At 61.9% G+C, this 57671-nt stretch carries 48 protein-coding genes, 1 tRNA gene and 1 pseudogene (1 of these 50 cut by a window edge); 28 read left to right on the forward strand and 22 right to left on the reverse strand.

Going from position 1 to position 57671, the window contains the following annotated elements:
- The first annotated feature begins 70 nt into the window (after positions 1 to 70).
- On the forward strand, positions 71 to 1399 hold the full coding sequence (locus RPG13_RS02365) for a L,D-transpeptidase family protein (protein ID WP_095485921.1): 1329 nt from the start codon (positions 71 to 73) through the stop codon (positions 1397 to 1399).
- An 11-nt stretch (positions 1400 to 1410) separates the two neighbouring features.
- A complete protein-coding gene (locus tag RPG13_RS02370; RefSeq protein WP_095485920.1) occupies positions 1411 to 1701 on the forward strand; it encodes a sulfurtransferase TusA family protein in 291 nt (96 codons plus the stop codon).
- A gap of 14 nt (positions 1702 to 1715) precedes the next feature.
- Here the strand turns inward: RPG13_RS02370 and RPG13_RS02375 are convergent, their stop codons facing one another.
- Both RPG13_RS02375 and RPG13_RS02380 read right to left on the reverse strand, forming a co-directional pair.
- A complete protein-coding gene (locus tag RPG13_RS02375) occupies positions 1716 to 2831 on the reverse strand; it encodes a CobW family GTP-binding protein (protein ID WP_095485919.1) in 1116 nt (371 codons plus the stop codon).
- Positions 2832 to 2835: 4 nt separating this feature from the next.
- The gene (locus tag RPG13_RS02380; protein ID WP_337124327.1) at positions 2836 to 4008 is read right to left on the reverse strand and encodes a D-alanyl-D-alanine carboxypeptidase family protein; all 1173 of its coding nucleotides are present in this window, start codon (positions 4006 to 4008) and stop codon (positions 2836 to 2838) included.
- Between the two features lie 230 nt (positions 4009 to 4238).
- Here RPG13_RS02380 and RPG13_RS02385 point away from each other — a divergent pair, with 230 nt between their 5' ends.
- The gene (locus RPG13_RS02385; RefSeq protein WP_095485917.1) at positions 4239 to 5402 is read left to right on the forward strand and encodes a M20 aminoacylase family protein; all 1164 of its coding nucleotides are present in this window, start codon (positions 4239 to 4241) and stop codon (positions 5400 to 5402) included.
- Positions 5403 to 5503: 101 nt separating this feature from the next.
- Here RPG13_RS02385 and RPG13_RS02390 read toward each other — a convergent pair whose 3' ends face one another.
- Positions 5504 to 5650, reverse strand: coding sequence for a hypothetical protein (locus tag RPG13_RS02390; protein WP_337124328.1), 147 nt, complete (start codon positions 5648 to 5650; stop codon positions 5504 to 5506).
- A 78-nt stretch (positions 5651 to 5728) separates the two neighbouring features.
- On the reverse strand, positions 5729 to 6028 hold the full coding sequence (locus tag RPG13_RS02395; protein ID WP_095485916.1) for a DUF768 domain-containing protein: 300 nt from the start codon (positions 6026 to 6028) through the stop codon (positions 5729 to 5731).
- Positions 6029 to 6263: 235 nt separating this feature from the next.
- Here RPG13_RS02395 and RPG13_RS02400 point away from each other — a divergent pair.
- Positions 6264 to 6340 (forward strand) — tRNA-Arg (locus RPG13_RS02400).
- A 269-nt stretch (positions 6341 to 6609) separates the two neighbouring features.
- Here RPG13_RS02400 and RPG13_RS02405 read toward each other — a convergent pair.
- Positions 6610 to 6840, reverse strand: a complete 231-nt coding sequence (locus RPG13_RS02405; protein ID WP_127205110.1) for a hypothetical protein — start codon at positions 6838 to 6840, stop codon at positions 6610 to 6612.
- 803 nt (positions 6841 to 7643) lie between these two features.
- Between RPG13_RS02405 and RPG13_RS02410 the strand changes: the two genes are divergently transcribed.
- Positions 7644 to 7862, forward strand: a complete 219-nt coding sequence (locus RPG13_RS02410; RefSeq protein ID WP_292670693.1) for a Flp family type IVb pilin — start codon at positions 7644 to 7646, stop codon at positions 7860 to 7862.
- Positions 7863 to 8235: 373 nt separating this feature from the next.
- On the opposite strand, the gene RPG13_RS02415 is transcribed toward RPG13_RS02410, so the two are convergent.
- The 5 genes from RPG13_RS02415 to RPG13_RS02435 are packed head-to-tail and all read right to left on the reverse strand — an operon-like array spanning position 8236 to position 12697.
- A complete protein-coding gene (locus RPG13_RS02415) occupies positions 8236 to 8760 on the reverse strand; it encodes a prepilin peptidase (protein WP_292670691.1) in 525 nt (174 codons plus the stop codon).
- Positions 8761 to 8769: 9 nt separating this feature from the next.
- The gene (locus tag RPG13_RS02420; protein ID WP_442921323.1) at positions 8770 to 9315 is read right to left on the reverse strand and encodes a tetratricopeptide repeat protein; all 546 of its coding nucleotides are present in this window, start codon (positions 9313 to 9315) and stop codon (positions 8770 to 8772) included.
- Between the two features lie 56 nt (positions 9316 to 9371).
- Positions 9372 to 10322, reverse strand: a complete 951-nt coding sequence (locus RPG13_RS02425; RefSeq protein WP_292670687.1) for a type II secretion system F family protein — start codon at positions 10320 to 10322, stop codon at positions 9372 to 9374.
- Between the two features lie 18 nt (positions 10323 to 10340).
- Positions 10341 to 11312 (reverse strand): type II secretion system F family protein, encoded by a 972-nt coding sequence (locus RPG13_RS02430; RefSeq protein WP_292670685.1) that lies wholly within the window; start codon positions 11310 to 11312, stop codon positions 10341 to 10343.
- Complete coding sequence (locus tag RPG13_RS02435; RefSeq protein ID WP_292670683.1) at positions 11312 to 12697, reverse strand: CpaF family protein; 1386 nt, start codon at positions 12695 to 12697, stop codon at positions 11312 to 11314. The genes RPG13_RS02430 and RPG13_RS02435 overlap by 1 nt, the downstream gene beginning before the upstream one ends.
- 525 nt (positions 12698 to 13222) lie before the next feature.
- On the opposite strand from RPG13_RS02435, the gene RPG13_RS02440 reads away from it, so the two are divergent.
- The 10 genes from RPG13_RS02440 to RPG13_RS02485 all read left to right on the forward strand — a co-directional run bounded on the left by RPG13_RS02440 (position 13223) and on the right by RPG13_RS02485 (position 21415).
- Positions 13223 to 13441: a Flp family type IVb pilin gene (locus tag RPG13_RS02440; protein WP_292670680.1), complete on the forward strand. Its 219-nt coding sequence runs from the start codon at positions 13223 to 13225 to the stop codon at positions 13439 to 13441.
- 97 nt (positions 13442 to 13538) lie between these two features.
- Complete coding sequence (gene cpaB, locus RPG13_RS02445) at positions 13539 to 14579, forward strand: Flp pilus assembly protein CpaB (RefSeq protein WP_337124329.1); 1041 nt, start codon at positions 13539 to 13541, stop codon at positions 14577 to 14579.
- A 43-nt stretch (positions 14580 to 14622) separates the two neighbouring features.
- Entirely contained in the window at positions 14623 to 16068 is a 1446-nt protein-coding gene (locus RPG13_RS02450) for a type II and III secretion system protein family protein (protein WP_292670677.1), read from the forward strand.
- A complete protein-coding gene (locus RPG13_RS02455; RefSeq protein ID WP_337124330.1) occupies positions 16055 to 16342 on the forward strand; it encodes a hypothetical protein in 288 nt (95 codons plus the stop codon). Before RPG13_RS02450 ends, RPG13_RS02455 begins: the two co-directional genes overlap by 14 nt.
- Before the next feature lie 60 nt (positions 16343 to 16402).
- A complete protein-coding gene (locus tag RPG13_RS02460; protein WP_292670672.1) occupies positions 16403 to 17935 on the forward strand; it encodes a TadE/TadG family type IV pilus assembly protein in 1533 nt (510 codons plus the stop codon).
- Positions 17936 to 17940: 5 nt separating this feature from the next.
- Positions 17941 to 18465 (forward strand): TadE/TadG family type IV pilus assembly protein, encoded by a 525-nt coding sequence (locus tag RPG13_RS02465; protein WP_337124331.1) that lies wholly within the window; start codon positions 17941 to 17943, stop codon positions 18463 to 18465.
- A gap of 2 nt (positions 18466 to 18467) precedes the next feature.
- Complete coding sequence (locus RPG13_RS02470) at positions 18468 to 19103, forward strand: TadE/TadG family type IV pilus assembly protein (RefSeq protein WP_292670668.1); 636 nt, start codon at positions 18468 to 18470, stop codon at positions 19101 to 19103.
- A complete protein-coding gene (locus RPG13_RS02475) occupies positions 19100 to 20266 on the forward strand; it encodes an AAA family ATPase (RefSeq protein WP_337124332.1) in 1167 nt (388 codons plus the stop codon). The genes RPG13_RS02470 and RPG13_RS02475 overlap by 4 nt, the downstream gene beginning before the upstream one ends.
- A complete protein-coding gene (locus RPG13_RS02480; protein ID WP_337124333.1) occupies positions 20247 to 20831 on the forward strand; it encodes a L,D-transpeptidase in 585 nt (194 codons plus the stop codon). Before RPG13_RS02475 ends, RPG13_RS02480 begins: the two co-directional genes overlap by 20 nt.
- A complete protein-coding gene (locus RPG13_RS02485; protein ID WP_126104686.1) occupies positions 20828 to 21415 on the forward strand; it encodes a hypothetical protein in 588 nt (195 codons plus the stop codon). The genes RPG13_RS02480 and RPG13_RS02485 overlap by 4 nt, the downstream gene beginning before the upstream one ends.
- Before the next feature lie 454 nt (positions 21416 to 21869).
- Here the strand turns inward: RPG13_RS02485 and RPG13_RS02490 are convergent, their stop codons facing one another.
- Positions 21870 to 22508 (reverse strand): hypothetical protein, encoded by a 639-nt coding sequence (locus RPG13_RS02490; RefSeq protein WP_337124334.1) that lies wholly within the window; start codon positions 22506 to 22508, stop codon positions 21870 to 21872.
- A 198-nt stretch (positions 22509 to 22706) separates the two neighbouring features.
- Here RPG13_RS02490 and RPG13_RS02495 point away from each other — a divergent pair, with 198 nt between their 5' ends.
- From RPG13_RS02495 to RPG13_RS02510, 4 genes and pseudogenes are all read left to right on the forward strand, one after another.
- On the forward strand, positions 22707 to 24155 hold the full coding sequence (locus RPG13_RS02495) for a TolC family protein (RefSeq protein WP_126104684.1): 1449 nt from the start codon (positions 22707 to 22709) through the stop codon (positions 24153 to 24155).
- A gap of 40 nt (positions 24156 to 24195) precedes the next feature.
- Positions 24196 to 26324, forward strand: a pseudogene (locus tag RPG13_RS02500) (type I secretion system permease/ATPase).
- A 48-nt stretch (positions 26325 to 26372) separates the two neighbouring features.
- A complete protein-coding gene (locus tag RPG13_RS02505; RefSeq protein ID WP_292504362.1) occupies positions 26373 to 27662 on the forward strand; it encodes an HlyD family type I secretion periplasmic adaptor subunit in 1290 nt (429 codons plus the stop codon).
- Entirely contained in the window at positions 27652 to 28290 is a 639-nt protein-coding gene (locus tag RPG13_RS02510; protein ID WP_127206209.1) for a ribbon-helix-helix domain-containing protein, read from the forward strand. Before RPG13_RS02505 ends, RPG13_RS02510 begins: the two co-directional genes overlap by 11 nt.
- Positions 28291 to 28477: 187 nt before the next feature.
- Here RPG13_RS02510 and RPG13_RS02515 read toward each other — a convergent pair whose 3' ends face one another.
- The gene (locus tag RPG13_RS02515; protein WP_127288473.1) at positions 28478 to 29431 is read right to left on the reverse strand and encodes a transglutaminase-like cysteine peptidase; all 954 of its coding nucleotides are present in this window, start codon (positions 29429 to 29431) and stop codon (positions 28478 to 28480) included.
- A gap of 322 nt (positions 29432 to 29753) precedes the next feature.
- On the opposite strand from RPG13_RS02515, the gene RPG13_RS02520 reads away from it, so the two are divergent.
- From RPG13_RS02520 to RPG13_RS02550, 7 genes are all read left to right on the forward strand, one after another.
- Positions 29754 to 40460, forward strand: coding sequence for an Ig-like domain-containing protein (locus RPG13_RS02520; protein ID WP_337124335.1), 10707 nt, complete (start codon positions 29754 to 29756; stop codon positions 40458 to 40460).
- Between the two features lie 60 nt (positions 40461 to 40520).
- Complete coding sequence (locus RPG13_RS02525) at positions 40521 to 40892, forward strand: hypothetical protein (protein WP_126104680.1); 372 nt, start codon at positions 40521 to 40523, stop codon at positions 40890 to 40892.
- Between the two features lie 35 nt (positions 40893 to 40927).
- Positions 40928 to 41683, forward strand: coding sequence for a lytic transglycosylase domain-containing protein (locus tag RPG13_RS02530; protein WP_442921324.1), 756 nt, complete (start codon positions 40928 to 40930; stop codon positions 41681 to 41683).
- A gap of 86 nt (positions 41684 to 41769) precedes the next feature.
- Positions 41770 to 42969 (forward strand): ABC transporter substrate-binding protein, encoded by a 1200-nt coding sequence (locus RPG13_RS02535; protein WP_095487041.1) that lies wholly within the window; start codon positions 41770 to 41772, stop codon positions 42967 to 42969.
- A gap of 57 nt (positions 42970 to 43026) precedes the next feature.
- Positions 43027 to 43707 (forward strand): thermonuclease family protein, encoded by a 681-nt coding sequence (locus RPG13_RS02540; protein WP_245465471.1) that lies wholly within the window; start codon positions 43027 to 43029, stop codon positions 43705 to 43707.
- A 364-nt stretch (positions 43708 to 44071) separates the two neighbouring features.
- On the forward strand, positions 44072 to 44818 hold the full coding sequence (locus RPG13_RS02545; protein ID WP_245329974.1) for a GGDEF domain-containing protein: 747 nt from the start codon (positions 44072 to 44074) through the stop codon (positions 44816 to 44818).
- Between the two features lie 335 nt (positions 44819 to 45153).
- The gene (locus RPG13_RS02550) at positions 45154 to 45384 is read left to right on the forward strand and encodes a hypothetical protein (RefSeq protein ID WP_095487047.1); all 231 of its coding nucleotides are present in this window, start codon (positions 45154 to 45156) and stop codon (positions 45382 to 45384) included.
- Between the two features lie 295 nt (positions 45385 to 45679).
- Here RPG13_RS02550 and RPG13_RS02555 read toward each other — a convergent pair whose 3' ends face one another.
- From RPG13_RS02555 to RPG13_RS02590, 8 genes are all read right to left on the reverse strand, one after another.
- Positions 45680 to 46738: an ABC transporter ATP-binding protein gene (locus tag RPG13_RS02555; protein WP_095487049.1), complete on the reverse strand. Its 1059-nt coding sequence runs from the start codon at positions 46736 to 46738 to the stop codon at positions 45680 to 45682.
- Positions 46739 to 46779: 41 nt separating this feature from the next.
- A complete protein-coding gene (locus RPG13_RS02560; protein ID WP_023797160.1) occupies positions 46780 to 47601 on the reverse strand; it encodes a carbohydrate ABC transporter permease in 822 nt (273 codons plus the stop codon).
- On the reverse strand, positions 47602 to 48540 hold the full coding sequence (locus RPG13_RS02565; RefSeq protein WP_095487051.1) for a carbohydrate ABC transporter permease: 939 nt from the start codon (positions 48538 to 48540) through the stop codon (positions 47602 to 47604).
- Positions 48540 to 49877 (reverse strand): extracellular solute-binding protein, encoded by a 1338-nt coding sequence (locus tag RPG13_RS02570; protein ID WP_127206097.1) that lies wholly within the window; start codon positions 49875 to 49877, stop codon positions 48540 to 48542. The genes RPG13_RS02565 and RPG13_RS02570 overlap by 1 nt, the downstream gene beginning before the upstream one ends.
- A 63-nt stretch (positions 49878 to 49940) precedes the next feature.
- The gene (locus tag RPG13_RS02575) at positions 49941 to 50600 is read right to left on the reverse strand and encodes a GntR family transcriptional regulator (RefSeq protein WP_095487053.1); all 660 of its coding nucleotides are present in this window, start codon (positions 50598 to 50600) and stop codon (positions 49941 to 49943) included.
- A gap of 23 nt (positions 50601 to 50623) precedes the next feature.
- Positions 50624 to 51508, reverse strand: coding sequence for a dihydrodipicolinate synthase family protein (locus RPG13_RS02580; protein ID WP_127206098.1), 885 nt, complete (start codon positions 51506 to 51508; stop codon positions 50624 to 50626).
- 180 nt (positions 51509 to 51688) lie between these two features.
- Positions 51689 to 52975, reverse strand: a complete 1287-nt coding sequence (locus tag RPG13_RS02585; protein ID WP_127206099.1) for a D-tagatose-bisphosphate aldolase, class II, non-catalytic subunit — start codon at positions 52973 to 52975, stop codon at positions 51689 to 51691.
- A complete protein-coding gene (locus RPG13_RS02590; RefSeq protein WP_337124336.1) occupies positions 52972 to 53919 on the reverse strand; it encodes a sugar kinase in 948 nt (315 codons plus the stop codon). Before RPG13_RS02590 ends, RPG13_RS02585 begins: the two co-directional genes overlap by 4 nt.
- 245 nt (positions 53920 to 54164) lie before the next feature.
- Between RPG13_RS02590 and RPG13_RS02595 the strand changes: the two genes are divergently transcribed.
- Positions 54165 to 55187: a LacI family DNA-binding transcriptional regulator gene (locus tag RPG13_RS02595; RefSeq protein WP_164759284.1), complete on the forward strand. Its 1023-nt coding sequence runs from the start codon at positions 54165 to 54167 to the stop codon at positions 55185 to 55187.
- Here RPG13_RS02595 and RPG13_RS02600 read toward each other — a convergent pair.
- A complete protein-coding gene (locus tag RPG13_RS02600) occupies positions 55168 to 56151 on the reverse strand; it encodes an alpha/beta hydrolase (protein WP_128242980.1) in 984 nt (327 codons plus the stop codon). The genes RPG13_RS02595 and RPG13_RS02600 overlap by 20 nt on opposite strands.
- An 18-nt stretch (positions 56152 to 56169) precedes the next feature.
- Positions 56170 to 57318 carry a Gfo/Idh/MocA family protein gene (locus tag RPG13_RS02605; protein WP_337124337.1) on the reverse strand — a complete coding sequence of 383 codons (1149 nt, stop codon included), beginning with the start codon at positions 57316 to 57318 and terminating at the stop codon, positions 56170 to 56172.
- A 155-nt stretch (positions 57319 to 57473) separates the two neighbouring features.
- On the opposite strand from RPG13_RS02605, the gene RPG13_RS02610 reads away from it, so the two are divergent.
- Positions 57474 to 57671: the 5' portion of an ABC transporter substrate-binding protein gene (locus RPG13_RS02610; protein WP_128242978.1), read on the forward strand. It continues 1149 nt past the right edge of the window; only the first 198 of its 1347 coding nucleotides appear in the window; it begins with the start codon at positions 57474 to 57476; its stop codon lies beyond the right edge, outside the window.

Raw genomic sequence — 57671 nt, forward strand, 5'->3', positions numbered from 1 at the left:
TTAACGGGCTTAGGGTTGGGCCTGGCGGCGCTGATGCCTGCGGTCCGAAAGAAAAGACATAGCCATACCCATGTTTGCCAAGCTCGCCCGCACCGGACTTCTGATTGCCGCGATAGGGGTCGCCGGCTGCAATGATTCTTCGATGAAGGATTTTGCCCCCCAGGCCAACAAGCCGCTGCCCGACAAGATCCTGGCCGGCATGAAGGCCAAGGGCATGACCCGCACCTCGCCGGTGATGGCCCGCATCTTCAAGGAAGAGGGCAAGCTCGAAATCTGGAAGGCCAAGACCAACGGCCGCTACGACTTGGTCGCCAGCTACGACATATGCAAATGGTCGGGCAAGCTGGGTCCCAAATTCACCGAAGGCGACCGCCAGGCGCCGGAAGGCTTCTATACGGTCCGTCCGGCGCAGATGAATCCGCGGTCGAGCTACCACCTTGCCTTCAACATCGGCTATCCCAACGCCTACGACCGCGCCAATGGCCGCACCGGTTCTCATCTGATGGTCCATGGCGCCTGCTCGTCGTCGGGCTGCTATTCGATGACCGACGCGCAGATCGAGCAAATCTACGCCTTCGGCCGCGATGCGTTCCAGGGCGGGCAGACCGAATTCCAGATCCAGGCCTTTCCGTTCCGCATGACCGCCGCCAACATGGCGCGTTATCGCAAGGATCCGAACTACGAATTCTGGAAGATGCTGAAGGTCGGCTACGACAATTTCGAGATCACCAAGGTGCCGCCGAAGGTCGACGTCTGCGAGAAGCGCTACGTCTTCAACCAGGTCGCGGCCGACGGCGCGACATTCGATCCGGCCGGCGCCTGCCCCACGACGACGCAGCCGGATTCGTTGAAGAGCGCCTTCAATGCCTACCAGAGCACCTACGAAGCGGCTTTCAACGGCGCGGTCAAAGCCAGCGTGCCGGCCCCCAAGCCAACCATCGCCGGCATCAAGGAAGCCAGCATCGTTTCCGAGTGGTCGAAAAAGCGCGCCCGTGGCGAACGCGTGCCGATCGAGCCGCCGTCGTTCAACGCCGACGGCTCGGTGACAGAGACGGCGCGCATGGGCCGCATCGATTCGCCGGCCGGCCGGAAGATGGCCGCGCTGGATGCGGAGAAAGCCGCCAAGCAGAAGGCCGAAGAGCAAAGGCTTGCCGCCATAGAGGCGGCCAAAGCCGAGAAAGAGGCGGCCAAGGCTCAGGCTCTGGCCGAAACGGAAGCGGCCAAGATTAATTCGCTGGCCGAAGAGGGGGATGCCGTGGCCGCGGCCGAAGCGCCTGTCGCCACCGCGACAATCGCGTCGCCCCAAGCTGCCGCCCCGGCCGAAACGCAGGCGGCCAATGCCGATCAAAGCAGGGTGACAAAGCTGAAGAACAAACTGCTCGGCATGTTCGGCGGCTGAGGTTCTCGCGCTTGGCCAAGCCTACTTCCGTCTATGACCTCAAGGGCCTGAACTGCCCCCTGCCTGTGCTGAAAGCAAAAAAGCGGCTGGCTGCGATGCGGCCGGGCAGCAGGCTCTGGCTGGAAACCACTGACCCGCTGGCCGTCATCGATATTCCTGCTTTCTGCACCGATGCCGGCCATCGCTTGGTCGAAACGGCAGCGGTTTCGGGCGCCCATCGCTTTCTAGTCGAGCGCGGCGAGCAGTCGCTAGACCATGATCCCGAAAAGTGGAATCCGGTTTTCGGAAAAGATCGTGGTTAACCAATAGGTTAAAATCAACGCCCGGCGATGGCCAGCGGGTTGTTTTCCAGCGCTGCGCGGTCGGGTGTGTCTATCGACGGCCGGTTGGTGAAGGCGGCAAACAGCCGGCGGACATAGTCCTCCGGCATGTCGAGCGTGATCAGCACCAGCCTTGTGCCGCGTTGGCCGTCCGGCCAGGACGGCAGCCGCGCCGGCGGATGCAGGATCTTCTGCACGCCGTGGACGACCAGCGGCCGCGCCGGGTCTTCCAGCAACTCGATGACGCCCTTCATGCGCAGCAGGCGCTCGCCATGCGCCGATCGCAACAGGTCGAGGAACATCTCGATCGCCGAAAACGGCACCGGCCCGTCATGAACGAGCGAGTAGGAGCGCACGCGGGAATCGTGCCGATGGTCGCTATCGTGGTCATGGCCATGGTCGTCGTGGTCATGGTCGCCATGGTGGTGATCATGGGCGGCTTCCTCGCCGAGCCAGCGTTGCACCTCGGCGGACTTGGTGGCTGGGTTGTAGAGGCCGCAATCGAACAGCGCCGCTACATCGGTCCTTTTGTCACCGGCCTCGAGCAGTTCGGCACCCGGATTGATCTGCCGCAGCCGGGCCCGCAAGGTCTCGACGTCGCGCGGATCGGTGACCAGATCGGCTTTCGTCAGCACGATGCGGTCGGCGACGGCCACCTGCTTCACCGCCTCGACATGGGCGTCCAGCGTCGCATTGGCGTTGACCGCGTCGACCAGCGTGATGACGCCGTCGAGCCGAAAGGCCTGGACCAGCGCCGGATGCGCCATGATCGACTGCAGCACCGGCGCCGGATCGGCGAGGCCGGTGGTTTCGATGACGACGCGGGCAAGCCGGGCGATACGGCCGGTCTGCAGCCGGTCGACGAGATCAGCCAGCGTGTCGACCAGCTCACCGCGCACCGTGCAGCAGAGACAGCCGTCGGAGAGCTGGATGATGCCGTCGGAGGCCTGTTCGACCAGGAGATGGTCGATTGCCACCTCGCCGAACTCGTTGATGATGACGGCGGTATCGGCGAGTGCTGGATCCCTGAGCAGCCGGTTGAGCAGCGTCGTCTTGCCGGCGCCGAGAAAGCCGGTCAGCACCGAGACAGGGATTGGGAAGCCGCTGCTCATCAGGCTAGTTCAAGGCCTTGGCGGGCTGGCCGCCTTTGGCCGCCGTGGCGGAACCGATAACTGTGGGCTCGGCACCGGGCGGCGTCGGCAGGTCGGGGCGCCAGCTCGGCAACGGCACGTCGGCATATTCCCGGCCCGATGTATCGAGCATCGCCTTCGGCTTCGGCCCGGTGGCGCCGCCAAGGCCGACGGCGACCAATGTCGGCACATGGTCGAGCTTTTCCCGATAGGGCGATTTTGGCGCATCCTTATCGCCGACGGGGACGGCAGCTTCCGACTGCTCCTTAGCCGGCTTCTTCTTGCAAAGCTCGTCACGCAGGTCATTGACCGATGTCGTGTCGCCATAGGCAGGCAGCGCCGCGACCGTGACCCAGTTCGGCTCTTGCGCCGTGAAGCCCTGGTCGAGCAGTCTCGCCGTGGTCTCGGCGCGGGTGATGGTCGACTGTTCGCCAAGCACGACGGCGACCAGCGTGCGGCCGTTTCGCGTTGCCGAGCCAATCATGTTGAAGCCCGAGGGGCAGACGAAGCCCGTCTTCATGCCGTCGGCGCCCGGATAGCGGCCGATCAGAAGATTGTAGTTCGAGATCTGCTTCTTGCCGACGGCGAGGCCCTCGATCGAGAACCATGGGGCATATTGCGGGAATTCCGTGCGGATCGCCATCACCAGCAAACCGAGGTCGCGCGCCGTCGTATACTGGTCCGGCGAAAAGAGCCCGTTCGGATTGACGAAATGCGATCCGGTCATGCCGAGCCGGCGTGCCTCGGTGTTCATGCGTTCGGCAAAAGCGGCTTGCGAACCGCCGATGTTCTCGCCGACGGCCATGGCGACGTCATTGGCCGATTTGACCAGCATCATCTTCAGCGCATTGTCGAGCCGCATGACCGAGCCCGGCTTGAAGCCCATCTTGCTTGGCGGCTCGCCAGCGGAACGCTTCGTGACCTTGATCGGCGAATCGAGCCGGACCTCGCCGGCCGCGATGGCGCGGAACGTCACATAGGCGGTCATCAGCTTGGTCAGCGAGGCAGGATACCAGCGCTTGAAAGCCTCCTGATGCTGGAGGATCTTGCCATTCTCCAGGTCGAACACGATCGTCGGATTGGCGAGAGCCGGCCCGGCCAGCAGCGGAAGCGCCACCGCGCCCGCCAGCAATAGTCTAGGGAAATGCCTGTACCGCATGTGAAATCCGAAATCGCCTCTTGCCGCAGTCGCCTCTGGCTCCGTAAGATTTGTTACGCGATCGCCAGCATAGTGATCCGGCCCTCTATCCGGATCCCGATCTTGCGGTGCTATTTACCCTATGTGACGTCAAGATGGCAAAGTGCCTGAATGACAATTGTAAAACAGTAGGCACAATTGCAAAAGCAGCAGGCAGAACCCGTCTGCTCCAACAGCGAGATGGAACCATCATGCCGATCCTGAACCGCGCCGCCGAAATGCAAGACGAGGTCGCCGGCTGGCGCCGCCATCTGCACCAGACGCCAGAGCTGAATTTCGACGTCTTCAAGACCGCCGCTTTCGTCACCGAGAAGCTGAAGGCCTTCGGTTGCGACGACGTGGTGACCGGGCTCGGCAAGACAGGCGTCGTCGGCATTATCCGCGGCCGCCTGGGCGAAGGCACGACCATCGGCCTGCGCGCCGACATGGACGCGCTGCCGCTCAATGAGATCACCGGAAAACCCTATGCCTCGACCGTTCCGGGCAAGATGCACGCCTGCGGCCATGACGGCCACACCGCGATGCTCTTGGGTGCTGCCAAATATCTTGCCGAGACGCGCAATTTCGCTGGCTCCGTCGCGGTGATCTTCCAGCCGGCCGAAGAAGGCGGTGGCGGCGGCAACGAGATGGTCAAGGATGGGATGATGGAGCGCTTCGACATCTCCAAAGTATTCGGCATGCACAACATGCCGGGCCTACCGGTCGGCCAGTTCGCCATCAAGCCGGGCCCGATCATGGCGGCCACCGCCGAATTCACCATCACCGTCAAGGGCCGGGGCGGGCATGCGGCGATGCCGCACGGCACGATCGACCCGATCGTCATCACCAGCCAGCTCGTCGGTGCTCTGCAGACGATCGCCTCGCGCAGCACCGATCCGGTCGAAGCTGTCGTGGTATCGGTAACGAAATTCCACGCCGGCGACGCCTACAACATCATTCCCGAGAGCGCCGAGATCGCCGGCACCGTGCGCACGCTGAAGAAGGAGGTCGCCAGGAAGGCGGAGGAGCGCGTGCGCGCCATCTGCGAGGGAGTAGGCGCGGCCTTCGGCGCAACGATCGAGGTCGATTACAAAGCCAATTATCCCGTCACCTTCAACCATGCTGAAGAGACGGTCTTTGCCAGTGACGTCGCGGCTGATATCGCCGGCGACGCCCATGTGCACCGTGCCATCCAGCCGGTGATGGGCGGCGAGGATTTCTCTTATATGCTGGAGGCGCGGCCGGGCGCCTTCATCTTCATCGGCAATGGCGACACCGCGGGTCTGCACAACCCGGCCTACGACTTCAACGACGAGGTCATCCCGCACGGCATGAGCTATTGGGTGAAGCTGGCGGAGACGGCGCTGGCCGCCTGATGAATGTGCCTGAGCCCGTCCTCGGCTTGACCTGAGGGTGCGCTGCGATTTTGAGATGGCGACAAGGCCATCGAGCTCAGGACGTGACGATGCTCCGATCGTCACTTCCGACCGGACGGCTTCCGCGCAAGACCGAAGGCAATGCCTAGCGCAATGCCGATCCCGATACCCGCAATGATGTTGTCCAACGCGACGCCGATTGCCACGCCGATCACAATGCCGAGTGTGATGTGTTTGGCATCTATCATGCCGAGTCATGTAGAGTGGGAGGGGAGAGCCGCAACCGCTGGCCATCCGTCGGCTACCAACCGATGTTGCCTGGATCGCTACGGGCCGCTCTTCGAGTCGTCGACCTTCAACGCTTCCATGACGGGCGCCAGATCACTCTCTTCGACCGGGTCTGTAGCCTGCGGCTGTTCGCCTGTCCGGGCCTTGTGCAGGGCTTTCTCAATGGCCTCTTCGATGTCGCCGATCTCGTCTTCGCGTACCTCGTGACCATAGCCGGCCGCGTCGGCATCTTGCTCGAATTGCTGCACCAGGACGGCCACGCTCACTTCGCTCTCGGCGGGCAGATCGCCGACGTTCTCCCGGAGCCAGGTTTCAAAGAACTCTTTTGTGGCGCTCATGCGGTATCTCCTTCGGCACACTAAATCGCAGCGGTGGTCCGAAGTTCCGCTATTCCCAAATCATCTTTGCGGTCTAACCCTCCTGGATCAGTCCGTAGTGGTGAGGATCAATTTCGAATTGTGGGCAGAAGCCTCTCGACGGCTATGCTTCAACGGCCATCGTCGAAACCAGATTGATTGGATGCAGAGCGCCTCTTGGCGAAACGGTTCGAAGCGGTTATGTGTCGGGCCGCGTGGTCCCGTAGCTCAGTAGGATAGAGCGGCAGATTCCTAATCTGTAGGTCACAGGTTCGATTCCTGTCGGGATCACCATAGTTTTCAACTACTTTGCGAGCAATCGCCGTACTTTTTTTGCTAATTAAGTGCGACGAATTTCATAGGCTTTCAGACTTTGGGCGCGCATACCCCAAGTACGAGTGGAGAAAATGCCGGCCGCAGAAGCGCAGGACGCCCTTGCGCGACATGGCGGACTAGCATGGAAGCCCAGGAGAACATCTATAACACCTGGGCCTCCTCAAGCTGGTTCGCATGGCTATTGAACAGACCTGCCGGCCGGCGTGCTGCCGAGCGCGGAAGCCGTGCTACTGCCCTACGGCCGCGAGTCTGTCCATGAAGGCGAAGCCCTTGCCAAAGCCATCATTGAGACGGTTGAAAGGCTGGCCCGATGATTCGCCTTGAATCAGTGCTGCGATGAGGAGCGAGCAATCGAGCTCCTCCGGAAACGAAACATTTAAGTCACTCTGAGTCGCCATACGAAGCGACCTCAATCTTGCTGTCTTCGCGGCGCGTTCGGCGCGCTCAGCCTCAGCCATCACCTTCGCGGAGCGCCTAACTGTGCTATTTCCCAGCCAACACATCTATTCGATCCAGTAGAATTCCGATGCCCCGGTCATGCCCTGACTCATTGAGATTGTCGCCGCTCATTGTGATGAAGCCGGTTCGATCGGTGAGGTTAAGATCCGCGTGCCGTCAGGCGCAGGCCGATCGCCTTGGCAATAGCCGTTGGCTTGGCGCGCGCCGCCAAAGCCGACCCTTGGCTGCTCACTGGACTCCAATCGGCAACGGACGCATTGTTGCCTCGGGGAGTGGGAGGAGTGGGCAAATCTCGCTACGACAATCGCTCGGGCCAGTGGCGAAAGCGCGCTAGACACCGCCGACGCTGGCAACCTTCACGCAATGCAACTCGGTGGGCGTCGATTGCTGCGGCAAGCGCAACCCTGATCGGCCTGATCGCCCTCAAAGGCGGATATCCTTAGGCACACTGCAAACGTTCATTGCCACCACCATTCGCGATCGCGGGCTAAAAAATGCGGAAAGTAGTCGTCTCTCTGGGTGTGCTGCTAGTTATAGCGGCGGGGGCGATTGGCGCGATGTTCGCTACCTCGACAGGGGTTCTCTATCATCAGGCGAAGAGCCCAGCGGGTGGATCCACCTGCCACTATTTCACAGGAAGAGGCACGTTCACGACGCCTAGCTATGCGGTGACTGGTTGCCCGCGGTTTATCAGCATTGGGTTCTAGGCGGCTCTAGTCCCTCGTTCGAATGATGCTATTGCATTAGCTCTCGCGCATTTTACTCGACCGACGTCGACACGTCGGGTTAACAGGGGAAGTCCATGGACACACTCATGACGACGGCCCGGCAGTTTTGCCAAGACGATTCAGGCGCTGCCATGGTCGAATATTCGATCCTTGTCGGCATTATCGCCGCCGCTGCAATTCTCGCGATCCTCGCGATCGGAGGCTGGGTCACCGGGCGTTTCACCGGCTTGTGCGCTGCGTTGGAAGCCTCGCCACTCGGCGCCTGCGACGTGACGACGGGCGTCGGAACTTGACGCGTTTGGGTAGCAAGTTCTGCTTCTTTCCCTTTGGAGAGGCTAGCTACTTGTTACCGCATAAGAAGGGCTGGCACGTCGCGCCGGCCCTTTTCTATTCTACACGAACGATTACAGCAACCAGCGCATCAAAACCGGCAGACGAGGTTTCCTGCACGTTATAGATGGCAGTGGCACTCAGGCCAGTTGCATGGCCGCGGCCGTCCGCATGGCAGCCAACGTGCCTATCGGCTGGCCTTCAGCGCCCACCGAGACTCCAGAGAATGACATAGCTCCTGTCGATGGTTCGACCCCGCATGCGGCGCGCCGCTCGTGACCGCAATTCAAGCACTTCGCCGGTTCAGTCATCGAAAGGATTTTCGTGCGATACATTTCAGGCTGGTACTCCGCCTTGCACCATCATGTTTGAATAAATCTGAAACACTATCGTGCAGATCGCTGCGAGCGAGATCGGCACGCCAAACGGCACAACGCCTTTGCGATCCAGGTGCTGAACATACAGGCGAAAGACGCCTTGCGGCAGCATGAGCGGATATTTGACGACCATCGCCGTGGCGAAAGCGAAAACCAGCAGCAGCACTGAAAATACGACGAGGCCGCTGCCGCCGATCAGCAACGGCACCACCGCCATCAGCTTGACATCGCCGGCCCCGATCTTGCGCATGGCCCAGAACGGAAACAGCGCGACAAACAGCAAAACACCGGCAAGCGCGCTCAGGCCCATGTCCCACCACGACCCGGATTGCACCGACAGGAGCTGCAGCGAGCCCAAACCCAGGCAAAGCAGCAGCAGCACATTCTGGTTGGATATTTTCTGGGTGGTGAAGTCGAGCCAGGCAATCCTTGCCAGCAAAGGGATCGCTAGCCCCTTCAGCAGCAGCGATGCGGCGAGCAACATGCTGTCGCCTTACCGCTCGAGATTCTTCACGCTGGACGACAGGAGCTTCAGATTGTTGGCCACGGTCGGATCGTTGGGCGCCAGCTCATAGGCCTTGAGGAAACTGCTGCGCGCGTCCTGCAGCTTGCCGCGCAGCAGATAGGAATAGCCGACATTGTTGTAATATTCGGGCGTCCCGCCGACCAGTCGGAAGGCCTGGCGATAGGCCAGGTCGGAGAGGTCGAAGCGGCGGATGCGATCGCTGGAGGCGGCCAGGCCCATCCAGGCACCACCATCATTGGGTGCCAGCTGCGTCGCCTTGTAGAACAGGGCGCCGGCATTGCCGTAGTTTTCCGCGCGGAACTGGTTCTTGGCTTCGGCAACAGCCTGGTCCGAGGCATAGTACTCGACGTCGCTGACCGTCTTCAGCCCGTCGAAGGCATCGCCAAAGGCTGTCACGTCACCTTTCGAGGGCTCGTTGGTGCGGACGACGCCGTTGGTATCAGCCGTCTGACAGCCGGAAAGCACGATAAGCAGCAAACCGGCTACGGCTGCGAGGCGCATTGGCCCTGTCATTTCGTCCCCCAAAGAGTTCTCTCCGACTCTGTATTTCGACCAAAGCACAGACGTGCCTAGAAGAAAATGCCCCTCATTCGAATGATCACCGGTAACATGATGACCATCAACACGACCGGGAAGATGCAGAGCCCCAATGGGATCATCATCTTGACCGGCAATGCATTGGCGCGCTCTTCGGCACTCAGGATTCTCTGGCTGCGCATTTCGTCGCTGTAGACGCGCAAGGCTTCCGTAAGACTAGTGCCAAGTTCTTCCGACTGCCTGAAAAGCACAGCCAGCGCCCGCGCCTCGTCAAGACCAATGCGGTCGGCGAGTTCGCGCAAGGCCTCGCGCAATGGCTTGCCGGCGCGCAACTGCAAAGTCATGATCGAAAGCTGGATGCCCAGCCATCTGTGGGTGCCGGCCAGTTCACCGGTGACACGCTCGACGGCCGCCTCGAGGCTCATGCCTGCGTCGGCGCAGGTTATCATCATGTCCATGAAATCGGGAAAGCCACGACGATAGATCCGCTTTTGTGCCTTCTCGAAGCGATCGAGCATGACGCTTGGAACCACGATGCAGGCGAGCCCAAACAAAGCAGAACCGGCAAAGGCTATGAAAGCGGGCAATTCAGGCGGGAGGACTCGTGACAGTAGCGCATAGGCCGCCAGAAAGCCGACACAGACCGCGCCAAGCCGCGACAAGGTGTAAATGAGTGGAGCGCTTGACTGGTAAAAGCCGGCGCGAAAGAGCTTCGCGTCCAAGGCGCTAGGCTCGTCCCGCTCCTTTTCGATAGATCGAAAATATGCGTCCACTGGCCGCTGCGCTGCGATCTTGGCAAGCTGCTCCTGTCCAACGAGCGAACGGCGATCGGCAATACCTTCGGCCATCAGGCTTTTTGCGACCAGCTTCCGCGTCTGCAGCGCCGGCAAGAAGACGAGCGCGCCGAACAGAAAAAGTGCCACCGCCGCCACGAAGACGGCAATGGAAACCAAGACACTCAGATTCTGAACGTTCGAAAACAAGTTATCCTTCGCTCCTGTTCAGAAATCGAAATTGACCATTCGATACATAATGAAATCGCCTAACAGCGCCCACGACCCGAAAATCAGGAACACAGGCATGATGACCGGATTGTTCCAGACGGTTCCGTAGTAGGCTGGGGCAAGTATCTGAAGCACCAGGAACATCGCGACCGGGAACAGTGAGATGATCCATGCCGACACGCGGCCCTCGGACGAAAGCGCCCTGATTTTCATTCGCAGTTTCTGCCTCTCGCGCAACACTGACGACAAATTGTGTAGAATTTCGGTGAGATTGCCGCCGGTCTTGGATTGAATGGACAGCGACACCGAAAGCAGATGAAGACCTTCAAAGCCTACGCGTTGTGAAAGCTTGCGGACGGCTTGTTCAATACTGAGTCCAAAGGTGATTTCATCGGAAACGATGCCGAATTCGGTGCCGAGCGGATCAGGCATTTCGCGGGCGACGAGACCAATCGCCACCGAAGCCGGATGTCCAGCGCGCAGCGAACGAACGATCATGTCCAGCGCATCCGGGAGCTGTTTGGCGAATTTCTGAATTCGCTTGCTGCGTGCGCGGCGAAGAACCAGAAGCGGCAGCACAAATCCGACCACCGCAAACACAATAGACGACACCAATGTCGAGAAGCCCAGAAACATCGAGAGCAGCAACGCCAGTGCCAGACCTGCTAGAAGGAACTTCGCGGCGAAAGACAGCGGATTCCCGGTAATGCCGGACTGTGTATAGAGCCTGTTCAGCCAGATCAGGCCAAACAGAAAGTCGCCCGAGTCCGTCAGCCCGCGTTCGCGCAGCAATCCTTGCAAGGTCAGTTCGGCCGGAACGTCATCAACCAGACGCTTCATCCGGCGGTTAATCGTGCTGACTCGCGAGCGGCGCTTGACAAGGGAAAAATACAGGGCCTCACCAGCGAGAATCGTCGAGGCGGCCGCGAGCACATAAATGAAGTAGAGCAAAGTCTGACCGGTGGGCATCAGAGCGCAACCTGCGGATTGAAGGCGTCCTTGGCAAAATGATGGCCGAGCGTCGCCGCCTCCGGGGCAAAGCGTGGACGGATGCCGGTAGCGCGGAAATCGCCGATGATCTTGCCCTCCGGCGTCACCTCCCGGCGGACGAAATTGTAAATCTCCTGAAGCTGGACGACATTGCCCTCCATGCCGGTCAGTTCGGAGATTGAAACGACGCGCCTGCCACCGTCCGAAAGACGCTGCGTCTGCACGATGATGTCGATGGCCGACGCGATCTGCGCTCGAATGGACTCATGGGTCATCGGCATGCCGGCCATGCCGACCATCTGTTCCAGCCGCGATATTGCATCGCGCGGCGTGTTGGCATGGATGGTGGTCATCGAACCTTCATGGCCGGTGTTCATCGCCTGCAGCATGTCGAAGGCCTCCTCGCCGCGCACTTCGCCGACGATGATGCGGTCGGGCCGCATGCGCAGCGCATTCTTCAGCAACTCGCGCTGACGAACCTCGCCTTTTCCCTCGACATTGGGCGGACGCGTCTCCAGCCGGCCGACATGCGGCTGCTGCAATTGGAGTTCGGCGGCGTCCTCGATGGTGATCAGGCGCTCCCTGGCCGGGATGTAGCTCGACAGCGCGTTGAGCAATGTCGTCTTGCCGCTGCCGGTACCGCCCGAAACCAGGATCGACTTGCGTGCCTGCACCGCGATCCGCAGCAGGTCGATCATGGGCTGGCGGATTGAATTGAACACCATCAGGCGTTCGAGCGAATAGGGATTCTTGGAGAATTTGCGGATCGACACCAGCGGCCCATCGACCGAGATCGGCCGCACCGCGATGTTGACGCGCGAGCCGTCTTCCAGGCGCGCATCCACCATCGGCGCCGATTCGTCGACGCGTCGGCCGATTGCCGAAACGATCTTGTTGATGACGCGCAGCAGGTGCGCCTCGTCGCGGAAGCGGATCGCCGTCTCCTCGATCACGCCGCGCCGCTCGATGAAGACGCGCTTGTGGGTATTGATCAATATGTCGGTGATCGAGTCGTCCTTGAGCAGCGGTTCTATCGGCCCAAGGCCCAGCATCTCGTCGGCTGTCTCACTGGTCAGCCTGTCGAGCTCACGCGCGTTCAGCGGTACAGCGCGAGCACGAACGAACTCGCGAACGATTGGCCGGATTTCGTTCAGGATCTCATCCTTCGATGCCGTTTCAAGCGCGGCAAGATTGAACCGGTCGATCAGATGGCGGTGAAGCTCGACCTTGAGCGTCAGGAAACCGTCACCTTCCGATTCGATGTCGGCTGCAAGGGAAAGCGCCGCGACTGGCAACGTCACGATCGGCTCAACCTTTGGCTCGACCCGCGGTTCGCTTGGCCCCTTGGTGAATCGGCCCAACATGATGCTTTTTCCCCGTTTAATCCCCACGCTGAAACTAAGCGTTAACCACAGATGGCACAAGCGCCAGCCGCACACCATGCAATTTAATACTTCAGACATAGTTAAGATCAAGCATCAGAAAACGCGACGTTTATTTGGTCAGCGACGCTGTCCTAATGGAACACGAGGATCGCTTCTCAATGCCAAGTGCCTTTTTTGCCACAAAGGCGTCACGGAACCCACCTAAGCCCTTAGATATAAAGGAATATGCACTGCCGCTAATGCTGCCCCACTTCTGCCATACCCGCGGCCAAATTGTGAACGAATGGTTAAGACGGGTTGAAAAACGAGCCGAATCAATGTTTTGGTCCGCTTCAGATCGGAAATATTCTTGCCAAACCATGTATAGGAAAGTTAAGAAACCCTTAATCCCGTTTGACTCTGATTTTCGTCGGGACTTAGATCGAGATGACGGGGGATGCTTGGGTATGGATTTCATCCTTGGCTCGTCTCGTCGGGTTCAAACCTCCAAAGGGAGAAATTGGCATGAAGAAGCTCATGACGATGACCCGGCAGTTCCGCGACGACGAAAACGGCGCTGCCATGGTCGAATATTCCATCCTTGTCGGCATTATCGCCGCAGCAGCGATACTTGCCATCCTGGCGATCGGCGGCTGGGTCACGGGGCGTTTCACCGGCCTGTGCGCCGCGTTGGAAGCCTCGCCGCTTGGCACCTGCAACGTGACCAACGGCACAGGCACCTGATCGCCTGATCACGCTCAGGCCCGGGTCCCATCCGATCCGGGCCTGAATCCAATCGCGACGGGCGAATTCCCGCACTTTAGACTTGGGGCTTGGGGCTATGCGCGCGAATACACTTATCATGATCGTTCTTGCGGGCGTGTTCGGCGTCCTGGCGGTGGTACTCGCCAATGTCTGGTTGGCCAGCCAGCGTAGTGCCATGGCAGAATCAAACGGAATCCAGCGCGATACGGTTGTGGTGGCAGCGGTGGCGCTGAAATTCGGCGACACTCTGTCGGCCGACAAGCTGCGTGAGATCGCCTGGCCTGCGGGTGCCATTCCGGCCGGAGCTTTCAAGACAACGAAGGAGGCGCTGGCAGGCGAAGGCACCAGGCAGGCGCTGCAGGCGATCAGCGCCAACGAGCCTGTTCTCGCCACCAAGATCACCGGCCCCGGCCAGCGGGCCACGCTCTCGGCGGTGCTCGGCGAAGGCATGAAGGCCGTCTCTATCAGGGTCAACGACGTGCTCGGCGTCGCCGGATTTGTCTTTCCCGGCGATCGTGTCGACGTGCTGCTGACGCGCACAATGCGCGGCGATGGCGGCGCGGATAGGAGCTTTGTCGACGTACTGCTGCAGAGCATGAAGGTGCTCGCCGTCGACCAGGTTGCCGACGAAAGCACCGACAGTCCGACGGTGGTGAAGTCGGTCACGCTCGAGGCCAGCACCAGGGACGCACAGAAGCTGACCTTGGCCGCCGACGCCGGCCAGTTGTCGCTGGCGCTTCGCCAGGCAGCCGCCAGCGAGGGCGAGACGACCGAACGCGTCACGCTTTCCGACCTGACCGGCGACACGCCGGCCGACGTCGCCGCCAGGCAGGCCGAACTCGCCAAGCAGGCAATAGCCGAGGCTGAGGCCGCGGCCGAGCGCAAGCGCGCGGACGACAAGATCAATGGGCTGACCCAGGCCGTGGAACGGGTGGGAAGCAGGCTCGACCTGTTGAGCAAGGCAAAACCTGCTCCGGCAGTGGCCACAGCACCCCAGATGCAAGAAGTGGTTAAGGAAGTGATCAAATATGTGCAGCCGGAGCCGCCGGCGCGTGCGACAATCGGCGTCTTCAGGGGTGTTAAGCTCGAATCTTACGACGTGCCGCGACAAAAATAACGCTAGGGTATTGCCGAACGAGTCGGCAAGGGGGGTAGTCTAGATGCGTATGTTCCGGGGACCACTGGCGGCTGCTGCGCTGGCCTGTTCGGTCATGCTGCTGCCGATCGACCTTGCTGCTCATGCAGCCGACCGCAGAATCGATGTATCGAACCCCAGCGTCCATCGTGTTTTCCTGCCCATGTCGCAGTCGGTGACGATCCAGGTGAACGCCACGCTGGGCGACATCGTCGTCGGCGACGAGAAGATCGCCGACGCCCAGCCAATGACCGACCGAACGCTCTATGTCATCGGCAAGAGCGCCGGCACCACCACCGTCAATCTCTTTTCAGAAGACAAGCGCTCGCTTGGCGTGATCCAGATCGAGGTCGGCGTCGACGTGAGCGACATGGCGCAAGCGATCCGGCAGGTCGCGCCCAGGTCGCGCATCGATATCGGTTCGATCAACGGCAAGATCAGGCTTGGCGGCCATGTCAAGGACGGCGCCACGCTGGCGGCGATCATGCAGGTCGCCCAGCAATATGGTCCCGACGCGATCATAAACGCGGTGACGGTCGACGACAGCCAGCAGGTAAACCTCGAAGTGCGCGTGCTGGAGGCCAAGCGCAATGCCGGCCGCGATCTTGGCGTCTCAATCAGGAGCACCAACGGCAGCGGCACGACCCGCACAGGAACGGGCATAGCCGCCGTCGACGAGGACAATGTGGTGCTGGGGCCGGGCAATCTGCTTACCGGCCTTCTTTCGAACACCACCCCGTTCGCGGCGCTGATCACTCGCGTCATCGACAGCAACATCAAGGTCGACCTGATCATCGAGGCTCTCGAGGCCAAGGGCGTGGTGCGCACGCTTGCCGAACCCAATCTCACCACTCTTTCCGGTGAGGTCGCCAGCTTCAATGCCGGCGGCGAAGTGCCTATCCGCACCGACGAGGGTGATGGCGAGATCTCGGTCGAATACAAGCAGTTCGGTGTCAATCTGCTGTTCACGCCGGTCGTGCTCGAAGACGACAAGATCAACATCAGGCTGGCGCCGGAGGTCAGCGACCTCACCGGTTTTACCACCGCCGGCGACCCGATCTTCACCAACCGCAAGCTGTCTACCGTCGTCGAGTTGCGCGACGGCCAGAGCTTCGCGGTCGGCGGGCTTTTGTCCAGCAAGAACACCAAGATCCAGAGGCAGGTGCCGTGGCTCGGCCAGGTGCCGATCGTCGGGACGCTGTTCCGGAATTCGAGCAACCAGAAGGAAGAGACCGAACTGGTCGTGATCGTGACGCCGCGTATCGTGCGGCCGGTAAAGCCTGGCGAGCAGCTGGCGACGCCGTTCGACAAGACACGGCCCGCCAACGACCCGGAGCTCTTCATTCTCGGTCAGCTCGAAGTGACCAAGGACATGGTGCGCAAATATGAGCTCGGCGAAGGTGTGGTCGGCCCCTATGGCCACATGCTCGACCTGAAATCCAAGGACAAAATGATCTATGTCAAGAAATAGCGCCTTGATCCTGTTTTTGTGCGCCGGCGGGCTGACGGGCTGCGCCGCCGACTACCTGAACAATTACGAGACGGTGACACTGGCTGCCGGCGACACGCAGAAATACAATTCGCTGCTGCAGACGGTCGATCCGCTCAATCCAGCATCGAAGAACACGGCGATCGAAGGCGATGGCGCGCGCGCTGCCGCTGTTGCCCAGAGTTACAAATTTCCACCGCCGCCACCGCCGCCGCCGGCCATCACGGTCAATGTCGGCAACACCGGGGTTGAATAGAAGGATGCGGGTTCAACGTCAGGCAAAGCGACTGGCGTCAGGGGAGCTAAGAGTAAGGTCATGCTGCGGATTGTTCGCGCGTTCTGGCACGATCAGAGGGGAATAGCGCTGATTCTCGTCAGCGTCATGCTGCCGGCGATCATCGGCTTTTCCCTGCTGGCAATCGATATGAGCCGGGTCAACAACCTCCACAACGATCTTCAGAAGGGCGCTGACGCGTTTGCGCTCGCGGCGGCAGCGGAACTGGACGGAAGCAGCGGTTCCTGGGCGCGGGCCGAACGCGCCATGGCGACGCTCGTCGACAATGAAAGCAACTTCTCCACGGCAGGCAGGGTCCCTCTGACCTCCGGTCAGCCGGGAGGCACACAGCGCTGCAACAGTGCTGGCAACATTTCCTGGTGCTTCCTCAAAGCGATCCCTGCCAACGACGGAACCAAGATTACAACCGCCAATCAGGCCAACTATCTTGCAGATGCCAACCTGGCTGTCGGACAGGCGGAAACACGGTTCATCCAGGTGACAGTCGCTCCCCAAGGGTTTGCCGCGATCTTTCCCGCCTCATTTGTGACATCCGGCGCCAGCGACAGCTTCAATGTCGGGGCGGTCGCGGTAGCGGGCTTCACCTCCGGCGTCTGCGATTTTACGCCTGTTTTTATGTGCAATCCCTATGAAATGGTGAACGGGACAAACAATGCCGGGGGTTATACACTTGAGCAGGCCGTTGCCAATCCGGCCGTTCGTCGCCGGCTGATCGAACTGAGGAAGGTCGGAAATGGGGCTGCGGCCGGCCCGGGCAATTTCGGCTTCCTCGAGCCTCCGCCAGATGTGGGAAATGGTGCCCAAGCGCTGGCTCAGACAATCGCAACGTCGACGCCGATCGGCTGTTACAATTCCGCGAACGTAACGACGAAGACCGGTCAGAATGCCGGCCCAGTGCAAGATGCCTTCAACGTTCGTTTCGGGATTGGAGCTAACGGCAACCACTTCAACAGCCCAGCTTACGGTCCCGCCGCCAATGTCCGAAAAGGGGCAATACAGACCACAGGCAGCGCCAATCAATGCGCTTCCATGAACCAGCTTTCGTTCACCGAAGCAGGAACGATGGGCCTTCCGCGGGACGCGACCACCCCGTATCTGGGCGGCAGGATGGGCGACGGAAATTGGGATTTCGCCGGCTATTGGAGCACCAATTTCGGGTCCGCTGCCTATCCAGCGTCATGGGACACGACCAAACCGACGCGCTATGAGGTTTATCGTTACGAGATATCGGCCGGGTTGGTGGGGACCGCATCGACCGGTGGAGAGATCGGAACGCCGTCCGCAGCTTGCCAACCGCCTGTCACGACGGTCGATCGTCGATTGCTTTATGGCGCGATCCTCAACTGCACTGCACTCGAAGCTGCGGGCAACGGCCTGTCCGGCCACAGCACCAATCTGCCGGTCGAAGCCTTCGGCAGTTTCTTCCTCACTGAACCCGTGCCGTCAGCATCAGAGGATGCTTCGGTCATGGTCGAACTGGTCGACGTAACCGGCGGTGCCGGCCAAGGTACGCTCGACAATTTCCTTCGCGACGAAGCCCAGCTCTACCGGTGATGGCGATGATCGAAGCGCTGTACCATCATCTCCACCGATTTCGACGCGAGCAGCGCGGCACGGCGCTCGTCGAAATGGCGCTGATCGCGCCGCTGATGCTGATCCTGTCGGCGGGCGTGTTCGAGTTCGGCAATATGATCCACAAAAAGCTGCTGATGGAGGCCGGCCTGTCGGACGCGGCACGCTTTGCCGCGCGCTGCAACAGCCAGTTGTACACCAAGGCCGGGCTGACGATCAATTGCGCCGATACTGCCACGAACATCGCGGTGTTCGGCAATGCTGCGGGGACAGGGAATGCGCGCATCGTCGGCTGGCAGAAGGCGAATGTGACGGTGACCATTGCCGCCTCAGGCTCATGCCGTGAGGCGGTGGTCGCAGGTGTCACCCTATATCGCGCTACCACTGCCCAGGTCTGCATCGTCAGGGCGGCGGGGACGTTGGCCTATGGTGGCATCGGAATGCTGTCTCTGGTCCGCAATGGCCCCATGACGCTAAATGCCTCTCACGAGGAGCGGTTGATCCGGTTCTGATCATGATCAGGGGTTTCGCAAAATCGGAAGGCGGCGCGACGACGGTGGAGATGGCCATCGTATCGACACTGCTGTTTACCCTTGTTCTCGGCTTCGTCGATTTCGGTTACGCCCTTTATCAGTGGAACGCCGCCAACAAGGCCGTGCAGCTCGGCGCACGTCTGGCCTCGATTTCCGATCCGGTTGCCACCGCGCTAGCTACAGCCGCCCCGACGACGACACCGGGCGCCCCGGTGGTTGCTGCCGCTTATGGACCCTTCGTCTGCACATATACCGCCGGCACGGGCGCTTGCAGCAATGGCGGCACATTCAATGCCGCCAATTTCAGCCGCATCTTCCGCGGCGATACGGCAGTCACTAATGACGACGCCTGTGTCCCGTTGGCGACAGACCAACGGCCGGGTATGTGCCATTTCTTTCCTGGCCTCCGGCGCGACAACGTCGTCATCACCTATTCCGCCACCGGCCTGGGCTACCAGACTCGGCTGGGCGGACCAGTGCCGACGATCACTGTCAGCCTTCAGAACCGGGCCTTCCAATTTTTCTTCCTCGGCGGCCTGCTTGTATGGGGAAACCTCCCCATGCCCTCGATGCTCAGCACGGTCACGGGCGAAGACCTGAGGAGCACATCCCCATGAATGCAATCAACACCAAGGTTCTGCCGACCAAACGAAAGCAGGTTGCGCTGTTCTCGTCGGATCCGCAGTTCAAGCGCGAGGTGGCGACGCGGCTCGATGCGCTGGCGATCTACGATGTCAGGATTTCGGACACGGCTGACTTCCTCAAGGGCCCGCCCGCTGAGACGCGGCCGGGCATCGTCATCCTCGACCTGGCCAATGGCGAGTTGCTCGGCGAGCCCGGCATCGTCGCGGCGCGCGCCTTGTGGGCATCCGTGCCGCTGATTGCGGTCTCCGACGAGTTGACCTCCGAGAAGACGCGCATCCTGGTTCGCATGAACGCCTCGGACTGGCTGCACAAGCCGCTCGACGCCAAGGAACTGCTCAACGCGGTCACCTTCCACGACACCGGCAACCAGGGCACCAAGAGCCGCATCATCACTTTCATCAGCGCCAGCGGCGGCGCCGGCGCCACGACGCTCGCTCTGTCGGCGGCGGAGTTCCTGGCGTCGAAATCCACCGAACGGGCGGCTTCGACCTGCCTCGTCGACCTCGATTTCCAGAGCGCCAATTGCGGCGCTTATCTCAACCTGTTCAACCAGTTCGATCTGGCCGGCATCATCGGCCAGCCTGAAAGGCTCGATGTCGAACTGATGGATGTCATCAGGCTTTCGCGTCCGTCCGGCCTGACCCTCTATTCATTCGAGAGGCCGCAGCTGCCATTTGAGCCGCAGGGCGCCGATTTCGTGTTCCGGCTGTTGGACCTCGTCGCCTACCGGTTCGACGACATCGTCATAGACCTGCCGAATATCGAAACCCCCTGGCAGAATTCCGTGCTTTCGACGAGCGACGAGATCTTCATCGTCTTCGAGCTCAACGTCGCCTCGCTGCGGCAAGGCAAGCGGCTCTACACCAAGATCCGAGAGCTGCGCGGCAATTCGGTGAGCATCACGCTGGTCGCCAACAAGCATAAGCGCAAATGGTTCGGCAACCATTTTTCGCGCAGCGAACTCGAGAAGATCTTCAAGGCGCCGCACATCAAGTCGGTCGGGCTGGACAATGCGCTGCTGACCGACGCGCTGAACCGGGCCATCCTGCCTTCCGAAGTGGACGGGCGGGCGCGCTTCAACAAGGACCTGAAGCGGATGTTCAAAGAGCGGCTCGATGACGCAGCAGCCCGGTAGATATCGCATCGTCCCGAGGCTCGCCGGCGCCTGCATCATCGGCCTTGCCTTGGGCATGCCGGCCTGGGAATTCGCCCAAGCCCGGTCGGACCGGCCGCCGCTGCCCGCGATGGGGCCTAGCCTGCGCAAGGCGGTTGCTCTCCAAACCGTGGAACAGCCCGGCACGATCATCATCCGCAAGGACGAGAAGGCGCTCTATCTGGTCACCCGGCAGGGCCAGGCGCTGCGCTACCAGATCAGCGTCGGGCGCGACGGCTTTGGCTGGACCGGCATCGTCAAGGTCGGAGCGAAAACGGAGTGGCCGGAATGGCGCCCACCCAGGGAAATGCGCGCCCGCCAGCCGGAGCTGCCGGAAATGGTGCCCGCCGGTCCCTACAATCCACTCGGCGCCAGGGCACTCTATCTGCTGCGGGACGGGCGCGACACACTCTACCGCATCCACGGCACCAACGATCCCAAGGGCATCGGCTTCGACGGAACATCGGGATGTTTCCGTCTTACCAACACCGATGTGATCGATCTCTTCAAGCGCGTCTCGGTCGGCGCAAAGGTGGTGGTCCAATGACGATGATCAGCGACCCGGATATACCGGCAATCGACATTGGGCCGGCAACCCACACTGAAGAGCAAGCTGCAGTTGGGAAACCGAGCAATGCAAGGATGCTCGGCGTTGTCGCCGTCGGCGCCTTGCTGATCACGGCGGTGAACATAGCGGCCGCGGTCTATTTCTACCGCGGCATCAACGATCTGCGCCTTGTCGAACGGCGGCTGGAACAGCTCGGATCATTCGAGCAACGGATCGCGGCCCGGCTCGATACGGTCAACAACGGCTTCCAAAGCCGGTTTGAAAAACTGGACAGTCAACTGCAGGGCAGCTTCAACGAAGTCAAAGGCAGCATTGCCCGGCTTGAACAGGAGCTGCCCCTGGACAGTGACGACGACATGTCGAGCATCGCGGAGCCTTCCGTGATCACGACCAGCACCATGGCGGAAGCAGCCACCGATCTCGAAGAAGCGACCGAACCCAGTATCGTCGAAGCGCCGCGCCCGCCCAAAAAGAGGATCGCGGCGCCGCCCCCTCCCCCAAACTCGTCCTACCAGCGCATCGTGCAGCCTGACGGCAAGGTCCACTACAAGAAAATCAACTAGAAGCGACAGACATCGAGAGACGGGTTTTTTGCGTTCAGCTGCGTGCAGAGCTGCCGTCGTCTTGTTGGCAATGCCGATCGGGAGCGCGACGGCTACGACCTGCTACCATGTAGTCAATGTCGACTTTTGGGATGTTCTCTATATCCGATCGCAGCCAAGCCACCTCTCCAAGGCTACGGGCGCAATCGCTAGCGATCACAACGGCATCATCGTGGCCACAGGCCCATGCCGGCCGGCCGGGGCGGACCGAAAGCGGCAATGGTGCCCGGTCACCTACTATCCGTTGCCGTCAGTGAGTCTGGACGGCTACGTGAAAGCCCATTTCGTGAAAACCACGGCGTGTCCCGGGTCCTAAAGCGCGTCGCGTTTGAATGGATTCATGCGACGCGCTTTAAGTTCTTGTTCTCATGCATGTCGTTATCGCAAACCGCTGCGCACTTTTGCGCGACATGCATTAGAAATCCCGCTGCAGAGCAATAAGCCGTACGGCGACCGCCCGGGAACGCTGTCGCGCTTCGCTGAGAAACGCAACATGACAGTAGGCGCAGGCCGCAGTGCCCAGAAGCAGCACCAGGCTGTTCTGCCAGGTGAAGTCGAGCATCAGCGAGAATGGATGGCCGCTCGGCGCGGTGAATGCCGCGATCGTGCTCGCTGTTTCAGAATGGCTGCTGGAAGCCATCATCAACCCGGCGAAAAGCAAAGCGGCGTGGTTGGCAAGGAAGAAGAACGCGGCCGATTTTCGCGTCCGGCAAGCCATCCAGCAGAGGATCGATGCGGCGGTCAGGATGGCGGCATCAAGGACCATTGAACCGCCCAGATAAAGGTCGACCTGCTGCCAGAACATCGTCGCCAAAGGGCGCAGTTCAAGCCAGATCCGCCACAGGGCGGGGCTGGCCGGATAGCTTCCGAGCAGGAACGTCGCTGCCCGCTCCCCTGCCAGAATGAGAAGAATGAGAGCCGGAAAGGCAAAAAGCAGTAGCGACTTGCGCGTCATGTTCCCTCGCCAATCGATAAGCAGAATAGGCTGCAAAGATTGCGCGAAGCTTAAGGAAGGCGGCGAACAGCATTGATCACAGGCGCAGGCGCAGCCCACAACCGTGGCGAGCCGCCCGTTTATGTGCCATTTTTGCTACATCCCCGAAACTTTATGGCCCAGACCCTATTTAAAGCCGGTGCTAAATCAATAAACACTCACGTATTCGAAGAATTTATCGGATAACTTGTCAAAGCTTCGGTGAGAAGGCTTGGCCGTACAAAAAGCACCAGGCAAGAAGCGTGGGTGGGGTAGACCATGAATACGACAATCAAAGTGGCCATTGGCAAGCGCCTTGGCCTGCTCTTCACATTTTCGATGCTGGCTTGCGGGAGCGCTAGTGCCCTCACGCTCAAGGAAGCGATGGCCGTAGCCGTCGAGTCCAATCCGGAGATCGGCCAAGCGATCGAAAACCGCGAAGCAATCGAATTCGAACTGCGTCAAGCGAAAGGGCTCTATCTTCCCAGTATCGATCTCGAGGCATCTGCGGGAGCCCGTCGCCTCGACAATTCGTCCCGACGAGCGCTCTCCACAGAGGATGACGCGCTCTATCCGGCGGAAGCGGGTGTCGTGATATCGCAAACGCTCTATGACAGTGGAGCACGACGGGCCGAACTGAACCATCAGGCGTCGCGGGTCGATGGGGCTTCTTTCAGGGTACTGGAGCGATCTGAATTCATCGGGCTCTCCGTCGTTCAGGATTATCTTGAATACATGCTGCAGGCCTCGATCGTTTCAGAGGCGAAAAAGAACCTGGGCTTCCATCAGGGGATTCTCGGCGATATCCGGCAAGGCATCGCGGGTGGTGCGTTGAACGAGGCCGATCGGCAACAGGCCGAGGAGCGCCTCTTCGCCGCCAAGGCGCGCATGCAGGAAGCCACCGAAGAGCTGGAACAGGCCAAAATACGGTTCTTCAAGACCGTCGGCAAGCCGCTGACGAACGCCTCAAGGCCAGGGAGTGTTGGCGGCGCGCTGCCAAGGTCGCTTGATGAGGCGCTGGGACTGGCGCGCGAGAACAATCCGCGCGTTCACATGGCCAGCAGCGATATAGATGCCGCTGCTTCACTGGTGGATGCAGCCCGGGCCAAATTCGGACCCGCTATCGTTGCGGAAGGCCGTGCGCGGGCCGGATATGATATTGATGGCGACGACGGCGACGCCAGCGACCTGCAAGCGCGGCTCGTGCTGCGCTGGAACCTCTATCGCGGAGGTATCGATAAGGCCAACGAACAAGAACAGATCCGCCGCACCAGCGAACAGCGACTTGGATTGCATCAGGTCCTGCGTGAAATCGAGGAAGCCGTCCGCACCTCGTGGGATCGCCGTTTCCGGCAAGCCGAACTTGCAAAGACGTTGAGACAGCAAGCCTCCGCAAGCGAAAGGCTCGTCGCCTCCTATCGCGAACAATTCAAGGTCGGACAGCGTTCGCTGCTCGACGTGCTTGATGCGCAAAATACGCGGTTCAACACAGCAACGCTGGCGGATACTGCCTCCTACGCATCGCTGTTCGCCGAGTATCGGCTGCTGGCGGCGACCGGGCAGCTGCTGAAAACGATGAACCTTCAGCCGGCAAAACAGGCGGCGGCTTATGCCAGGACCGAGTTTGCAACGCCGGAGACTGCTGACACCGAAACCTATGCGCGCACCCCGTCGGAACAGAAAAATGATCTGCCTTTCGACATCCTCGCCCCGGTCAGGAAGAAATAGCTCGGTTTAAGGATCGATCGAGAGTCCTTGCGGGCAGATCGTGAACCAGCAACCAAACATCCTCTCCCCCAAAGAGGCATTCAAGGCCTGCTTTTCGGCTGTTGCCGGATATCTCGGCAGGCCGAGCGCCGAAACGGTCCTGTTCGCCGGGGTTCCGCTTTCAGAGACGCGGATAGAGGTGGATGACATCAGGCATCTTGCCGAACGCATCGGTCTAGAGGTCCAGGAATTCAGCCACCGGGATTTTCTGCGCGGTCGTGTCGATCTTCCTGCCATTCTCTTTCGCGTCAGCCAGTTGCCTGTTGCCCTGCTGGCGGAGATGCAAGACGGCGCATATACGACCGCCCCGCAGGAAGATGGCCGCACGATCATCGCCAAATCCGAGCTTGCCGCCAGTGTCATCAGTGGCGGCGTTTCCTTTTCGATAACCTATGCCAATGCCACCGAAGGAATGAAGGTCGGTTCCGCGGCGAAGATAGAAAGGCGTCACTGGCTGACGGGAACGATGGGCGCCTTCTGGCGCACCTATTCGAAAGTGGTCCTGTCGGCGATATTCATCAATCTGCTGGCGATCGCCTCGCCGATCTTCACCATGAACGTCTACGACAGAATCCTGCCGAACAAGGCAACTTCAACGCTGTGGGTTCTGGCAATCGGCATCGGCGCCGTCATTTTGTTCGATCTGCTTTTGAAGACCGCCAGGGCGTCTCTCATCGACTATGCCGGGCGCAAAGCAGATCTGCGAATATCATATCTTCTGTTCGAAAAAGTCCTCAACTCGTCTCTGTCAGCGCGCCCAGGCTCGACCGGTGAATACGCAAATCGCGTGACCCAATACGAATTCGTGAGGGAGTTCTTCACCTCCAACACCATCAGCGTCTTCATCGATACGCTTTTGTGTTCGTCTTTCTTCTGGTCATCTATGCGATCGGCGGCTGGCTGGTGGTGATACCGGCATTGGCCTTCGTGGCGTCGGTCATCGTCGGGCTGATCACGCAGCGACGTATCGGCAAGCGAGTCGCCGCCTCGATGAACGAGGCTTCTCAGCGCCAGGCATTGCTGGTCGAATCCATTTCGACGCTGGAGACGATCAAATCGCTGCGGGCCGAAGCGTATCTGCTGCGGAGATGGGGCGAGCACTCCAAGAACGCTGCCAACACGTCGGAAAAGATCAAGCAACTTTCGGCCGCCGCCGGCAACATCACCCAGGCCATACAGCAGCTTGTGACCGTCGCCCTGGTCGTAGCTGGTGCCTATGCCTTCTCGGAAGGCCATATTTCTACGGGAGCAATAATAGGCACGGTCATGCTGGCAAGCCGCGCGGTTGCTCCGCTTGGCCAGATCGCCATCACGCTTTCGAGACTGCGGCAAGCCATGCTCTCGTTGAGAATCATCAATTCGATCATGGCTCAACCGGAAGACCGGCCGGACACGGTGGGCTTCGTCAATCGCCCCATCCGCAACGGTGCGATGGTGTTCAGGAATGTCGGGTTCGTCTATCCCGGATCGGAAAACGAGGTTCTGACCGGCCTCAATTTTTCGGTGAAACCGGGAGAACGGATCGGCATCATCGGCCGTATAGGGTCCGGCAAGACAACGATGGGTCGCCTGATCGGCAGGCTTTTCCTTCCGACCTCGGGAGAGCTTTTGCTCGACGGCATCGACATCCGCCAATACCACCCGTCGGAGGTTCGCGCGGCGGTAGGAATCGTCGCCCAGGCCGGCGATCTGTTTTCAGGCACCATCAAGGAAAATCTCCTGATGGCGTGCCCCGAAGCGACCGATGAGGAAATCATCGACGCCGCAAAGGCCGCCGGTGTCGACGAGTTCGTCTCTCGCCACCCGCGCGGCTATGACATGAATGTCGGCGAGCGGGGTACCAATCTCTCGGGGGGGCAGCGACAGACGGTGGCAATTGCGCGCCTGCTGCTGACCAAGCCGAAAATCGTCTTCCTGGACGAGCCGTCAGGCTCAATGGATCTCGCTTCGGAAAGACAGTTGATCAAACAGCTCAAAGTGGCCTTCGATGGAAACACGACGCTGATCGTGTCAACCCACCGCTACAGCATGCTTGAGCTGGCGGATCGGCTTATCGTTGTCGAACAAGGCAGGATAGTTGCAGACGGACCAAAGGAACAAGTCGTAAAGGCACTGCAGAAAAGTGGCTGATCAAAATAGATTATATTGAACGAGTTCAATATAATGGGGCATGGGGAAATGCTTGCCAGAGAAGACCGTCCGCCGCTTTTCGCGTCGGCATCCATATTCATTATCGGAGCGCTCTTCGTCGTTTTTGTTGCTTGGGCGTCTTTTGCCGAAGTCGATGAAATCGCACGCGGCGACGGCAAGGTCATCCCGGCGTCCAAGACCCAAATCATCCAGGCCAGCGAAGCCGGCGTCGTCCAGGAAATCGCCGTCAAGATTGGGCAGGTCGTCAGGAAAAACGACCTGATCATTCGCCTCGACAACACGCTGAATACGTCCAGCCTTGGCGAGCAGCAGGCCAAGTCACGCGCGCTTGAAGTGCGAATCGCAAGGCTCAAATACGAACAAAGCGGCAATCTCGCAGGGCCCTTTCCGTGCCCGGCTGACATTCAGTCGATCGCTCCGCAAATCTGCGACAATGAACAAAAGCTTCTCACGGCCCGGCGCGAAAACTTCGACAATAAATTGTCGGTTCTCAAATCGCGCCTCGACCAGCGCGAGAAGGAACTGGACGAAGCAGCCGCCAATTCCGAACGCCTCACCAGGAATCTGGCCGTTAGTGACCAAGAGGCAAAACTGGTTGGATCAATGGTCAAAAAGGGGCTGATGGCCAGGACAGAGCAAATCCGGGTTGAACGGGAGCAGACTGAACTCAACGGTCAGCTGAACCTGTCCGGCGAGACAGTCAAGAAGATCAGGTCAACGATCACTGAAGCTCAACTCCAGGTTGATGAGCTCGGCCTCCAGCTGCAGCAGGAAGCACTGGATGAACTGACGCAGGCGCTGGCCGAGCTTTCGGTCGTGGACGAAACCATTCGTGGGGCCACTGACAAGGTAGCGCGCACCGATATCCGTTCGCCGGTGGACGGCATCGTCAATACACTGGAGCTAAACACGGTTGGCGCCTTCGTCCAGCCTGGCTCGGTCGTGGCAGGCATCGTGCCCACCTCCGAAACCTTGCTGGTCGAAGCGCGCGTCTCGCCACGCGATGTCGCTTTCATTCGTCCCGACCAGGAGGCGCTGATAAAAGTCACCGCTTACGACTTCTCGATCTTCGGCGGCATCGAAGGCAAGGTCTCCAACATCACCGCCGACAGCTTGGTCGACGAGAAAACGGGTGAGCCCTTTTACCAGGTGCGTGTCGCGACGGACAAGTCGACCCTCGAACGGGACGGCAAGGCCTATTCGATCATCCCCGGCATGATCTGTTCAGTCGACATCAAGACAGGACGCAAGACGATCCTCAGTTACCTTTTGAAGCCGATCAACAAGGCGCGTCAGGAGGCGATGAGTGAGCGGTAGCGCCAACTCTCCTCCCAGCACCCATGATCGGTTGCTTCTGCCGATCACCAGAGAGGATTTCGGGCTGGAGTTCCGGGTTGTCGCGCGTGGCGGCATACGCCGCGGCATTCGTCTGGAAAAGGCTTTCTGGATGTCGCTGAAGCAGATGGCTGAAAACAGGAAATGCACGATCGGCATGCTGATCGACGAGATCGCCAAAAATCAAACCAAGACTGGTAATCTGACGTCGGCGATACGGGTGGCCTGCATACTCGGGCTGGCGGATGAAAACCTGATCCTGCGAAAGCTTGCATCGATCAGAACGATCAATGCCATATTGGTTGCCTGCCCCTCGCCCGCTTTTGCCTTGGCGTCATCGAAGAAGATCCTGACTTTCAATGCTCCGTTCCAGCAACTGGTCAAGCGTCAGTTGCCGACCGGACCAAACAATGATGCACGACAAGATCTCAAGCTGGCGCTGGATCTCAATGTCGCCGACATTTTTGCCCGACTCGATGCCAATGGCGAAGTTCCGATCGCCAGCGGCTTCGTCATCGGCGCCGGCGAACGTCGGTATCGGGGTCAATTGAATGCAGTGCGGGCGCCCGTACCCGAACCGGAGCTGCTGATGGCGTTCGTCAACGGCTAATGCATGTCGCGCAAAAGCTTGCCCTCGGGCTTGACCCTGGGCTTGATCCTAGGGTGCGCAGCGGTTTTGCTATATGGATAAAAACAAGAACTTAAAGCGCGTCGCATGAATCCGTTCAAATGCAACGCGCTTTAGAGCTGCCGCTCCGGGCAAGTGCAGCTCAATCCTGACGTGCTTCGCGTCATTTTCACAGGGACATATCCGGCTCCGAACCTTCGCCAGGAGCAACCGTTGCGAAAGCGCCCTTGATGTCGGCTATTTGCGCGCCCCCTGGTTTTGCGCCATGGATCCACGCCCGGTCAGTGCTGAAGGAATACAGCGGCAGATAATCAGGGAGTTCGCTGTCTTTCAAAACAGTGTTGTTGAGACTGTCGAGGATGAATGTGCCGCTGTCCGTACTCACCGACAGTACGGCATGAAAGAATTTTCTGCGGCGATCCTGGAGAACAACAAGCGACATGCTCTGCGCCGGGATACCGGCCCGCAGCAGAGCCGCCATCTTGAGGATGGCAAAATCCTCACAGTCGCCAGCCCGCCGCTCGAGGATTTCCGAAGGCTTCGCCCAATAGTCGAGCCTGCTGTAAACTGCACTGTCTTTCTTGTAGGCAATCGCGCGGTTTATGCTGCTGTTGACGAAGGACAGCTTGTCGCTGAACCCCCGGTCTTTGACCGCGTTAACGATCTCGGCAAAAGCAGCGCTCTTGCGCTCGCACGCACTGTTCGCAAAGCAGCCGGCGATGGCCCTGTAGACAGGTGCCCAGCGCGCCGAGACGGGAGAGTTGCGCATCGACAAGGCAACCGATCCGAACACACCGGGGATTATCGCCGCCGTCTGCACAGGATCTATGCCGGCATCGCCTCGCGACGTCGAATGAGCCTCCCCGTAATCAGCAACGGCTGGCCCGTAGCTGCCGGGAAACATATCTGTGCGGTAAGCTTCAGCAGGCCGCCAAGGCTGAAATCTCGCCAGCGAAACGCCGCCGAGGCATGGCGGCGCCTGCAATTTTTCCAGCTGCTCACCGGCCGCAGCGACATCCGCCACAATGGCATTCGCGAGTGCTGGCTGCGACAGGCCGACAAGGCCGACCGCCAGCAAGAGCATTTTGAGCCCGGTTGCCAGGCCAGCCTTTTCTTTTTTCATAACGCCCACCTTTGACTGTGGACGCTACCAATCTTGTCTCAAATTATTGGAAAGGAAGGTGGATAACTTTGTCGCAAAGGGCTACGTCTATTTTGTATAAACTTTTATATACATTTATACTTATTTTTCCGCGTCATTGTCGTAAGGATTGCCAGCAAATTGGTCTGCTGCGGCAACATATATAGGGTTATATAAATATGATTTACCATGCGTAAAAAATAGTGGCAAATGCATATTAGGATATATGGAATAGATTACCAGACTGTTGCAAAGCCGAGATTACCGCTGTCTCTTCCAGAGAAATACCGGAGGGGTTTCAGCTATGGCGACCATTATCGAATTGGACAGTGTTTCAGGTTCCTCGGACGAACATTCTGCTTCCAATGAATACAGCGGCCTGGCATCGGCGGCAGGTATCCAGGTCGCGCAAGCAGCCTCGACCGAGCAACCGGCAGCAGCCGAGCCGGTGCCGGCGGATGTGGGCAACGGCGCAGCAGTGCAAACGGAAGCGCCGGCAGCGGCCAATGCACCAGCGGCTGCGGCGCCGCATGAATATGTGGCCGACGCCAGCAACACCGTGAGATTTCCGGCCAACGTCGCTATCGACAATATCCGAGTCGACGGCCGCCACCTTCTGCTCGAACAACCAGACGGCTCGGTGGTCGTCATCAAGGACGGTGCCCTGAACGTGCCGACCTTTATTCTCGGCGACATTGAGGTGCCGCGCGTCGCCTTACTGGCGGCGCTTGAAGCAAGCCATGTCGACATTGCCTTCGGCGCCGACGGCTCGATCTCGGCGGGGCCGGGAAACGGGACGCCGGGCAGCGCCGGCGGAAACTTCGCGGTTCCAGTCGGTGGGATCGGCAATGGGTTCGATCTATCGGCATTGCTGCCGCCGACGGCCTTGCAGTTTGGCCGTTTGGAGCCGCGCGAACTGACGATTGGCGTCAGGGAGAAAGACTCTACCCCTTCGATTGATCCTGTAGCCTCGACCACGGTCTATGAGGCTGGCCTGCCGGCACGCAGCGGCGAGTCACAAGGCTCGAACGAGCCTGCGACCTCGGAGACGACCTCTGGCACGATCGGCTTCACCTCGCCGGACGGCGTGTCGGAAGTCTCGCTCGGCGGCCATGTGCTGACCGGTGTGCCCCAGACCTTCACCGACGCGACCGGCTCGCTTACAGCGAGCTATGTCTATGATCCCGCGACCGGCCTCGGCACGATCAGCTATTCCTATACGCTCATCGACAACACCTCCGGCGACGCCACCAGCGTAAACCTCCCGGTCGCGGTGACGGACGCCGACGGCGATCCGGCAGCGCCAGGCAACCTGGCCATCAACATCGTCGACGACGCGCCGACGGCGATTGCCGACACGGACAGCATCGCGGCGGGTCAGTTCGGCCCCGCGACGGGTAATGTGCTTGCTGGCGGGACGGATAGCCTTGACGTCAACCTGACTGATGGGGCGGCCGACACGCAGGGCGCCGATGGTGCGACGGTGGTCGGGGTCACGAGCGGCACGACGAATTCCGATCTGGACGACGGCGGCACGCTTGGCGTGCAGATCCAGGGGACTTACGGCAAGCTGACGCTGAACGCGGACGGCACCTACAGCTATGCGCGCGATGCCGGCACGCCCGGCGGCGTCGACGACGTGTTCACCTACACCATCAAGGATGGCGACGGCGACCTGTCGCACACGACACTGACAGTCTCGATCGGCGATGCACCGCCGGTGATCAGCGACCTGACGCCGGAGGCCCGTGGCGGCGACGTGACGGTGAATGAAGAGGCGTTAAATGTCGGGACGGCGGGCGGGCCCGGCTCGAACCCGTCAAGCACGGCCGAGACCGGTACGGGCACCTTCACCATCTCCTCGCCCGACGGCATTGCCTCGCTGACGATCGGTGGTCAGACCTTCATCACCAACGGCGTGTTCACGGCGGGCTCGTTCACGACGCCGGAGGGCAACACGCTGGCTGTGACGGCCTACGATGCCGCGACAGGTCAGGTGAGCTACACCTACACGCTCCTCGACAATGAGGCACATCCCACCGCCCTCGGCGAGAACAGCCTGTTCGAGAACTTTGCAGTGGTGCTGACCGACCAGGACGGGCAGAGCGCCAACGATACACTCACCATCGACGTCGTCGACGATGTGCCGACGGCGAACGCCGACACCAACAGCGTCGCCGAGGGCGCCATCGCCACCGGCAACGTGCTGAGCGACGCCACCGACGACGTGTTCGGCGCCGACGGTGCGGCCGCCGGTGGCGGCGTTGTCGGCGTGGCCGCCGGCAGCAACACCGCCAGCCCGGTGAGCGGCGGCCTCGGCGGCGCCGGCATTGCCGGCACCTACGGCACGCTGACGCTCAACGCCAACGGCAGCTACAGCTATGACGGCTTTGCCAACGCCGTGCCGGCCGGCGGCGCCACCGACACCTTCGTCTACACCATCATGGACGGCGACGGCGACCTGTCGACGACGACGCTGACCATCACCCTGTCGGACAGCGGCCTGGCGGCCGCCAATGACGACGCCACGGTCAATGAAGCAGCACTGGCGATCGGCAGCAATCCGGCCAGCCCGGCCGAGACGGTGACCGGCACGGTCGCCGACAACCTCTCCGGCGGCAGCGGCCCCTACACCTTTGCGCTGGTCGGCAGCGCGACCGGCTCGCACGGCACGCTGACCCTCAATGCCGACGGCACCTACAGCTACACGCTGACCGCACCGGTCGACGGCGCCGATGCCGACAACGGCACCAACACGGTCAACAACGTCGAGAGCTTCACCTACCAGGCGACCGACGCCAACGGCAACACGATCACCAGCACCATCACCATCGACGTCGTCGACGATGTGCCGACGACGAACGCCGACACCAACAGCGTCGCCGAGGGCGCCATCGCCACCGGCAACGTGCTGAGCGACGCCACCGACGACGTGTTCGGCGCCGACGGTGCGGCCGCCGGTGGCGGCGTTGTCGGCGTGGCCGCCGGCAGCAACACCGCCAGCCCGGTGAGCGGCGGGCTGGGCGCCGGCATCGCCGGCACCTACGGCACGCTGACGCTCAACGCCAACGGCTCCTACAGCTATGACGGCTTTGCCAACGCCGTGCCGGCCGGCGGCGCCACCGACACCTTCGTCTACACCATCATGGACGGCGACGGCGACCTGTCGACGACGACGCTGACCATCACCCTGTCGGACAGCGGCCTGGCGGCCGCCAATGACGACGCCACGGTCAATGAAGCAGCACTGGCGATCGGCAGCAATCCGGCCAGCCCGGCCGAGACGGTGACCGGCACGGTCGCCGACAACCTCTCCGGCGGCAGCGGCCCCTACACCTATGCGCTGGTCGGCAGCGCGACCGGCTCGCACGGCACGCTGACCCTCAATGCCGACGGCACCTACAGCTACACGCTGACCGCACCGGTCGACGGCGCCGATGCCGACAACGGCACCAACACGGTCAACAACGTCGAGAGCTTCACCTACCAGGCGACCGACGCCAACGGCAACACCATCACCAGCACCATCACCATCGACGTCGTCGACGATGTGCCGACGGCGAACGCCGACACCAACAGCGTCGCCGAGGGCGCCATCGCCACCGGCAACGTGCTGAGCGACGCCACCGACGACGTGTTCGGCGCCGACGGTGCGGCCGCCGGTGGCGGCGTTGTCGGCGTGGCCGCCGGCAGCAACACCGCCAGCCCGGTGAGCGGCGGCCTCGGCGGCGCCGGCATTGCCGGCACCTACGGCACGCTGACGCTGAACGCCAACGGCAGCTACAGCTATGACGGCTTTGCCAACGCCGTGCCGGCCGGCGGCGCCACCGACACCTTCGTCTACACCATCATGGACGGCGACGGCGACCTGTCGACGACGACGCTGACCATCACCCTGTCGGACAGCGGCCTGGCGGCCGCCAATGACGACGCCACGGTCAATGAAGCAGCACTGGCGATCGGCAGCAATCCGGCCAGCCCGGCCGAGACGGTGACCGGCACGGTCGCCGACAACCTCTCCGGCGGCAGCGGCCCCTACACCTTTGCGCTGGTCGGCAGCGCGACCGGCTCGCACGGCACGCTGACCCTCAATGCCGACGGCACCTACAGCTACACGCTGACCGCACCGGTCGACGGCGCCGATGCCGACAACGGCACCAACACGGTCAACAACGTCGAGAGCTTCACCTACCAGGCGACCGACGCCAACGGCAACACCATCACCAGCACCATCACCATCGACGTCGTCGACGATGTGCCGACGGCGAACGCCGACACCAACAGCGTCGCCGAGGGCGCCATCGCCACCGGCAACGTGCTGAGCGACGCCACCGACGACGTGTTCGGCGCCGACGGTGCGGCCGCCGGTGGCGGCGTTGTCGGCGTGGCCGCCGGCAGCAACACCGCCAGCCCGGTGAGCGGCGGCCTCGGCGGCGCCGGCATTGCCGGCACCTACGGCACGCTGACGCTCAACGCCAACGGCAGCTACAGCTATGACGGCTTTGCCAACGCCGTGCCGGCCGGCGGCGCCACCGACACCTTCGTCTACACCATCATGGACGGCGACGGCGACCTGTCGACGACGACGCTGACCATCACCCTGTCGGACAGCGGCCTGGCGGCCGCCAATGACGACGCCACGGTCAATGAAGCAGCACTGGCGATCGGCAGCAATCCGGCCAGCCCGGCCGAGACGGTGACCGGCACGGTCGCCGACAACCTCTCCGGCGGCAGCGGCCCCTACACCTATGCGCTGGTCGGCAGCGCGACCGGCTCGCACGGCACGCTGACCCTCAATGCCGACGGCACCTACAGCTACACGCTGACCGCACCGGTCGACGGCGCCGATGCCGACAACGGCACCAACACGGTCAACAACGTCGAGAGCTTCACCTACCAGGCGACCGACGCCAACGGCAACACCATCACCAGCACCATCACCATCGACGTCGTCGACGATGTGCCGACGGCGAACGCCGACACCAACAGCGTCGCCGAGGGCGCCATCGCCACCGGCAACGTGCTGAGCGACGCCACCGACGACGTGTTCGGCGCCGACGGTGCGGCCGCCGGTGGCGGTGTTGTCGGCGTGGCCGCCGGCAGCAACACCGCCAGCCCGGTGAGCGGCGGCCTCGGCGGCGCCGGCATTGCCGGCACCTACGGCACGCTGACGCTGAACGCCAACGGCAGCTACAGCTATGACGGCTTTGCCAACGCCGTGCCGGCCGGCGGCGCCACCGACACCTTCGTCTACACCATCATGGACGGCGACGGCGACCTGTCGACGACGACGCTGACCATCACCCTGTCGGACAGCGGCCTGGCGGCCGCCAATGACGACGCCACGGTCAATGAAGCAGCACTGGCGATCGGCAGCAATCCGGCCAGCCCGGCCGAGACGGTGACCGGCACGGTCGCCGACAACCTCTCCGGCGGCAGCGGCCCCTACACCTTTGCGCTGGTCGGCAGCGCGACCGGCTCGCACGGCACGCTGACCCTCAATGCCGACGGCACCTACAGCTACACGCTGACCGCACCGGTCGACGGCGCCGATGCCGACAACGGCACCAACACGGTCAACAACGTCGAGAGCTTCACCTACCAGGCGACCGACGCCAACGGCAACACCATCACCAGCACCATCACCATCGACGTCGTCGACGACGTGCCGACGGCGAACGCCGACACCAACAGCGTCGCCGAGGGCGCCATCGCCACCGGCAACGTGCTGAGCGACGCCACCGACGACGTGTTCGGCGCCGACGGTGCGGCCGCCGGTGGCGGCGTTGTCGGCGTGGCCGCCGGCAGCAACACCGCCAGCCCGGTGAGCGGCGGCCTCGGCGGCGCCGGCATTGCCGGCACCTACGGCACGCTGACGCTCAACGCCAACGGCAGCTACAGCTATGACGGCTTTGCCAACGCCGTGCCGGCCGGCGGCGCCACCGACACCTTCGTCTACACCATCATGGACGGCGACGGCGACCTGTCGACGACGACGCTGACCATCACCCTGTCGGACAGCGGCCTGGCGGCCGCCAATGACGACGCCACGGTCAATGAAGCAGCACTGGCGATCGGCAGCAATCCGGCCAGCCCGGCCGAGACGGTGACCGGCACGGTCGCCGACAACCTCTCCGGCGGCAGCGGCCCCTACACCTTTGCGCTGGTCGGCAGCGCGACCGGCTCGCACGGCACGCTGACCCTCAATGCCGACGGCACCTACAGCTACACGCTGACCGCACCGGTCGACGGCGCCGATGCCGACAACGGCACCAACACGGTCAACAACGTCGAGAGCTTCACCTACCAGGCGACCGACGCCAACGGCAACACCATCACCAGCACCATCACCATCGACGTCGTCGACGATGTGCCGACGGCGAACGCCGACACCAACAGCGTCGCCGAGGGCGCCATCGCCACCGGCAACGTGCTGAGCGACGCCACCGACGACGTGTTCGGCGCCGACGGTGCGGCCGCCGGTGGCGGCGTTGTCGGCGTGGCCGCCGGCAGCAACACCGCCAGCCCGGTGAGCGGCGGGCTGGGCGCCGGCATTGCCGGCACCTACGGCACGCTGACGCTCAACGCCAACGGCAGCTACAGCTATGACGGCTTTGCCAACGCCGTGCCGGCCGGCGGCGCCACCGACACCTTCGTCTACACCATCATGGACGGCGACGGCGACCTGTCGACGACGACGCTGACCATCACCCTGTCGGACAGCGGCCTGGCGGCCGCCAATGACGACGCCACGGTCAATGAAGCAGCACTGGCGATCGGCAGCAATCCGGCCAGCCCGGCCGAGACGGTGACCGGCACGGTCGCCGACAACCTCTCCGGCGGCAGCGGCCCCTACACCTTTGCGCTGGTCGGCAGCGCGACCGGCTCGCACGGCACGCTGACCCTCAATGCCGACGGCACCTACAGCTACACGCTGACCGCACCGGTCGACGGCGCCGATGCCGACAACGGCACCAACACGGTCAACAACGTCGAGAGCTTCACCTACCAGGCGACCGACGCCAACGGCAACACCATCACCAGCACCATCACCATCGACGTCGTCGACGATGTGCCGACGGCGAACGCCGACACCAACAGCGTCGCCGAGGGCGCCATCGCCACCGGCAACGTGCTGAGCGACGCCACCGACGACGTGTTCGGCGCCGACGGTGCGGCCGCCGGTGGCGGTGTTGTCGGCGTGGCCGCCGGCAGCAACACCGCCAGCCCGGTGAGCGGCGGCCTCGGCGGCGCCGGCATTGCCGGCACCTACGGCACGCTGACGCTGAACGCCAACGGCAGCTACAGCTATGACGGCTTTGCCAACGCCGTGCCGGCCGGCGGCGCCACCGACACCTTCGTCTACACCATCATGGACGGCGACGGCGACCTGTCGACGACGACGCTGACCATCACCCTGTCGGACAGCGGCCTGGCGGCCGCCAATGACGACGCCACGGTCAATGAAGCAGCACTGGCGATCGGCAGCAATCCGGCCAGCCCGGCCGAGACGGTGACCGGCACGGTCGCCGACAACCTCTCCGGCGGCAGCGGCCCCTACACCTTTGCGCTGGTCGGCAGCGCGACCGGCTCGCACGGCACGCTGACCCTCAATGCCGACGGCACCTACAGCTACACGCTGACCGCACCGGTCGACGGCGCCGATGCCGACAACGGCACCAACACGGTCAACAACGTCGAGAGCTTCACCTACCAGGCGACCGACGCCAACGGCAACACCATCACCAGCACCATCACCATCGACGTCGTCGACGATGTGCCGACGGCGAACGCCGACACCAACAGCGTCGCCGAGGGCGCCATCGCCACCGGCAACGTGCTGAGCGACGCCACCGACGACGTGTTCGGCGCCGACGGTGCGGCCGCCGGTGGCGGCGTTGTCGGCGTGGCCGCCGGCAGCAACACCGCCAGCCCGGTGAGCGGCGGCCTCGGCGGCGCCGGCATTGCCGGCACCTACGGCACGCTGACGCTGAACGCCAACGGCTCCTACAGCTATGACGGCTTTGCCAACGCCGTGCCGGCCGGCGGCGCCACCGACACCTTCGTCTACACCATCATGGACGGCGACGGCGACCTGTCGACGACGACGCTGACCATCACCCTGTCGGACAGCGGCCTGGCGGCCGCCAATGACGACGCCACGGTCAATGAAGCAGCACTGGCGATCGGCAGCAATCCGGCCAGCCCGGCCGAGACGGTGACCGGCACGGTCGCCGACAACCTCTCCGGCGGCAGCGGCCCCTACACCTATGCGCTGGTCGGCAGCGCGACCGGCTCGCACGGCACGCTGACCCTCAATGCCGACGGCACCTACAGCTACACGCTGACCGCACCGGTCGACGGCGCCGATGCCGACAACGGCACCAACACGGTCAACAACGTCGAGAGCTTCACCTACCAGGCGACCGACGCCAACGGCAACACCATCACCAGCACCATCACCATCGACGTCGTCGACGATGTGCCGACGGCGAACGCCGACACCAACAGCGTCGCCGAGGGCGCCATCGCCACCGGCAACGTGCTGAGCGACGCCACCGACGACGTGTTCGGCGCCGACGGTGCGGCCGCCGGTGGCGGTGTTGTCGGCGTGGCCGCCGGCAGCAACACCGCCAGCCCGGTGAGCGGCGGCCTCGGCGGCGCCGGCATTGCCGGCACCTACGGCACGCTGACGCTGAACGCCAACGGCAGCTACAGCTATGACGGCTTTGCCAACGCCGTGCCGGCCGGCGGCGCCACCGACACCTTCGTCTACACCATCATGGACGGCGACGGCGACCTGTCGACGACGACGCTGACCATCACCCTGTCGGACAGCGGCCTGGCGGCCGCCAATGACGACGCCACGGTCAATGAAGCAGCACTGGCGATCGGCAGCAATCCGGCCAGCCCGGCCGAGACGGTGACCGGCACGGTCGCCGACAACCTCTCCGGCGGCAGCGGCCCCTACACCTTTGCGCTGGTCGGCAGCGCGACCGGCTCGCACGGCACGCTGACCCTCAATGCCGACGGCACCTACAGCTACACGCTGACCGCACCGGTCGACGGCGCCGATGCCGACAACGGCACCAACACGGTCAACAACGTCGAGAGCTTCACCTACCAGGCGACCGACGCCAACGGCAACACCATCACCAGCACCATCACCATCGACGTCGTCGACGACGTGCCGACGGCGAACGCCGACACCAACAGCGTCGCCGAGGGCGCCATCGCCACCGGCAACGTGCTGAGCGACGCCACCGACGACGTGTTCGGCGCCGACGGTGCGGCCGCCGGTGGCGGCGTTGTCGGCGTGGCCGCCGGCAGCAACACCGCCAGCCCGGTGAGCGGCGGCCTCGGCGGCGCCGGCATTGCCGGCACCTACGGCACGCTGACGCTCAACGCCAACGGCAGCTACAGCTATGACGGCTTTGCCAACGCCGTGCCGGCCGGCGGCGCCACCGACACCTTCGTCTACACCATCATGGACGGCGACGGCGACCTGTCGACGACGACGCTGACCATCACCCTGTCGGACGTCAACAATGCTCCGGTTGCCGCCAACACCCAGAACTGGATGTCGAGCGATCCGGCACAGCAAACTTTGAGTACGCCGAGCTATCCCGACGGATATCCCTTGCTGGTGACTATCCCGACCGATGCGGACGGAGATAACCTCATCGTCACCGCGACGGGGACGATCCCCACAGGCACGTTCTATTTCGATGGCCTCACCTACGTCGCCCTGACGGCCGGCACTGTGCTCTACGATCCGGCCGGCGGCATCAACCTGCTGGACGACCTGGTCTACAGGCCGACCGCAACGGTAACCGACACCGTCAACGTCAATCTATCGCTGGACGTCTTCGACGGCACCGCCCACGTCACTCAGACTGTTGGCATCCACGAAGTCCCGCCGACCAGCTTGCCCAGCGATACCGCACAGGTGGGTAATGGTAACAGCCCGCTCACCTCCGGAAATGACCAGACCCAGAACCTGAGTCTGTCCCAAGCCACGGTAAGCGCCATAACGGCCGATCCTCATGGCTCGACAGTCGTAATCTACACCGACTTCCAGGAGTCTCCCTTCGTAACTCCGATCCCGCTAGGGGAGCGCAATCCAGGCGTCTTCGGAGATGGCAGTGCAGGATCGCATCGCGAACAGGAAGTTCAAGTCGAGATCAGGATCGGAGCGAACCGATTTGCAGTTGTTGAAGACGATTTGACTGCCGGAACATTCGAGCAGAGTTGGACCTACGACCCGGCCACCGGCCTGATGAAGGCGACCGTCGACTATGACCATATCTTCCTTCTCGACGGCGCCGGGGTCGCAACGACGACGACGCTCGCGGACTATCTGATCGCAAATCCACCGGCCGCCGGCGACACATGGACACTTTCCTATTTCGACAATGATGGCGGCAACTACCAGGCCCGCGCAGTCAGATTCGAATTCTTCTCCCATGATCCAGGCGATCCTGGAATAACGGTGAATGGCGATGCCACCTTGGCCGACCAGATCTATGGCACATCCGGTATCGACCACCTCAATGGGAATGGCGGCAATGACGTCATCATAGGCAGGGGAGGCAATGATTTCCTCAGCGGCGGCGGTGGCAGCGATCTTATCAGCGGTGGCGACGGCAACGATCTCCTCGTTGGAGGTTTCGGCCAAGACACAATGACTGGAGGAAACGGCGCTGATACGTTCAAACTCGACCAACTGGACATCAAGGATCTCATCTCCGACTACAGCGGCGCCGGCGGCCAGGGCGACGTGATCGACCTGACGTCGTTGTTCGACACAGCCCCGGGGGGAGCCAATATCGGCGAGTTCGTGAACTACGATGCGGGAACCGGCACGCTAAGCGTCGATGCCGACGGTACGGCCAACGGCACCAATTTCGTGGATGTGGCCACGCTAACGAACGTGCCGGTGTCCAGCACGATCACGCTGCTTTATGACGACGGAATAACCCAGCATACGACCACGGCCAATGCGGTTTAGGGGAATAGTGCAAGGGCTAGGTGCTATGCTATAGATTCGAATGGTAGAGGGGAATTCATCATGAAAAAGTCTGCAAGACTTCTGGCTGCCGGTGCAACACTGTTCCTGGCTGTTGGATCGACGGGGTATGCCGCCGACATCATCGAAGGTCCGTCGGTCGATTATTGTCGCGTCGTCGGCACGTCCAACCTGGTGCAGACCGACAACATCGTCGATCTCAAGAACCAGGTGGTGCAACTGATGGACGAGTCTGTCGCCGTCGCCAACAGCTCGGAATGGATCCATTCGTCACGGCCTGTCTTCGTCTGGGCCTCCGAGGCCAAGGTCGCCTGCGGCAAGGCTTACGGCTATTTGAAGACAAATTATCGCGACGAAGACTACCTGAATAAATGCGAGTGTTTCCACGACCGCATGGTCGAGTACATGAACTGACCAAAAAGGCGGCGACGCGCGGCTGGCTGACAATGATGGCCGACCGAACACTGCTGCGGGCGATCGTCGGAACGATCGCCTTGGCCGGTTTTGACCTGCTTGCCATGCATGCCGGCGCGGGTGCGTCGGAACAATCCGCTAAAATACAAAATGCTTTGCCCGAACGGTTGCGGCCGACGCGCTGCGATGCCACCCAGGAATGGACGAGAGAAACGCTGAAGGCATTCGCGACCTGCCAGTCGTCGATCTACGGCCTGGAGCCGCGGCTCGCACACGCCGTGATGGAGATCGAAAGCGGGTTCGATCCCGAGGCGCGCGGTGCCGACGGGGAAGTCGGGTTGATGCAGGTCATGCCCGCGACAGCACGAATGCTTGGCTTTCAAGGCCCGCTCGAAGAGCTGAGTGCGCCGAAGACCAACATCGCGCTGGGCGTCAAATATCTCGCTCAGGCGAACAGGCTCGCCGACGGCGACCTGTGCACCACCGTCATGAAGTATCGCGCCGGGCACAACGAAAGCCGTTTCTCGGCACTTTCGGTCCGCTACTGCCAGCGCGCGCGCTCGATCCTGGCAAGGGAAGGGTTCGAGGTTGACGGGCCATTGCCGGTGGCAACATTCGGCTTTTCCACATTTTCAGCAGGAGGAGAAGACAGCGCCCCTGCCGCAGGAAAACGCGTGTGCGTGCGGCGGGTGTTCGTGCCTGGGCCGCGATACATGAAATGCGCCGACTATCGAAATGCAAGGCAAGCCAGACAGATCAGGACGCTCAGAGCCCGGCTTTTTGCAGGCTAAAGAACCACAAGACGGCGCAACTCAGCCGTGACATGACTGGAAGATCAGACCGGGAAGTGACCCGGCGGCACATAGGGTGGAAAATCATGGAAGCTGGCCGACAGGTCCTCTGGCTGCGGACGAGGGCAATCGCCTTTGCGCTCGCCGTGACATTGTCAGGTTGCCAGTCGAAAGGCAGCATTTCCGAAGTGCTCGATCCGGCTGCAATCGCCGCACCCGGAGTGCAGAATGACGCCGCAGTTGCGGGCCGATCCCAGGCGACGCAATCGATCGGCAGTGGTTCGACGAAGATCACGATGCTGCTGCCCTTGTCCGCCCCTGGAGCCACGGGGGAAACCGGCAGGAAGATGCTCGATGCCGCAAAACTCGCAATGGCGGATCTTGGCAATGGATTGCTCACACTGACGGTCGAGGACACGCAGGGCGACAGTGCACACGCCAGCGAATTGTCGATAAAGGCGATCACGACGGGAGCGAAAGTCGTCATCGGTCCGACCGAACTACCGGCGGCGCAGCATATCGCCAAATTGTCGGGACCGAAACGGCCGCCAGTGTTGGCACTTGCCAACAATTTCACAGGCGGTCCCGGCGTTTATGCCGTGCGCCTCAGCGAGGCAGACAGCGCGGCTGCGGGCGCCGCAGGCATCGCGGCGAAAGGCAGCAAGAAGTTCGTATTGATTGTCGCAGCTGGCTCGAACGGCAGTGCCGTTGAAAAGCGGGTCGCGAACAGCCTAAGCATCTATGGCGCAACGCTGGCGGTCACTATCCCGTACTCGGCAGGCGACGGCGGCACCAAAGCGGTCACCGACATGGGCTCACTCGTGGATGCTCCGGACGCCGTCATTGTCGCCAGCGGAGACGACAGCCCGCTGCAAATCCTTGCCGCCCTGAAATCCAAGGGTATCCCGGGAAGAACAATCGCTGTGGTGGGAACAAACCGCTGGCTGGAACGCCCCATCGAGCCGCTGTTTGAAGGGGCCTATATCGCCACGCTCGATCCGCGCGAAACCGGACCAATCGCCGACCGCTTCAAGACTACCTATAACTATCAGCCCGACGTCAATGTCGCCTACGCCTATGATATGGTTGCGCTGACTGCTGGGATCGCCAGCGCGGTTGGACCCGATGGCTTCAGCAAACAGGTACTCGAAAATCCGAGCGGGTTTCGCGGATCCACAGGTCTATTCCGGTTTCGCGCCGACGGATCCAGCCAGCGATCGATGCCGTTCTATCGAGTTGAAAAGGGTGCGCTCAAATTGGTTGCCAGATCGACGTCGGGTTTTTGACCCGGCGCGAACCCGCAGGACCTTATCGAGCTGATGGACAGGCCGAGCCGCATCCGCTTGGCTGTCGCGCTCGCAAGCCTGGAGCTTCTGGCCGGGCTCCTCCTGATCATTCAGGGCGGGGCTTTGCTTTCGGTCGACCGGCCTGTTCCTGCGCCGTCTCCTGATATTCGCGGCAAGCGGCCAACCCGACCGGGCGCAACCGTTCTCGACGCTCAATGGCGAGTGCCGGCACGCAAGATTGCTCAGGACCTCATCGCTCCGCCACAACTTGATTCTTCGGAAATCGAACGGATTGAGCCCCGTCCGCCACTCAGCGAACTCGGTCTCGCCGTGCCCCCGAAAACGCCGATGCCGCAAGACTGGCGGGAGGTCCTGCTCTACGCTCCGATTGCGAGTTCGTCCGCGATCTTCGAATCGATGGGACGGACGGTGGTCATCAGCGGGGTCCAGAGCATTGCCACGGACAAGACCTGTTCCTTTCATGACGTCGTCTGGCCTTGCGGCCAACGCGCGCGCGCAGCGTTCAACTCCTGGTTGCGCGGACGCGCGCTGAATTGCTTCGTGCCACCGGAAGTGGATCGTTTCGCTATCGCCGCCCCATGCAGGCTCGGCAGGCAGGATGTCGGCGCCTGGCTGGTCTCCAATGGCTGGGCCCTGTCATTGCCGAGCGGTATCTACGGCAAGGCGGAGGTGACAGCGATGGATACGGAGATGGGTATATTCGGCCCGCCTCGATAGTCAGCTCGCCTTTTGAGCCCTCAGGGAACCGTATTTGCCGAAACTGGAGCATGATCCCGAAAGTGGAATCCGGCTTCGGAAACGATCATGCTCAAACAAAAAGATAGAGCCCCATCCCGATTTTATCGGGGCAGGCTCTAGAGCAGCATGCTGATCAGGCGGTTGCCTGCGCTGCTGGTTGTTCAGCCTGCGCCGACACCTGGTTCGTTAACTGTTGTCTTCCATCTTCCTCGCGGGCAACTCCAGCTTCACATGTGGGTCAGCCAGAGCTCGTTCAGTCCGATCGATCAAATTGTATTGGCTTTTGAGACCGAATTTGTAACTTGCCGGCCTTATGCCAGCCTATCTGACAGGAGATCGGGTAGTGACAAAATCGATGGCGAACAGCTCTGCCCAAGCGTGGAAGAGTATCGCGTGGCTGACGCTTCTGGGGACCGCCGGGAGTTTGGGCTTTTCGCTAGGCCTCAACTATCTGCTCCTGTTCGCCGATGGGCTCACGCCGTTCGGACGCGGCGTTGTCACGGCAACGCTCGTCCCCCTCGTCATTGGGCTACCGCTTTTCCTGTTGATCGGCTGGGGTCGGGTTGAGATCCGCCGCTATCGGCAAGAGCTAAACAAGTCAGCGACCTACGATGGCCTGACGGGCTGCTTGAACGGAACGGTTTTTACTTCGATCATCGAACGCAGAGTAAAGAAGCCATCTGAGCGTGGCTCTCGTTCGGGCGCCTTCCTGGTCATCCATCCCGAACACCTTCGATCCATCAACCTGCGATTTGGTATTGAATGGGGCGACGAGGCCTTGCGGCTCATAGCCTCGACCATAAAGTCATCAGTGCGCGAGGAGGATCTGATCGGCCGCATAGGGATATCCATCTTTGGGGTATTTCTACCTGGTGCCACCGAAGAAGACGCCAAGGAGGTCGGTGAGCGTATCCGGGCGCGCGTCGCACAAGTCTATTTTGCGCCAAAAGGGGCGGAGGATGTCCTGAGCATAGGCGTCGGAGGGGTAGTCTTCGAGAATGAACTCGCGTTTGACGACATGTTCCGGTCCGCCGAGCAGCTGCTATCCAGAAATGGAACTGACTTCGAACTGTCTCGTCTGCCCAGTTGACGATCGCTTGCAGGGCGGCAACTTGCTCCGGCTGCGGTGTGAATGGCCTGCAGGACAGGCCAAGGCGAACGACGACGAGGACACACCCCGATCGCCCCAGGCGCAGCCATCCGCGAGAGTCGCCTCCACCAGCTTTTACACCCTTAGTTGGCAGCCGACAGACCGCCGGAATTAAACAACTTAAAACTGAAGGTTGCATGCCTCAGCCGCTACCCGACATGGTACTTGCGCCACCCCTAAAATAATGAGATGTTGGCTCGGGGTATTGAGTATCGAGTATTGGGTTGGGGGAGCCTCTCGGCTGTTGTCAGTTCCGGGACGCTTTGAAAAAACAGATGAACGTTCTGCAGGTCCTGGTGGGGATACTCACTACGTCGTGCCTTGTTTCGATCTCGACGTATTGGGCAACGGGTTCAATCGGCTGGGCGATCATTAGCCCGATAGTTTTGCAGGTCGGGTATTTTGTCTACATGCTCTGGACGGTCTACGGCGCAGAAGCCGCAGAAGCTGATCCGGGACCCGAGAGCGTTGGCCCGCTCGACCGCAAAGATGGTATCTGGCTCTAGCGCATGATCCACGAACCGAAGGTCGGCGTCGCCGAAAATCGGAGTGGTTTTTTGCCAGGGCCCAAGGCCGGGTGATGCGGCAGATCAAAGTGCCGCAGCGCCGTTGCGTGCAGGAGGATAGGCGAGGGGTTAGTGGCTTCGGACTTGCATGGCCATTGAACTGTGATGCCCCGCTGGCATGCTGTAAGAGCGGTAGCTGTCGCCCCAGTTCCTCAATGACGTTGTCGGGATCACCATAGTTTCAAAGTCTTGGTGAACCTCAGCCGTGAGCAGCCCGTCGCGCAACCCACGCCAATCACATACGCCGGCCGGTTTTCGCGTCGAACAGGTGGGCGCAGGCGCGATCGATCTCGATCCGCACCTGCGCGCCGTGCTTGAGCGGAAGCCGCTCGCGGAACAGGCAGGAAATTTCCTCACCGGCGCAGTCGACCTTGGCGAAGATTTCCGAACCCGTGGCTTCCAGAAGCGTGACCGTGCCTGGCATTCCCCCGGCGGTTGCGCGGATATGTTCGGGGCGGATGCCGTAGACAAGTTCGCGTCCTGCAGCATCGGCCGGGTGGGCGCCTTCCGGCAGCGGCAGGATCAGCCCACCGGCGCTGCGGAACACGCCTTCCTCGATGCGGCCGGCAATGAAGTTCATGGCGGGCGAGCCGATAAAGCCGGCAACGAAGAGATTGGCCGGCTGGTCGTAGAGGTCGAGCGGCGCGCCGATCTGCTCGACCAGGCCGTCATGCAGCACGACGATCTTGTCGGCCATGGTCATCGCTTCGATCTGGTCATGCGTGACATAGATGGTGGTGGTGCCCAGCCGCTGGTGCAGCGCCTTGATCTCGCCGCGCATCTGGACGCGCAGCTTGGCGTCGAGATTGGAAAGCGGCTCATCGAACAGGAAGACCTGGGGGTCGCGCACGATGGCGCGGCCCATGGCGACGCGCTGGCGCTGGCCGCCGGAGAGCTGACGCGGATAGCGCTCAAGCAGCTTTTCCAGCCCAAGGATGTTGGCCGCATTCCTGACGCGGCCGGCGGTATCGGCCGGATCGGCTTTCTTGATCTTCAGGGCAAAGCCCATATTGTCGGCCACCGTCATATGTGGATAGAGCGCATAGTTCTGGAACACCATGGCGATGTTCCGGTCCCGCGCCCGCAGGTTGTTGACCATACGTTCGCCGATGGCGATCTTCCCGCCCGAGATCGTTTCAAGTCCGGCGATCATGCGCAGCAGCGTCGACTTTCCGCATCCCGACGGGCCGACCAGGATGACGAATTCGCCGTCGGCGATGTCGACGCTGACGTCGTGAATGATCTTGGTGGCTCCGAAAGCCTTCTGCACGTTGTTGATTGTTACCGATGCCATTGGATTTCTCCGGGAAAAGAGTGATGTCGAGCTATGCGGCTTCAGCCGCCCTTGACCGCGCCGGCGGTCAGCCCGGCGACGATTTGCTTTTGCGCGAACATGGTCAGGACCAGGACCGGCAGCGTCACCACCAGTGCGGCGGCGGCGAGCGGCCCCCAGCTCACCTGCTCATAGGAGAGCATGTTGTAGACGGCGACCGGCAGCGTGCGGGTCTCACGGCTGGCGAGCACCACGCCGAAAACGAAATTGTTCCACGAAAAGATGACGGACAGGATGAAGGCGACAACGATGCCCGGTTTGGCGATGGGAAGAGCGACCAGCCGGAACACTTGCCAGGAGCTGGCGCCGTCGATGTTAGCCGCCTCTTCCAGCTCCATCGGCGTGGTCTCGAAATAGCCGATCATCACCCAGACCACGATCGGCACCGTCACCACCAGGTGGATGATGATCTGCGGCCAGAGCGTGCCGAGGATCCCAATCCACTGGAACAGCAGAAACAACGGGATGAGATAGGATAGCCCGGGCGTCATGCGGGCGATCATGATGACGACCGCCGATTTTTCGGCCTTGAGCCGCGCTATGCCATAGCCGGCCGGTACGCCGATCAGCAGCGCCAGAAGTGTCGCCGTGCCGGTCACCAGAACCGAATTCCAGAGATAGAGCAGGAAATTGTTCTCCTCGAACACCTTTACATAGTTCGACCAGGCGAAACGTTCGGGGATCAGGATCGGCGGATAGGCGCCGTTGTCGATCTCGAATTTCAGCGAAAGCGAGATCATCCAGAGGAAGAACAGGATCGCCGGCGAGACAATGACCAGAGCCGCGAAAAACAGCCCGATCTGGTTGAGCAGACGTGAGCTCATCTATTTGCCCTCCGCGTCGATCCACTGCGAGCGCTGGCGCAGCATCAGGAGGATGAAGGACAGCGCCACGATGACGATGAAGAACACCACGGCCATCGCCGAGCCATAGCCAATGTCGTAGTAGGAGAAGGCGGTGTTGTAGAGGTAGATGTTGATGGTTTCCGACGCCGTGCCCGGCCCGCCCTGAGTCATTGCAAAGATGATGTCGAAGCTCTTCAGCGCATCGATGGTGCGAATGATCAACGCGATCATCAGGAACGGCGCGATCATCGGCAGAGTGAGGTAGCGGAACTGCTGCCAGGCATTGGCACCATCGATCTCGGCGCTCTCGAAGGGCTCGCGCGGTACCGAGGCCAGCCCGCCCAGCACGATCAGCATCACCAGCGGCGTCCACTGCCAGGTCTCGACCGCAACCAGCGAAGGGATGACTGTTTTGGCATTAAATATCCATTCCTGCGCCGGGATGCCGACCAGCGATAGCAGGTAGTTGAGCACGCCGAGCTGGGGATGGAACATCATGGTCCAGACCAGCGCCACGGCAACGGGCGTTGCCATCATCGGCATCACGAAGACGCCGCGCAGCAGGCCGCGCAGCGGAAACCTGGCGTCGAAGATCAGGGCGGCGACAGTGCCCAGGAACATCGGCGCTGCCACCGACAAGGAGGTGTAGGTCAACGTATGAACCAGGGATTCCCAGAATCGCGGATCGCTGGCCAGACGGAGATAGTTTTCCATCCCGGCAAAGCTCCGCGACTGGCCGAGCGTCCAGCGGTTGACGCTCATCCAGAGCGTGAAAGCCCAGGGAAAGACTATCACGGCGCCAACGACGACGAGCGCCGGAACGACGAAGGGCCAGTAGTTGGGAGCCAGCCGGATCGTCTGGCTCCCTTCAATGGCTTGCGTCGCTACCCCGGTGCGTTCAGGGGCGATGGCGGACATCAGCCCTGCTCGCTCCTGTCGAGCACCGGCTGGAACTGTTCGGTGGCCTTCTTCAGCTCTTCGGCAGGATCAGCACCAGCAATCATGTTGGTCAACGCCACGCCGTAGATGTCGCGAAACTCGGTGACCGGGATGATCACCGGCAGCGCCAGCCGGCTGATATTGCCCGAGCCGACGACGGCATCGAGCCAGCTTGCCGGCATGGTGACGCCTTCGCGCACCTTGGGGTCTTCCAGTATCGACTTGCGGAAAGGCACGCCGGCGCCGGCCTGAAGCAGGCGCGCGCCCATGGCCGGCGAAACCGCCCACTGACAGAACAGATAGGCAGCTTCCTTCTGTTCGCTGGAGGCGGTCACGCCGAGGCCGTCACCAAACGTCCCGGAGGCATGCGCTTTGGGACCCTTGGGCATCACGCCATAGCCGACCTTGCCGACCACGCGCGACTTTTCGGGATTTTCCATCGGCGGAGCAAAACCCACGCCGTCGAACCACATGCCGATCTTGCCCTGCAGGAAGGCGGACTGCGCTTCAGCCCAATTGAAGCCGGTGACGCCCGGAGGAGCGGATTTGGTCATCAGCCTCTGGTAGAGGGCGGCGGCCTCGATCGCCTCGGGAGCCTCGGTGCGTAGCTTCCCCTTGTCGTCGAGCGGCGTCATGTCGTAGCCGAGCATCAGCGACGTCCACACCGGCGTGTTTGCATTCTTGAGGCCGCGGGCAACGAAACCGAACGTGTTGGTCGATGGATCGGTCAGCGCTTCGGCGGCGGCCACCAGCTGGTCGAACGTTTCAGGATATTTTAGGCCCTTGGCCTCGAACAGCTCCTTGTTCCAGTAGACGATCCAGTAGTCCACCGAGAAGGGCAGCGAACGCAGCACGCCCTGACTGTCCTTGGCGAAAAGCATGCCGGCTTCGGCGAAATCGCCTTCGACCAGCCCAGGATCGGTCAAGGTCGGGTCGGCGAGATAGCCGGCGATATCGGCCAGCCAGCCACCCTTTTCGAACTGGCGCTTCTGCACGTGATAGCTCAGATGCACGACATCGAAGCTCGGTTTGCCGGAGCTGAGCTCGATCACGGTCTTCTGCCGCTGCTGCTGTTCCGGCGTCGCCTCGGCATTGACCTTGATGCCGGTCAGCTCCTCGAATTCGGCGATATATTTCAGGATGGTGTCGCTGCGCGGGCTTTTGACCAGATTGACGTCGAGCGTCGTGCCGGCAAAACGCTTCCAGTCGACGCTGGCGGAAAAGCTCGGGCGAAGGCCCGCCAGGCCCGCGGCGGCGAGCGCCGTGGTTCCTGCAAGGACTTGCCTTCTTGTTGGCTTGAACGGATTGGACGACATTTCTTCCTCCCTTGGGTTGCTGTCGTTGTGGATTGCGTCGCGGCAGCCGCGAACCATACGTCCTCAGATCTGGAGCGCCAACCGGCGCGCATTGTCGATATGCCGGCTGATCGCCTCGACAGCCTTTTGTGGGTCGCGGCTCTCGAGCGCTTCGATCACTGTCAGGTGCTCATGCATCACCGGCACGACGCGCCCATCGATACGGAAGCGCTCTTGGTGGATCAGGCGGATCTTTACCGAATTGACCAGATACGCCTTGGCGATGATCTCGTTGCCTAGCGCATCGATGAAGGTGTCGTGCATCGCCCAATCGATGTTCTGGGCCTTGGCTTCCATTTCCGCCGTCGGCGGCTGCGACAACGCTTGAGCCAGCATGTCCTCATGTTCGCGCCGCAGGCGGGCGAGTTCGGCGTCGGAGGCGTTGACGGTGAATAGCGCCACCGCTTCGCGCTCCATGAACAGGCGGAACTGAAAAGCCTCGCGGATCAGGCTGATATCAATATGGGCGATCTGCATGCCGCGCTGCGGGATGGTCATCAGAAGTCCCTCGGCTTCGAGCCGCGGCACGATCTCGCGGATGGCGCCAAGCGGCAGCCCGGTAAAGGCAACCAGTTCGCGCTGCGACACGAACTGTCCCGGCCGCAGATCACGAGCCAGCAAATGCCGCGTGAAGCTGGCATAGGCTTTTTCCCTGAGGGTGGCCGGTTCGCTGCTGTCGTCCATTTCAGCGGTTTCTTCCTTGCCGGTCAGGCCGGCTCTGTCGCAAACAGCCTGTCATAGGCAGCAGTAAGCTGTTGCCGCCCCTGCGCAGCGATCGGCTCGAGCGGCGGACGGACCGCCAGCCAGCGCTCGTCGCCGGTCTTGCGCGCCACCATGACCTTCACCGCCGGGGTGACCGGATATTTGAGCAATTCGAGCACGAAGCTCTCGACGCGGGCGTCGTCGCGCCCGTCCTCGGCCATGGCGCGGATTTCACCGGTGACGAAATTGGCCATGCCGGAAATGGCGCCTTGCCCGCCCTGGCGCACACTTCTCGCCAAATGCCGCTCGTCGCCGATTAGAATCACCAGGTCGCCATGGGCCTTTAGCAACGCCTCGCTATAGCTCCAGTCGCCACCCGAATCCTTTACACCGGCGATCACGCCGGGGAAGGCCGCACGCAGCCGACCGATCAGGCTAAGCGGGAGCGGCACCATGGTGACAGAAGGGATGTTGTAAAGCAGGACACCGCGAGCCAGCGGGCCGAGCGCGGCGAAGACGGCGGAAAACCATCCGAACAGCCCGTCCTCGCCGACATTCTTGAAGTAGCTTGGCGGGGCCAGCAGTATGTTGCGGACGCCGAGCTGCAAGGCGTGCCGCGCCTGTTCGGCGGCGTCTTCGGCCGCATCGACCAGCACGCCGGCGACGAGCTGATGCGCCGCAATGCCGGCGGCAAGCATGGCTTCGGTGACAATCCGCCGCTCTCCAGTCCCCACCGAGGCGCCTTCCCCCGTGGTGCCGAAGAGCGTTGCGCTGCTGCAGCCGGCGCTAAGGCAAGCCTGGGCTTGCGCGACCATTGGAGAGATGGCGATTTGCCCGGACGCATCAAAAGGCGTGGTGAGGGCAACCGAAAGACCAAAGCGCGAAGCCACTGCTATTTTCTCCAGATGTCGATCTGCAAGCACTGCTAACACGCTAACATGTTAGTTGTAAATTGCAGCAGTGTCTTTTTCGAAACGCTGGCGATATCGAGAGTCGGACATGAACAGAGAGGTTTCGCGCGTGACGCTTTTCGGCGGTGCGACCAGCACACCGCCCAGGGCCGATCCGCCCTACTGTCCCGTCGCGCCTGCGTAGATGTCGAGGACACGGGTGATGCTGCCGATCAGAAGGTCGTGCGCGAAAGGTTTGATCCGGCCTGCCGCAACCTCGGCGTCGAGCTGCCCCAGATGCTGGCTGATCAGAGGCCGGGGAATGTCCTTTTCGCCCAGCACATCCAATAGCTTTTGCGTGGCGCGCTGCGCGTCCGGCGTCGGCCAGTAGTAGCGGATGCGGTCGCTGAACGAAAAATGCCGCTGCACGCGCTGCTCTTCCGGCGTGGCCGGATAGTATTTCTGCCAATTGTCCGGCGACGCCAGCATGATGCGCTCCATCGCGACAGGCAGGCTTTCACGCGAAGGGTCAGGCGCGAGCACATCGGCGATGTGGCTGAGCCCGTACAGCGCCTCGCGAAGCGCGAAGGTCAGCCAGGGGCCGACCTTGAGGATGGCAAAACCATCGCGCACGAGAGCGTTGAGCGCTTCGGCCGGCTGGTAGTCGGTCGAATGCGCCTCAAAAACGAATTGCGGCATGCGGTCGAGCACCGCCACCAATTCAGTCGCCTTGGCCGGCGCATAGGGCACGATCTCGGCGTTGCCGAACTCGACACCAGGCTGGACGACGACCCCGATCGCACGGCCAAAAGCGTCGTCAAGGCCGGCGCGGGAAAACGCTCGGGCGTGTACCTCTACGGTGCGCAAAGCATCGTCGGGCGCCGTCACATGCAGGTGGTCGAGCGCCTCCAGCGCACCGCCCGGCACCGGCACTTCGGTGCCGATGACGTAGACCGGTCTTTCGCCGCCTGCCCGCTCGACCGCCGCCTCGGCGATTGCGGCAAGTTCGGCCGCCCGCGCGGCGATGGTCTCGTCGGCAAGCACGGCAGGATCGTCGGCGCAGGCCATGCTCGTATCCAGATGCATCTTGGTGAAGCCGGCGCTCGCATAGGCATCGATCATCGCCGCGGCGTTCTTCATGGCGGCGGCAGCAGCCATGTGTTTCCACGGATTGGGTCCAAGATGATCGCCGCCAAGGATCAGGCGATCGACCGGGAAATCCGCTTTCTTCGCATGCGCCTCGACGAAGCTGCGGAAGTCGGGCGGCGTCATCCCGGTGTAGCCACCCTCGTGGTTGACCTGGTTGCAGGTGGCCTCGATCAGAACATCCGCATGCCGCGCCGCGCCATGACGCAAGGCGGCCTCGATCACCAGCGGATGCGCCGAGCAGACCGAGGCGATGCCGCTTTTCTCGCCTGCAGCGCGCCTCGCCGCAATGTTTGCAAACCTCTGCGTCGCGGCACTCACTGCATGTTCTTCCCTGTGGCGATGAAGGCTTCGACCGCTTCAAGCGGGAAAATGCCCTCCATCGGTCCCTTGCGGGTGACAGCGAGCGCACCGCAGGCATTGGCAATCCGCATTGCGTCTGCGGGAGCCGCCCCGCGCAACCAGAACGAGACGAAAGCAGCACCGAAGCAATCGCCCGCGCCGGTCGGATCGACCTCGTCGACGGCAAAGCCGGGTGAGGCGACCGTGCCGTGGCGATCATGATAGGTGGCGCCCGCGGCGCCTTTCTTCAGGACGATGCAGGACAGGCCACGGTTCAGCAATTCGTCGACCGCGCCCTTCTCGTCCTTGGCGGATGAAAACAGGAAGAGCTCCTCATCGCTCGGCAGGAAGATATCGGCTCGCGCCAGCACATGGTCGAGCGCCGTGCGCATGCCTGAAGCCTGCATGATCTCGCGGCGGATGTTCGGATCGAAGGACACGGTTCCACCGTTGGTCTTGACAGTCTCGATCGCCGATAGCGCCACCGCGATGGCGCGGTCGGAAAACAGCGACGAGCCCATGACATGGACGTGATCGGCACTGGCGAGCAGCTTCGTTGCCGCCGTGTCGGTCTCGATCAGGCCGGAGGCGCTGTTGGCGATGTTGAAGACGAAATGCCGGCTGGCGTCGGCCCGGTAGGTGACGAAGGCCGTGCCCGTCGCCTGGCCCGTGTGAACCGCGATCGCCGACACGTCGGCGCCAAGCGTCCGCAGCCGCTCGATGTTCAGCCTGCCGAAATCGTCGTCGCCGACGGCGCCGATGAGGCCGGCCGGCTGGCCGAGCGCCGCCGCCTGGCCGATGAAGATGGCGGGCGCTCCGGACGGGTAGGGCCCAAGCAGCGGACCAGGCTCGAGAAAGCTCTGGCCGATCCGCTCGGCCATGATCTCGACGAGTATCTCGCCGGCACTGACCAGCTTCTTCATCTCGCGGAATCCCTCCCGGCATTTCGCCCGGCCTCGCTTCGGATGAACCGCGCGAGCTCTTTCCGGGTGATACGAATTTCGAATTCGCCCACTGGAAGTGAATACGGCTTGTGCTTTTTCGCGTCAATTAATAAATTTACGCATGGAAACTGCTGGAATTGTCTGTAAAGTTTCGACTTGCGGTTGCACGCCAGCGCACCGTATGTAGGGAACCGGGCAGCGCTGAGGAACGGCGCGAGGGAATAATGCCGATGACGCACAAGACGATGGAGGATTTTGCTCGCTCTTGCGGCGTCTCCAGGCCAACGCTGTCGAAATATTTCGATGATCCGACCAGTGTCAAGCCGGCGACACGGCAGCGGATCGAGGTTGCGCTGCGCGCGTCCGACTACCAGCCCAATCTCTTTGCGCGCAATCTGAACCGAAAGCGGACCCGCAGCATCGGCATCGTGGTGCCGACGGTCGCCGATCCCTTCTATTCCGAGATGGTCAGCCGCATCGAACTCAGGCTGCGCGATGAGGGCTACTGGCCGATCGTGATCTCCTCGCATGGCTCGCGCGAGCTCGAAGTGGAAGCGACACGAACCATTCTTTCGCTGAAAGTTTCCGGCGCGTTGATTGCGCCGCTTGGGCTGCGTTCGGACCACCGCACGCTGGAGAAGCTTACACAGGCGATCCCAATCGTCTATTTCGATACCTATCTCGAAGGCAGCACGCCGTTCGTCGGCAACAACAATGCCCAGAGCGTCTCGACGATCGTCGAGTATCTCACCCGCTCCGGCGACGCGCCGGTCTATTTCGACATCCCGCATGTCAACCACAACTCGCCAGAACGAGTGAACAGCTATGTCGCCACCATGCAGCGGCTCGGCCATGAGCCAGTCATCATCGGCAACACCGAAGACTATACTTGGGATTTCGAGCGGATCGGCTACGAGCAGATGGAAAAGATGCTCGGCAATGGTGGCCTGCCGGGAAAGACCATCCTGTGCGCCAACGACCGTCTCGCCTTCGGCGTGATGGCTGCCGCCTATTCGCAAGGCCGCAAAGTTGGTCGCAGAGGCGATTGCGACCTGCGGGTCGCGGCCCATGATGATCATCCGCTAAGCCGCTATACCTGTCCTGCCCTCACCACCATGGCGCAGGATTTCGCGTCCATGGCGGGACGCAGCGTCGAGACGCTGCTGACCTTGCTGGACGAGGACGACGCGGCAGTTGCCCCCAAGGTCAGTCTCGACGCGACTCTGGTCATGCGTCAGTCGGCCTGAGCGTTCCAAAGGCAGGATCGAAGCCGCGCCATGCGGCAACCGCTGCGCCAACCGCTTGCCTCGCCGCCGGGCCGTGGCGGCCCATCGAGACGAAGCCGTGTATCTGGCCGGGCCAGCGCCGCAGCACAACCCGCACGCCGTCATCCACCAGACGCTTGGCATAAGCCTCGCCTTCGTCGGCGAGGATGTCATGACCGGCGATTGCGACAAAAGCCGGCGCTATGCCGGCAAGGCTTGCGGCCTTGAGCGGCGACACGCGCCAGTCGTCGATATCGCCGGCATCCCTGATATAGTGTTCGCGGAACCAGGCCATGGTCGCCGATGTCAGACCGTAGCCCTCGGCAAAGCGGCGATAGCTGTCTGCCGCCTGCGAGGCGTCCGTGTTCGGATAGAACAGCAGTTGCGCGGTCGGCGGGTTCTTGTCGCCGCGCGCAAGCAGGCAAAGCACGGTGGCGAGATTGCCGCCGGCGCTGTCGCCGGCGACAGCGATCCTTCCTGCATCGATGCCGAGATCGCCCGCGCCGTTCTGCATGAAAGAAAGTGCAGCGCGGCAGTCGTCGATCGCCGCCGGGAATTTGTGCTCCGGCGCCAGCCGGTAGTCGGGCGAGACGACGGCGCACGCCGCCATATTGGCAAACCACCGGCAGATCTCGTCATGCGACTCGAGATTGCCGATCACCCAGCCGCCGCCATGCAGATAGAGCAGCGCCGGGGCAGCGGCCCCGACCGCGCCCTGTCCGCGATAGATCCTGAGCGTCAACGAGCCGCAAGGGCCGGCGATGGTGCGCTCGGTCAGTGAGCCGACCGGCTCGCGCTCGCCCTGGAGTGCCGGAAAGTCCTGCTCATAGGCGCGGCGCGCCTCTTCAGGCGTGCCGCTTTCGAACGGCGGGGCTGCCGCTTCTCGCCCAAGGTCGAGCACATGCTGGGCCTCTGGATCGAGCAGGGGCGAAAGCGAGGTCGTCATCGTAAGTGCCCTCCGATATCAGGCAAGCAGGCTGGCCGCTTCGTCCTCCTGGAGGAGCGGTGGCTGATCGACCGTTGCGTTGACGGCGACGGACTCGCGGCTCTCTCCCGAAGCGAGGATCGCCTCCATGATCTCCAGCACATGCAGCGCAAGGTCGCCGGACGCCCGCGGCCTTCTTCCTGATATCAGCGCGCGCGAAAGATCGGCAACGCCGAGCATGCGGTAATTCGCGCGGTCGGGCGCGGCGAAGGGCCAATTGCGCGCGCCGTAGAGTTCGCTGTCACTGGGAAAATCGGCCCAGTCGGCCCCACGTTCCGACAGCGAGACGGTGCCGCCGAACGTATCCGGATCGGGCAGCCTGAGCGAGCCTTCGGTCCCGTGCAACTCGATCGGATGATTGGAGTGCCTGAAGACGTCCCACGAGGCACCGAAGGTGACGGTGGCGCCCGAGCGAAACTCCAGCAGCGACAGGACGTTGGTCGGCGTGCCGACCTTGAAGTTGGTGTTCCTGTAGGGGCCTTCGGCGGTGATCAACCGCTCTTCCTGGCCCCGCGTTGCCATCGCCATCACGCGGGCCACCGGCCCGAGCAAATTGACCAGCATCGTCAGGTAATAGGGGCCCATGTCGAAGACCGGTCCGCCGCCGGGCTGGTAGTAGAATTGCGGATTGGGATGCCAGTGCTCCATGCCACGCCCCATCATGAAGGCAGTGCCGGTCACCGCGCGGCCGATCGCGCCGTCGTCCATGAGGCGGCGTGCCCGCCGTCCGGCGGCGCCGAGGAAGGTGTCCGGAGCCGAGCCCAGCAGCAGCCCGCGCTCCGTCGCCTCGGTGACAAGGCGGCGGCCGTCTCTAGCCGAGGTCGCCAGCGGTTTTTCGGTGAAGACGTGCTTTCCCGCCGAAAGCGCCGAAAACGAGATGTCGAAATGCGCCGCCGGGATGGTCAGATTGAGGACGAGATCGATTTCGGGATCGGCCAGAAGCGCATCGACGCTGACTGCCCGGATGCCATATTCGCTGGCACGCAGGGCCGCCATATCGGGCGATATATCGGCGCAGGCGCGCAGTTCCACCTCACCGAACAGAGCCGCATTGCGCAAATAAGTCATCGAGATGTTGCCGCACCCGACTACGCCGATGCCGAGCTTAGCGCCTGATTGTCCTCGCATTTTTTTCCACCTCCCAACGCCGTGAATCATTGCACCGGCAACGGATCACATTCGAAAGCCGCTTTACAGCATTTTAAATCTTGACGCGCGTAAAATTTTTCTGGAACATGCGCAAATGCTGGCTGGGGAGGCTGCCAGCGCAAGGAGGAGAGAAAATGACTGACATCAAAAAAGGGCCGGTCTCCGGCTCGAAGCCGGTTGCGCATGTGACGATCGCCGACCGCCGGCAGTTTCTCATTGGCAGCGCCGGACTGCTGGGCGCGGCAACACTTGGGCTGAGCACCGGGCTGGGCGTTCGCCGGGCTCGCGCACAGTCGCGCGCCGAAATCAGTTTCGCCAGTGCCGCCTTCTTC

This window comes from Mesorhizobium sp. ISC15 (genome assembly GCF_037162615.1).
GTDB classification, from domain to species: Bacteria; Pseudomonadota; Alphaproteobacteria; order Rhizobiales; family Rhizobiaceae; genus Mesorhizobium; species Mesorhizobium mediterraneum.

What these genes read in the sequence shown, in the direction of transcription:
- RPG13_RS02550 (WP_095487047.1), top strand. Translation starts at nt 45,154, where the DNA reads ATGAACGTTCTGCAGGTCCTGGTGGGGATACTCACTACGTCGTGCCTT.
- RPG13_RS02515 (WP_127288473.1), bottom strand. Translation starts at nt 29,431, where the DNA reads ATGAAAAAAGAAAAGGCTGGCCTGGCAACCGGGCTCAAAATGCTCTTG.
- RPG13_RS02590 (WP_337124336.1), bottom strand. Translation starts at nt 53,919, where the DNA reads ATGAAGAAGCTGGTCAGTGCCGGCGAGATACTCGTCGAGATCATGGCC.
- RPG13_RS02460 (WP_292670672.1), top strand. Translation starts at nt 16,403, where the DNA reads ATGCTGCGGATTGTTCGCGCGTTCTGGCACGATCAGAGGGGAATAGCG.
- RPG13_RS02375 (WP_095485919.1), bottom strand. Translation starts at nt 2,831, where the DNA reads ATGAGCAGCGGCTTCCCAATCCCTGTCTCGGTGCTGACCGGCTTTCTC.
- RPG13_RS02435 (WP_292670683.1), bottom strand. Translation starts at nt 12,697, where the DNA reads ATGTTGGGCCGATTCACCAAGGGGCCAAGCGAACCGCGGGTCGAGCCA.
- RPG13_RS02505 (WP_292504362.1), top strand. Translation starts at nt 26,373, where the DNA reads ATGCTTGCCAGAGAAGACCGTCCGCCGCTTTTCGCGTCGGCATCCATA.
- RPG13_RS02560 (WP_023797160.1), bottom strand. Translation starts at nt 47,601, where the DNA reads ATGAGCTCACGTCTGCTCAACCAGATCGGGCTGTTTTTCGCGGCTCTG.
- RPG13_RS02485 (WP_126104686.1), top strand. Translation starts at nt 20,828, where the DNA reads ATGACGATGATCAGCGACCCGGATATACCGGCAATCGACATTGGGCCG.
- RPG13_RS02390 (WP_337124328.1), bottom strand. Translation starts at nt 5,650, where the DNA reads ATGATAGATGCCAAACACATCACACTCGGCATTGTGATCGGCGTGGCA.
- cpaB (WP_337124329.1), top strand. Translation starts at nt 13,539, where the DNA reads ATGCGCGCGAATACACTTATCATGATCGTTCTTGCGGGCGTGTTCGGC.
- RPG13_RS02365 (WP_095485921.1), top strand. Translation starts at nt 71, where the DNA reads ATGTTTGCCAAGCTCGCCCGCACCGGACTTCTGATTGCCGCGATAGGG.
- RPG13_RS02410 (WP_292670693.1), top strand. Translation starts at nt 7,644, where the DNA reads ATGGACACACTCATGACGACGGCCCGGCAGTTTTGCCAAGACGATTCA.
- RPG13_RS02475 (WP_337124332.1), top strand. Translation starts at nt 19,100, where the DNA reads ATGAATGCAATCAACACCAAGGTTCTGCCGACCAAACGAAAGCAGGTT.
- RPG13_RS02525 (WP_126104680.1), top strand. Translation starts at nt 40,521, where the DNA reads ATGAAAAAGTCTGCAAGACTTCTGGCTGCCGGTGCAACACTGTTCCTG.
- RPG13_RS02470 (WP_292670668.1), top strand. Translation starts at nt 18,468, where the DNA reads ATGATCAGGGGTTTCGCAAAATCGGAAGGCGGCGCGACGACGGTGGAG.
- RPG13_RS02595 (WP_164759284.1), top strand. Translation starts at nt 54,165, where the DNA reads ATGCCGATGACGCACAAGACGATGGAGGATTTTGCTCGCTCTTGCGGC.
- RPG13_RS02450 (WP_292670677.1), top strand. Translation starts at nt 14,623, where the DNA reads ATGCGTATGTTCCGGGGACCACTGGCGGCTGCTGCGCTGGCCTGTTCG.
- RPG13_RS02395 (WP_095485916.1), bottom strand. Translation starts at nt 6,028, where the DNA reads ATGAGCGCCACAAAAGAGTTCTTTGAAACCTGGCTCCGGGAGAACGTC.
- RPG13_RS02455 (WP_337124330.1), top strand. Translation starts at nt 16,055, where the DNA reads ATGTCAAGAAATAGCGCCTTGATCCTGTTTTTGTGCGCCGGCGGGCTG.
- RPG13_RS02575 (WP_095487053.1), bottom strand. Translation starts at nt 50,600, where the DNA reads ATGGACGACAGCAGCGAACCGGCCACCCTCAGGGAAAAAGCCTATGCC.
- RPG13_RS02570 (WP_127206097.1), bottom strand. Translation starts at nt 49,877, where the DNA reads ATGTCGTCCAATCCGTTCAAGCCAACAAGAAGGCAAGTCCTTGCAGGA.
- RPG13_RS02430 (WP_292670685.1), bottom strand. Translation starts at nt 11,312, where the DNA reads ATGCCCACCGGTCAGACTTTGCTCTACTTCATTTATGTGCTCGCGGCC.
- RPG13_RS02465 (WP_337124331.1), top strand. Translation starts at nt 17,941, where the DNA reads ATGATCGAAGCGCTGTACCATCATCTCCACCGATTTCGACGCGAGCAG.
- RPG13_RS02480 (WP_337124333.1), top strand. Translation starts at nt 20,247, where the DNA reads ATGACGCAGCAGCCCGGTAGATATCGCATCGTCCCGAGGCTCGCCGGC.
- RPG13_RS02520 (WP_337124335.1), top strand. Translation starts at nt 29,754, where the DNA reads ATGGCGACCATTATCGAATTGGACAGTGTTTCAGGTTCCTCGGACGAA.
- RPG13_RS02380 (WP_337124327.1), bottom strand. Translation starts at nt 4,008, where the DNA reads ATGCGGTACAGGCATTTCCCTAGACTATTGCTGGCGGGCGCGGTGGCG.
- RPG13_RS02385 (WP_095485917.1), top strand. Translation starts at nt 4,239, where the DNA reads ATGCCGATCCTGAACCGCGCCGCCGAAATGCAAGACGAGGTCGCCGGC.
- RPG13_RS02600 (WP_128242980.1), bottom strand. Translation starts at nt 56,151, where the DNA reads ATGACGACCTCGCTTTCGCCCCTGCTCGATCCAGAGGCCCAGCATGTG.
- RPG13_RS02415 (WP_292670691.1), bottom strand. Translation starts at nt 8,760, where the DNA reads ATGTTGCTCGCCGCATCGCTGCTGCTGAAGGGGCTAGCGATCCCTTTG.
- RPG13_RS02405 (WP_127205110.1), bottom strand. Translation starts at nt 6,840, where the DNA reads ATGGCTGAGGCTGAGCGCGCCGAACGCGCCGCGAAGACAGCAAGATTG.
- RPG13_RS02535 (WP_095487041.1), top strand. Translation starts at nt 41,770, where the DNA reads ATGGAAGCTGGCCGACAGGTCCTCTGGCTGCGGACGAGGGCAATCGCC.
- RPG13_RS02565 (WP_095487051.1), bottom strand. Translation starts at nt 48,540, where the DNA reads ATGTCCGCCATCGCCCCTGAACGCACCGGGGTAGCGACGCAAGCCATT.
- RPG13_RS02420 (WP_442921323.1), bottom strand. Translation starts at nt 9,315, where the DNA reads ATGACAGGGCCAATGCGCCTCGCAGCCGTAGCCGGTTTGCTGCTTATC.
- RPG13_RS02440 (WP_292670680.1), top strand. Translation starts at nt 13,223, where the DNA reads ATGAAGAAGCTCATGACGATGACCCGGCAGTTCCGCGACGACGAAAAC.
- RPG13_RS02495 (WP_126104684.1), top strand. Translation starts at nt 22,707, where the DNA reads ATGAATACGACAATCAAAGTGGCCATTGGCAAGCGCCTTGGCCTGCTC.
- RPG13_RS02530 (WP_442921324.1), top strand. Translation starts at nt 40,928, where the DNA reads ATGGCCGACCGAACACTGCTGCGGGCGATCGTCGGAACGATCGCCTTG.
- RPG13_RS02605 (WP_337124337.1), bottom strand. Translation starts at nt 57,318, where the DNA reads ATGCGAGGACAATCAGGCGCTAAGCTCGGCATCGGCGTAGTCGGGTGC.
- RPG13_RS02555 (WP_095487049.1), bottom strand. Translation starts at nt 46,738, where the DNA reads ATGGCATCGGTAACAATCAACAACGTGCAGAAGGCTTTCGGAGCCACC.